At 45.8% G+C, this 57,671-nt stretch carries 55 protein-coding genes and 1 other annotated feature (2 of these 56 cut by a window edge); of the genes, 36 read left to right on the top strand and 19 right to left on the bottom strand.

Annotated features, from left to right (window positions below):
- The 4 genes from ccpA to acsA all read left to right on the top strand — a co-directional run.
- On the top strand, nt 1-444 hold the 3' portion of the coding sequence (gene ccpA / locus I8U27_RS02600; RefSeq protein ID WP_181750062.1) for a catabolite control protein A. It extends 594 nt beyond the left edge of the window; the window shows 444 of its 1,038 coding nt (coding positions 595-1,038); the start codon falls outside the window, past its left edge; its stop codon occupies nt 442-444.
- Nucleotides 445-478: 34 nt separating this feature from the next.
- Nucleotides 479-1,192 carry a 5'-methylthioadenosine/adenosylhomocysteine nucleosidase gene (locus I8U27_RS02595; protein WP_181750529.1) on the top strand — a complete coding sequence of 238 codons (714 nt, stop codon included), beginning with the start codon at nt 479-481 and terminating at the stop codon, nt 1,190-1,192.
- 128 nt (nt 1,193-1,320) lie between these two features.
- A complete protein-coding gene (locus I8U27_RS02590; RefSeq protein ID WP_181750063.1) occupies nt 1,321-1,476 on the top strand; it encodes a DUF1540 domain-containing protein in 156 nt (51 codons plus the stop codon).
- A gap of 170 nt (nt 1,477-1,646) precedes the next feature.
- Nucleotides 1,647-3,365: an acetate--CoA ligase gene (gene acsA / locus I8U27_RS02585; RefSeq protein ID WP_181750064.1), complete on the top strand. Its 1,719-nt coding sequence runs from the start codon at nt 1,647-1,649 to the stop codon at nt 3,363-3,365.
- A gap of 117 nt (nt 3,366-3,482) precedes the next feature.
- Here the strand turns inward: acsA and I8U27_RS02580 are convergent, their stop codons facing one another.
- On the bottom strand, nt 3,483-5,819 hold the full coding sequence (locus I8U27_RS02580) for a transglycosylase domain-containing protein (RefSeq protein WP_181750065.1): 2,337 nt from the start codon (nt 5,817-5,819) through the stop codon (nt 3,483-3,485).
- A 163-nt stretch (nt 5,820-5,982) separates the two neighbouring features.
- A complete protein-coding gene (locus tag I8U27_RS02575; RefSeq protein WP_181750066.1) occupies nt 5,983-8,274 on the bottom strand; it encodes a transglycosylase domain-containing protein in 2,292 nt (763 codons plus the stop codon).
- Between the two features lie 103 nt (nt 8,275-8,377).
- Nucleotides 8,378-8,600 (top strand) — a binding site (T-box leader).
- 42 nt (nt 8,601-8,642) lie between these two features.
- Here I8U27_RS02575 and tyrS point away from each other — a divergent pair.
- Entirely contained in the window at nt 8,643-9,932 is a 1,290-nt protein-coding gene (gene tyrS, locus I8U27_RS02570; RefSeq protein ID WP_181750067.1) for a tyrosine--tRNA ligase, read from the top strand.
- 108 nt (nt 9,933-10,040) lie between these two features.
- Here the strand turns inward: tyrS and I8U27_RS02565 are convergent, their stop codons facing one another.
- Nucleotides 10,041-10,448 carry an NUDIX hydrolase gene (locus I8U27_RS02565; RefSeq protein ID WP_181750068.1) on the bottom strand — a complete coding sequence of 136 codons (408 nt, stop codon included), beginning with the start codon at nt 10,446-10,448 and terminating at the stop codon, nt 10,041-10,043.
- A 251-nt stretch (nt 10,449-10,699) separates the two neighbouring features.
- Here I8U27_RS02565 and I8U27_RS02560 point away from each other — a divergent pair, with 251 nt between their 5' ends.
- Nucleotides 10,700-11,479 (top strand): tyrosine-protein phosphatase, encoded by a 780-nt coding sequence (locus tag I8U27_RS02560; protein ID WP_181750069.1) that lies wholly within the window; start codon nt 10,700-10,702, stop codon nt 11,477-11,479.
- A gap of 342 nt (nt 11,480-11,821) precedes the next feature.
- Here the strand turns inward: I8U27_RS02560 and I8U27_RS02555 are convergent, their stop codons facing one another.
- The 4 genes from I8U27_RS02555 to I8U27_RS02540 all read right to left on the bottom strand — a co-directional run bounded on the left by I8U27_RS02555 (nt 11,822) and on the right by I8U27_RS02540 (nt 15,141).
- Complete coding sequence (locus tag I8U27_RS02555; protein ID WP_181750070.1) at nt 11,822-11,968, bottom strand: hypothetical protein; 147 nt, start codon at nt 11,966-11,968, stop codon at nt 11,822-11,824.
- Nucleotides 11,969-12,272: 304 nt separating this feature from the next.
- Nucleotides 12,273-13,526, bottom strand: coding sequence for a family 16 glycosylhydrolase (locus tag I8U27_RS02550; RefSeq protein ID WP_181750071.1), 1,254 nt, complete (start codon nt 13,524-13,526; stop codon nt 12,273-12,275).
- A 128-nt stretch (nt 13,527-13,654) separates the two neighbouring features.
- The gene (locus I8U27_RS21250) at nt 13,655-13,960 is read right to left on the bottom strand and encodes a transposase (protein ID WP_181750530.1); all 306 of its coding nucleotides are present in this window, start codon (nt 13,958-13,960) and stop codon (nt 13,655-13,657) included.
- Nucleotides 13,961-14,031: 71 nt separating this feature from the next.
- Nucleotides 14,032-15,141 carry a HEAT repeat domain-containing protein gene (locus I8U27_RS02540; RefSeq protein WP_181750072.1) on the bottom strand — a complete coding sequence of 370 codons (1,110 nt, stop codon included), beginning with the start codon at nt 15,139-15,141 and terminating at the stop codon, nt 14,032-14,034.
- A gap of 540 nt (nt 15,142-15,681) precedes the next feature.
- On the opposite strand from I8U27_RS02540, the gene I8U27_RS02535 reads away from it, so the two are divergent.
- Both I8U27_RS02535 and I8U27_RS02530 read left to right on the top strand, forming a co-directional pair.
- Entirely contained in the window at nt 15,682-16,152 is a 471-nt protein-coding gene (locus I8U27_RS02535; protein WP_232345180.1) for a DUF6323 family protein, read from the top strand.
- Nucleotides 16,152-17,588: a DUF6179 domain-containing protein gene (locus I8U27_RS02530; protein WP_232345179.1), complete on the top strand. Its 1,437-nt coding sequence runs from the start codon at nt 16,152-16,154 to the stop codon at nt 17,586-17,588. The genes I8U27_RS02535 and I8U27_RS02530 overlap by 1 nt, the downstream gene beginning before the upstream one ends.
- Before the next feature lie 228 nt (nt 17,589-17,816).
- On the opposite strand, the gene I8U27_RS02525 is transcribed toward I8U27_RS02530, so the two are convergent.
- The 3 genes from I8U27_RS02525 to trmB all read right to left on the bottom strand — a co-directional run bounded on the left by I8U27_RS02525 (nt 17,817) and on the right by trmB (nt 21,108).
- Entirely contained in the window at nt 17,817-19,343 is a 1,527-nt protein-coding gene (locus I8U27_RS02525; protein WP_181750074.1) for an aldehyde dehydrogenase family protein, read from the bottom strand.
- A gap of 247 nt (nt 19,344-19,590) precedes the next feature.
- Nucleotides 19,591-20,193, bottom strand: coding sequence for a 30S ribosomal protein S4 (gene rpsD / locus I8U27_RS02520; protein ID WP_181750075.1), 603 nt, complete (start codon nt 20,191-20,193; stop codon nt 19,591-19,593).
- A 255-nt stretch (nt 20,194-20,448) separates the two neighbouring features.
- Nucleotides 20,449-21,108, bottom strand: a complete 660-nt coding sequence (gene trmB, locus I8U27_RS02515) for a tRNA (guanosine(46)-N7)-methyltransferase TrmB (protein ID WP_181750076.1) — start codon at nt 21,106-21,108, stop codon at nt 20,449-20,451.
- 291 nt (nt 21,109-21,399) lie between these two features.
- Between trmB and I8U27_RS02510 the strand changes: the two genes are divergently transcribed.
- From I8U27_RS02510 to I8U27_RS02475, 8 genes are all read left to right on the top strand, one after another.
- Nucleotides 21,400-22,368, top strand: coding sequence for a sugar phosphate isomerase/epimerase family protein (locus tag I8U27_RS02510; protein ID WP_181750077.1), 969 nt, complete (start codon nt 21,400-21,402; stop codon nt 22,366-22,368).
- An 11-nt stretch (nt 22,369-22,379) separates the two neighbouring features.
- A complete protein-coding gene (locus tag I8U27_RS02505; RefSeq protein WP_181750078.1) occupies nt 22,380-23,414 on the top strand; it encodes a Gfo/Idh/MocA family protein in 1,035 nt (344 codons plus the stop codon).
- Between the two features lie 105 nt (nt 23,415-23,519).
- Nucleotides 23,520-24,797, top strand: coding sequence for an ABC transporter substrate-binding protein (locus tag I8U27_RS02500; protein ID WP_181750079.1), 1,278 nt, complete (start codon nt 23,520-23,522; stop codon nt 24,795-24,797).
- Between the two features lie 72 nt (nt 24,798-24,869).
- The gene (locus tag I8U27_RS02495) at nt 24,870-26,174 is read left to right on the top strand and encodes a carbohydrate ABC transporter permease (RefSeq protein ID WP_181750080.1); all 1,305 of its coding nucleotides are present in this window, start codon (nt 24,870-24,872) and stop codon (nt 26,172-26,174) included.
- Nucleotides 26,175-26,186: 12 nt separating this feature from the next.
- The gene (locus I8U27_RS02490; protein ID WP_181750081.1) at nt 26,187-27,014 is read left to right on the top strand and encodes a carbohydrate ABC transporter permease; all 828 of its coding nucleotides are present in this window, start codon (nt 26,187-26,189) and stop codon (nt 27,012-27,014) included.
- Nucleotides 27,015-27,179: 165 nt separating this feature from the next.
- On the top strand, nt 27,180-28,370 hold the full coding sequence (locus I8U27_RS02485) for a hypothetical protein (RefSeq protein WP_181750082.1): 1,191 nt from the start codon (nt 27,180-27,182) through the stop codon (nt 28,368-28,370).
- Nucleotides 28,370-28,981, top strand: coding sequence for a histidine phosphatase family protein (locus I8U27_RS02480; RefSeq protein WP_181750083.1), 612 nt, complete (start codon nt 28,370-28,372; stop codon nt 28,979-28,981). The genes I8U27_RS02485 and I8U27_RS02480 overlap by 1 nt, the downstream gene beginning before the upstream one ends.
- A gap of 73 nt (nt 28,982-29,054) precedes the next feature.
- Complete coding sequence (locus tag I8U27_RS02475) at nt 29,055-29,867, top strand: MurR/RpiR family transcriptional regulator (protein WP_181750084.1); 813 nt, start codon at nt 29,055-29,057, stop codon at nt 29,865-29,867.
- A 26-nt stretch (nt 29,868-29,893) separates the two neighbouring features.
- Here I8U27_RS02475 and I8U27_RS02470 read toward each other — a convergent pair whose 3' ends face one another.
- From I8U27_RS02470 to I8U27_RS02460, 3 genes are all read right to left on the bottom strand, one after another.
- The gene (locus I8U27_RS02470) at nt 29,894-30,586 is read right to left on the bottom strand and encodes an N-acetylmannosamine-6-phosphate 2-epimerase (RefSeq protein ID WP_181750085.1); all 693 of its coding nucleotides are present in this window, start codon (nt 30,584-30,586) and stop codon (nt 29,894-29,896) included.
- A complete protein-coding gene (locus I8U27_RS02465; protein ID WP_181750086.1) occupies nt 30,586-32,139 on the bottom strand; it encodes a PTS transporter subunit EIIC in 1,554 nt (517 codons plus the stop codon). The genes I8U27_RS02470 and I8U27_RS02465 overlap by 1 nt, the downstream gene beginning before the upstream one ends.
- 115 nt (nt 32,140-32,254) lie before the next feature.
- Nucleotides 32,255-33,178, bottom strand: coding sequence for a diacylglycerol/lipid kinase family protein (locus tag I8U27_RS02460; protein WP_309506066.1), 924 nt, complete (start codon nt 33,176-33,178; stop codon nt 32,255-32,257).
- A 72-nt stretch (nt 33,179-33,250) separates the two neighbouring features.
- On the opposite strand from I8U27_RS02460, the gene I8U27_RS02455 reads away from it, so the two are divergent.
- A complete protein-coding gene (locus I8U27_RS02455; protein ID WP_181750087.1) occupies nt 33,251-33,544 on the top strand; it encodes a winged helix-turn-helix transcriptional regulator in 294 nt (97 codons plus the stop codon).
- Nucleotides 33,545-33,667: 123 nt separating this feature from the next.
- On the opposite strand, the gene I8U27_RS02450 is transcribed toward I8U27_RS02455, so the two are convergent.
- Nucleotides 33,668-34,216: a Gmad2 immunoglobulin-like domain-containing protein gene (locus tag I8U27_RS02450; protein ID WP_181750088.1), complete on the bottom strand. Its 549-nt coding sequence runs from the start codon at nt 34,214-34,216 to the stop codon at nt 33,668-33,670.
- A 320-nt stretch (nt 34,217-34,536) separates the two neighbouring features.
- On the opposite strand from I8U27_RS02450, the gene I8U27_RS02445 reads away from it, so the two are divergent.
- The 9 genes from I8U27_RS02445 to I8U27_RS02405 all read left to right on the top strand — a co-directional run bounded on the left by I8U27_RS02445 (nt 34,537) and on the right by I8U27_RS02405 (nt 43,218).
- A complete protein-coding gene (locus tag I8U27_RS02445; RefSeq protein ID WP_181750089.1) occupies nt 34,537-35,010 on the top strand; it encodes a PaaI family thioesterase in 474 nt (157 codons plus the stop codon).
- A gap of 17 nt (nt 35,011-35,027) precedes the next feature.
- Entirely contained in the window at nt 35,028-35,471 is a 444-nt protein-coding gene (locus tag I8U27_RS02440; RefSeq protein WP_181750090.1) for an NUDIX hydrolase, read from the top strand.
- A 181-nt stretch (nt 35,472-35,652) separates the two neighbouring features.
- Nucleotides 35,653-36,855: an N-acetylglucosamine-6-phosphate deacetylase gene (gene nagA / locus I8U27_RS02435; RefSeq protein WP_181750091.1), complete on the top strand. Its 1,203-nt coding sequence runs from the start codon at nt 35,653-35,655 to the stop codon at nt 36,853-36,855.
- Nucleotides 36,842-37,579: a glucosamine-6-phosphate deaminase gene (gene nagB / locus I8U27_RS02430; protein ID WP_181750092.1), complete on the top strand. Its 738-nt coding sequence runs from the start codon at nt 36,842-36,844 to the stop codon at nt 37,577-37,579. Before nagA ends, nagB begins: the two co-directional genes overlap by 14 nt.
- Before the next feature lie 139 nt (nt 37,580-37,718).
- Complete coding sequence (locus I8U27_RS02425; protein WP_181750093.1) at nt 37,719-39,002, top strand: ABC transporter substrate-binding protein; 1,284 nt, start codon at nt 37,719-37,721, stop codon at nt 39,000-39,002.
- A 98-nt stretch (nt 39,003-39,100) separates the two neighbouring features.
- Nucleotides 39,101-39,967, top strand: coding sequence for a carbohydrate ABC transporter permease (locus I8U27_RS02420; RefSeq protein WP_181750094.1), 867 nt, complete (start codon nt 39,101-39,103; stop codon nt 39,965-39,967).
- 18 nt (nt 39,968-39,985) lie between these two features.
- On the top strand, nt 39,986-40,855 hold the full coding sequence (locus I8U27_RS02415) for a carbohydrate ABC transporter permease (RefSeq protein WP_181750095.1): 870 nt from the start codon (nt 39,986-39,988) through the stop codon (nt 40,853-40,855).
- A gap of 17 nt (nt 40,856-40,872) precedes the next feature.
- The gene (locus tag I8U27_RS02410) at nt 40,873-42,444 is read left to right on the top strand and encodes a glycoside hydrolase family 3 protein (protein WP_181750096.1); all 1,572 of its coding nucleotides are present in this window, start codon (nt 40,873-40,875) and stop codon (nt 42,442-42,444) included.
- A gap of 33 nt (nt 42,445-42,477) precedes the next feature.
- Nucleotides 42,478-43,218, top strand: coding sequence for a GntR family transcriptional regulator (locus I8U27_RS02405; protein ID WP_181750097.1), 741 nt, complete (start codon nt 42,478-42,480; stop codon nt 43,216-43,218).
- Nucleotides 43,219-43,260: 42 nt separating this feature from the next.
- On the opposite strand, the gene I8U27_RS02400 is transcribed toward I8U27_RS02405, so the two are convergent.
- The 3 genes from I8U27_RS02400 to I8U27_RS02390 form a co-directional block, all read right to left on the bottom strand.
- Complete coding sequence (locus I8U27_RS02400; RefSeq protein WP_181750098.1) at nt 43,261-43,569, bottom strand: hypothetical protein; 309 nt, start codon at nt 43,567-43,569, stop codon at nt 43,261-43,263.
- A gap of 3 nt (nt 43,570-43,572) precedes the next feature.
- Complete coding sequence (locus tag I8U27_RS02395; protein ID WP_232345178.1) at nt 43,573-45,261, bottom strand: glycosyl hydrolase family 18 protein; 1,689 nt, start codon at nt 45,259-45,261, stop codon at nt 43,573-43,575.
- Nucleotides 45,262-45,567: 306 nt separating this feature from the next.
- Entirely contained in the window at nt 45,568-46,071 is a 504-nt protein-coding gene (locus tag I8U27_RS02390; protein WP_181750099.1) for a GAF domain-containing protein, read from the bottom strand.
- Between the two features lie 182 nt (nt 46,072-46,253).
- Between I8U27_RS02390 and I8U27_RS02385 the strand changes: the two genes are divergently transcribed.
- From I8U27_RS02385 to I8U27_RS02365, 5 genes are all read left to right on the top strand, one after another.
- Complete coding sequence (locus I8U27_RS02385; RefSeq protein ID WP_181750100.1) at nt 46,254-47,384, top strand: aminopeptidase; 1,131 nt, start codon at nt 46,254-46,256, stop codon at nt 47,382-47,384.
- Between the two features lie 79 nt (nt 47,385-47,463).
- Nucleotides 47,464-47,943 carry a PTS sugar transporter subunit IIA gene (locus tag I8U27_RS02380; protein ID WP_309506068.1) on the top strand — a complete coding sequence of 160 codons (480 nt, stop codon included), beginning with the start codon at nt 47,464-47,466 and terminating at the stop codon, nt 47,941-47,943.
- 535 nt (nt 47,944-48,478) lie between these two features.
- Nucleotides 48,479-49,609 carry an aminopeptidase gene (locus I8U27_RS02375; RefSeq protein WP_181750102.1) on the top strand — a complete coding sequence of 377 codons (1,131 nt, stop codon included), beginning with the start codon at nt 48,479-48,481 and terminating at the stop codon, nt 49,607-49,609.
- Nucleotides 49,610-49,776: 167 nt separating this feature from the next.
- Complete coding sequence (locus tag I8U27_RS02370; protein WP_181750103.1) at nt 49,777-50,823, top strand: M42 family metallopeptidase; 1,047 nt, start codon at nt 49,777-49,779, stop codon at nt 50,821-50,823.
- A 254-nt stretch (nt 50,824-51,077) separates the two neighbouring features.
- Nucleotides 51,078-51,557, top strand: coding sequence for a PaaI family thioesterase (locus tag I8U27_RS02365; protein WP_232345210.1), 480 nt, complete (start codon nt 51,078-51,080; stop codon nt 51,555-51,557).
- Between the two features lie 21 nt (nt 51,558-51,578).
- On the opposite strand, the gene I8U27_RS02360 is transcribed toward I8U27_RS02365, so the two are convergent.
- Entirely contained in the window at nt 51,579-51,968 is a 390-nt protein-coding gene (locus I8U27_RS02360; protein WP_181750104.1) for a hypothetical protein, read from the bottom strand.
- A 186-nt stretch (nt 51,969-52,154) separates the two neighbouring features.
- Here I8U27_RS02360 and glsA point away from each other — a divergent pair, with 186 nt between their 5' ends.
- Together glsA and I8U27_RS02350 are read left to right on the top strand one after the other, a co-directional pair.
- Entirely contained in the window at nt 52,155-53,066 is a 912-nt protein-coding gene (gene glsA, locus I8U27_RS02355; RefSeq protein ID WP_181750105.1) for a glutaminase A, read from the top strand.
- 123 nt (nt 53,067-53,189) lie between these two features.
- A complete protein-coding gene (locus I8U27_RS02350) occupies nt 53,190-53,483 on the top strand; it encodes a DUF1507 family protein (RefSeq protein WP_374057895.1) in 294 nt (97 codons plus the stop codon).
- Between the two features lie 40 nt (nt 53,484-53,523).
- Here the strand turns inward: I8U27_RS02350 and I8U27_RS02345 are convergent, their stop codons facing one another.
- Nucleotides 53,524-54,411 carry a LysR family transcriptional regulator gene (locus tag I8U27_RS02345; RefSeq protein WP_181750107.1) on the bottom strand — a complete coding sequence of 296 codons (888 nt, stop codon included), beginning with the start codon at nt 54,409-54,411 and terminating at the stop codon, nt 53,524-53,526.
- A gap of 126 nt (nt 54,412-54,537) precedes the next feature.
- Here I8U27_RS02345 and I8U27_RS02340 point away from each other — a divergent pair, with 126 nt between their 5' ends.
- The 3 genes from I8U27_RS02340 to celB all read left to right on the top strand — a co-directional run.
- Nucleotides 54,538-55,626, top strand: a complete 1,089-nt coding sequence (locus tag I8U27_RS02340) for a citrate synthase/methylcitrate synthase (RefSeq protein ID WP_181750108.1) — start codon at nt 54,538-54,540, stop codon at nt 55,624-55,626.
- Between the two features lie 445 nt (nt 55,627-56,071).
- Nucleotides 56,072-56,386, top strand: coding sequence for a PTS sugar transporter subunit IIB (locus tag I8U27_RS02335; RefSeq protein WP_181750109.1), 315 nt, complete (start codon nt 56,072-56,074; stop codon nt 56,384-56,386).
- Nucleotides 56,383-57,671: the 5' portion of a PTS cellobiose transporter subunit IIC gene (celB, locus tag I8U27_RS02330; RefSeq protein WP_181750110.1), read on the top strand. The gene runs 22 nt beyond the window's last position; 1,289 of the gene's 1,311 nt are visible here — the first part of the coding sequence; it begins with the start codon at nt 56,383-56,385; its stop codon lies off the right edge, out of view. Before I8U27_RS02335 ends, celB begins: the two co-directional genes overlap by 4 nt.

Genomic DNA, 57,671 nt, shown 5'->3' with positions numbered 1-57,671 from the left:
TATCCGCGTTATCTGGGGTATAAAGAGGCGTTGGAGGAAAACGGAATTCCGTTTGAGGAACGTTTGATCCGCCTGGGGGATTACCGTTATCGTTCAGGTTATGAAACCATGAAAGATCTGTTAACTTCCAATAAACCGGTGACAGCCGTCTTTGCGGCAAGTGATGAAATGGCCGTAGGGGCTATTCATGCAGCGCAGGACATGGAAAGAAAAGTTCCTGAGGAGATCTCAGTCATCGGCTTTGAAAATATTCCCCTTTCCTCACAGGTGCGGCCTCTTCTCAGTACAGTCAGTGTACCTATGTATGATATCGGGGCGGTGGCGATGCGCCTGTTAACCAAATACATGAATGATGAACCGGTTGAATCCGGGCAAGTTCTCCTGCAATACAGCGTTGAACTCCGTGGCTCCACGAAGCTTAAAGAATGGGAAGAAACCAGATAAAATTCCGGATACAGGGGTAGAGGATGTGGTTGAAATGGCAAGCGGCATGATCGGGATCATCGGGGCCATGGATTCGGAGATCTCCCGTTTTCTTGATGAAATGGAACAGGTTGAGACACAAGAGTTTTTTGGAATTGTTTATTACAGGGGCAAACTTTGCAATGTTCCGGCAGTCGTATGCAAGTCAGGGGTAGGTAAAGTGAATGCTGCTGTCTGTACACAGGTTTTAATCGACCGTTATCAAGCGGAATCAGTAATTTTTACAGGAGTGGCAGGTGCTTTGCATCCTGAACTGGAAATCGGAGACCTTGTTATTTCCACAGAGTGCCAGCAGCATGATATTGATGCAAGCCCCCTGGGTTTTCCGCAGGGTACGATTCCTTTTCAAGAAGCATCTGTGTTTCCGGCGGATGCCTGCCTGATTGAGCGGGCAAAAAAAGCGGGCGGACAAATTGAAGGTGTAAAAGTACTCCTGGGAAAGGTGCTTTCCGGTGACCAATTTATATCTGATGTCAGGAAAGTAAAAGAGCTGCGGGAGAAGTTTAACGGGACCTGTGTGGAGATGGAAGGAGCGGCTGTCGCACATGTCTGCCATCTGATCGGTGTCCCTTATGTCGTAATTCGTTCTATGTCCGACCGGGCCGATCATTCCGCTCAGGTAAACTTTATGGAGTTTACTGAACTTGCTGCTGAACGCTCCTGCGCCATGGTACGAAACATGTTGCTGCAAATGGCAGAAGCAGAATAGAAAAACCGGAATTACTGCCGCTTTCACGGAATGGGAGCGGCGGTTTTGTTTTATATTGGGATCACAGGACCGGAGTAGCCTGATTGTTACCTGAACATAATACATATTAGCGAAGGGGGGTTTCCACAGTGCCAAAGGATGTTTTGTGTGAAGTTAATAATTGCACTTATTGGGGAGAAGGAAATCTTTGCAAGGCGGATGAGATCTACGTGGTTGCTCACGTTGAGAATCCGGATGACACTGTAGAAACAGATTGTAAAACATTTAAACCCAAAGAACACTAATTCGCAAAACCGGTTGTGCTCTTGATGAGTACAATCGGTTTTTTATGATGGGGTTTTTTGACGTAGAAAAGATAGAGGACGAAGTATTAAATTACGTTAATAAATTGTCAATCTTTTTAGGTATGATATAATAGTAAAAACTGAAATCGTTTACAAGAGGAGGCGAACCGATGAAGAATACAGAACGTTTAGCGGTTGAAACAACAGGAAACAATATGGGAAGTTATGAAGAAACATACCAATCTTTTGACTGGAGCCAGGTTGAAAAAGCCTTTACCTGGTCACAAACCGGAAAAGTGAACGCCGCCTATGAAGCGATTGACCGGCATGCTGAGTCCGGCAAGCAGGACCGGATTGCCCTCATGTACAGTGACCCCAATCGGAATGAGACATATACATTTAAAGAAATGAAAGAAAAGTCAAATCAGTTTGGGAATGTATTGCGCAGAATCGGGATAAAAAAGGGGGACCGTGTTTTTATTTTCATGCCCCGTACTCCCGAACTGTATTTTAGCTTCCTTGGCACGATCAAAATTGGTGCCATCGTCGGCCCCCTCTTTGAAGCGTTTATGGAAGTAGCAGTCAAAGACCGCCTGGAAAATAGTGAAGCAGTTGCGCTGGTAACGACTCCCGCACTGTTGGAGCGGGTTCCCGTGGATGAGCTGCCCCACCTTAAACACATCATTATTGTTGGTACGCCGGAAGAGACCCCGGAGGGCTATTACAACTTTGCAGAAGAGATGCAAAAATCTTCGACCGAGTTGGAGATCGAGTGGGTCAATCGGGAAGATCCGATGCTGATGCACTATACATCCGGCTCAACCGGAAAGCCAAAAGGTGTTCTCCATGTGCATAATGCCATGATTCAACATTATCAAACCGGAAAATGGGTTCTTGATTTACAGGATGGAGACATTTACTGGTGTACGGCCGACCCGGGCTGGGTAACGGGCACTTCATACGGGATTTTTGCTCCGTGGTTGAATGGTGTGACCAATGTGATTCGGGGCGGACGGTTCAACCCGGATGACTGGTATCAAACCCTTGCAAAGAATAAAGTAACCGTCTGGTACAGTGCACCTACATCATTTCGGATGTTGATGGCTGCCGGGGATGAAGTGGTGAAAAAGTATGATCTCTCCTCTGTCCGCCACATTCTCAGTGTTGGCGAGCCGCTCAATCCGGAAGTGGTCCGCTGGGGAAAACAAGTCTATGGAAAACGGATTCACGACACCTGGTGGATGACGGAAACAGGCGGAATTCTGATTGCTAACTATCCGCAGATGGAGATTAAGCCGGGTTCAATGGGCCGTCCCTTCCCGGGAGTTCAGGCAGCCATCATCGATGATGAAGGAAATGAATTGCCGCCATATCATATGGGCAACCTGGCGATTAAGACTCCCTGGCCGTCCATGATGCGCCAAATCTGGAAAAATCCCGAGAAATATCAGGAATACTTCCGGATTCCGGGCTGGTATATATCAGGTGATTCCGCCTATAAAGATGAGGATGGCTATTTCTGGTTCGAGGGCCGCCTGGATGATGTAATCAACACCTCAGGGGAGCGCGTCGGGCCATTTGAAGTAGAAAGCAAGCTGGTGGAACACCCCGCCGTGGCTGAAGCAGGTGTGATCGGAAAACCGGATCCGGTGCGCGGGCAGATCATTAAAGCCTTTGTCGCATTAAGAGCCGGTTATCATGCGTCGGATGAGCTGAAAGAAGAGATCCGCATGTTTGTAAAAACAGGACTGGCCGCCCATGCCGCTCCCCGTGAGATTGAGTTTAAGGATAAATTGCCAAAAACGAGAAGCGGAAAAATTATGAGACGTGTGCTAAAAGCCTGGGAATTGGGCTTGCCTACCGGTGATTTGTCCACAATGGAAGATTAAACATACTTAAAAAACCCCGCTCCTCAGCATCCTGAAGAGCGGGGTTTTTTTGACCTGTCTAATCAGAAGACAATGATTTTTTTAAGATAAACCCCCAATCAGTATCTCTCCCCCTCATCACTGGGAAGAGAAGATACCTCCTCTTCCGTCTCTGTCATTTCCACCGGGAGGATTTTGACCTCCCCCTCCGTTATCTTCATCACCACCGGGAGGATTTTGACCTCCTCCGTCATCTCCGTCACCAGGAGGATTTGGACCCTCTCCCCCTGGTGGATTCGGTCCCGGATTTGGCCCCGGATTCGGCCACGGGTTGGGGTTTGGATTGGTTCCGGGATTTGGCCCCGGGTTGGTTCCCGGATTTCCCCCCGGTTGAGGTTCAGGGTCCGGTTTTACCCGGTTACATTCAAAGCATTTTGTGCTGATGCCGCCGCCCGGATTTGGGTAATCACTTCCGCGGGGAATCAGTTTTGGATTGGCAGCCGCCGCAGCTTTAAAGAGCTTGATCCACGCATTTTTGGCAAGATATTTGCTGCCTTTTGCATTATAATCATAACCTGACCAGACGCCAAGAGAAACCTCCGGAGTATATCCGACAAACCACAGATCCCATTCATTGGAGGTGGTACCAGTTTTTCCCGCTACATTGTACCCGCTGGTGGCTTTGCCAATAACATCACCTGTACCGCCTCTGACTACCTGTTCCATCATTTTGGTCAATGCATACGAAGTTTGCGGGGTAAAAATTTGTATTGGTTTATTTTCTTTGTGATAGTTGTAGATTTCATTACCCTGTGAGTCTACAATTTTTTCAATCAAATGGGGCTTATTGTATTTCCCCTGGTTTGCGATCATCGCATAAGCAGCTGTCATCTGCTCCACCGTGTATCCATTAGTCAAACCACCAAGAACGGAAGCTTCACCATCTCTTGGATGATGTTTCATTCCCATTTTTTCCAGATAACTAAATCCTCGCTCGATCCCTACTTTTCTAAAGATCTTTACTGCCGGAATGTTGTAAGAATATTTGAGAGCATGTGTTGCAGTTACAGGTCCGTTTTTATATTTGCCGCCGGAGTTTTTGTAGGTGCCGCTTCCGTCAGCTTTTTGAATCGGTTCATCAATAATGGTTGAATCCGGGGAAATAATTCCTTCATTCAACGCAGGACCGTATCCGAGCAACGGTTTCATGGCTGAACCCGGCTGGTTTGTTGCCACAAAGGCATGGTCCTGCTGATTTTTGTCAAAGTCTGTTCCGGCGTAGAAGGAGAGTACAGCGCCCGTCTTATTTTCAATCAGCACTGCACCAATTTGCTCGGTGCGCTTCTTCCCTCTTATTTTCTTGGACGGAAAATACAGGCCTTCAACCGATTTGTTCATTTTATTGTAGAGTTCTTCGTCAATCGTGGTGTAGATATGGAGACCGCCCTGGTTTACTTGTTTGCGGTATTCGTCAAGCGATTTCTTGTTTTTTCCTTTGTCTTTTTCCTGTAAGATCTCGGCAGCTTCTCTTTCCACCGCTCTGATGATAAACGGATACTTCTCAAACGCATTTTTAAAATCTGATTTCTTAGCTAATGAACCTTTGATGTCAAATTTAATGGCTTCGTTGTATTGTTGCTGGGTAATCTTTTTGTTTACCAACATCTGGTCTAACACGAGCTTCATTCGTTCCAGTCCGAGTTTCAGCTGCTTTTCGCCTTCAAAGGGATTATAAGCATTCGGGCGCTGAACCATTCCTGCTATGTAGGCAGCTTGTGCCAGATCCAGTTTTTTGACGTCAGTGTTAAAAAGACCACGGGCGGCAGCAGCTACCCCGTACATATGTTTATTATGGGCTCCTACTCCAAAATAAACATTATTCATGTACGCCACAAATATTTGCTCTTTACTGTAGAATTTTTCGATTCGGATCGCATTGATAATTTCCAATGCTTTACGCTCATAGGTTTGTTTGGGTGTTAACAGAACCCTTTTCACTAATTGTTGGGTAATGGTGCTTCCGCCTGTTGACACCTCGCTGCCTGTAAACTCTTGAAAAGCAGCCCGCAAGAGAGACTGGGGATTAATACCCTTATGCTGATAAAATTCACGGTCTTCGACGGAAAGGAAGGCTTCGACCAGATAGGGGCTTACCTCATCCAGGTCTCTGATTAATCTGCGGTCTTCCGGGGATACCATTTCCCCGATCTTTTCCGGCTGTTTTTTGCCGTCGGGTGAACGGAAATATGCGTAACTGGTCTGGGACCAGCCTTCTAATTCTTTTTGGTAATCTTCTTCGCCGCGAATCTTCTCGTCTTTGGCGTAAGCAGAAACAATTCCGGCTCCTACGCCAACGGTTCCTACTGCGACAACTAATACAATGACAAAACAAATAAACAGCCCCTGAAGGACCCATTTTGAAATTTTTTTGCTGCCCGATTTCGGTTTGTTCGGGTTTGAACCAACATTTTGCATGTAACCCATCCCCCCATTGTTCATGCCATATCATTATATCATGGGTAGTAAATCCCTTGTTCATAGAGAAATTTTGACAATCGTGTGAATGGACCCCCTAAAAAAACCTCAGCCATTTTTAAATGACTGAGGTTCGGTATCAACCCTTGTTCGGTTGCAGTTTTCAATGATCCTCTCTTGGCGGGGGAGGCTGGATGGGGGGCCATCCTGAACGGGGAGGATCAGGCGGTAGAGGTCCGTCCGGCGGATCCGGTGGTTTTGGTTTTTCCTTATCTTTTTCCTTCCTTTTCTTTTCCTCTTCCGCTTGTTTTTTCTTCTCTTCCTCTTCTTGTTTCTTGCGTAAATATGCTTCGATTCGATCACACTCTAAACACTTGACCCCGCTAAACAGGCCGCCGGGGTTCCGGAAGGAATAGCCTTTGTTAAAGTACGAAGGGCTGGCTTTTTCAGCTGCTTTGAAAATGTTGACCCAGGCCCGTTTTGTAAAATTCGGGTTATGTTTCATCGAAAAGTTGTAATCGTATCCACCCCAGACACTAATAGTGACCTGAGGAGTGTACCCTACAAACCAATGATCCCGGTCCTTGGAAGAGGTTCCTGTTTTTCCGGCAAGATCATAACCATAAATCCGTGATCCGATAAATCTTCCCGTACCGCCACTCACAACTTTTCTTAACATCTTTGTGGTCTGATAAGCTGTTTGCGGAGAAAAGACCTGTGTCGGCTTGTTTTTGTGCACCCACACCGTATTTCCGTCAGAATCGGTGATTTTCGAGATGATGAAAGGCTTGTTATATTTCCCTTCATTAGCGAGAGCTGCGAAGGCTGCGGCCATTCTCTCAACGGTATAACCATTGGTCGCACCGCCAATCGCGGCAGATTCCCCATCATATGGATGCGGAGGCAGGCCCAGCTTTTTTAGGTAGTTAAAGCCTGTTTGATGCCCCAAATGATTAAAAACCTTAATTGCCGGAATGTTGTACGAATGTTGTAAAGCGAGGGTTGCAGAAACCGGCCCTTTATAATTGCCGCTGGCGTTTCTGTAAGTGCCCGAACCGTCGCTTTTTGGAATTTCTTCATCCAGAATGATTGTTTCGGGGGAGATCACTTTCTCTTCAATGGCCGGCCCATAGACAAGTAAAGGTTTAATGGCTGACCCGGGCTGGTTGGTGGCGTCAAGAGCATGGTCTTTTTGGTTTACTTCAAAATCTTTTGTTCCCGAAACGAATGCGAGAACTGCCCCTGTTTTGTTGTCAAGGATGACTGCCCCCAGTTGCTCCTGGCCTTTTTTTCCTTCATAAGTGCGTGAATAGAATCTCAGATTATTTGTGGCAGCTTTGTTTACAGCATCGTACATTTTTTGATTGATGGTTGTATAGAAATGATACCCGCCAGTCATCGCTTTTTTCTTGTACTCTTCAAGGGTTACCTTGTATTTTCCCTGTTTACTGAGCTGCTCGATCTTAAGGCCGTCTTTTTCCATTAAAGCTTCAGCAGCAGCTTCTTCCACAGCATACATAATAAAAGGGTAACTCTCATAACTGTTGCTAAAATCTTCAGGTTTCGCCAGGGACCCTTTAATGTCAAATTTAAGTGCTTCGTCATATTCACGTTGGGTGATCTTTTTATTTTCGAGCATTTCCCTTAAAACCAGCTTCATCCGCTCTAAGCCTTTTTTCAGTTTCTTTTCATCCCGGCTGAAGGGGTTAAAATCATTGGGGCGCTGGACCATGCCCGCAATATATGCAGACTGGGCCAGATTCAGATTTTTGGCATCCGTATTAAACAAACCTTTGGCTGCCGCTTGAACTCCATACATATTACGCCCGTTTGCCCCTTTGCCAAAGAAAATACTGTTCATATAATAGACGAGAATGTCATTTTTTTCGTACATGGAATCCAGGCGAACAGCAAGTACAATTTCTTTCGCTTTACGCTCCAATTTTTTATCAAAATCTTTTAAAATTACATTTTTAACCAGTTGCTGGGTGATGGTGCTTCCGCCGGTCATCACATCAGCTTGAACTACTTGCTGGTAGGAGGCCCGTACGAGCGAACGGGGGACAATGCCCTTGTGCTTGTAGAAGTCACGGTCTTCCACCGAAATAAAAGCAGCAACCAGGTAGGGGCTGACATCCTTGACAGATTTGATTGGCTTACGGTCATTCCCATCCATTCTCAATGAACCGATCCGAACATGATTGCCATTTTGATTTTTGTTCTGAAAATAAGCATAACTTGTTTCGGACAAGCTGTCTAAATCTTTTTGGAAATCTTCCTGGCTGCGAACCTTTTCATCCTTCACCATCGCTGAAACGACACCGGCTGCGAGTCCGGCCGCCCCGACGAAAAGGACTAAAGCAAGCACAAAAAGAGTAAAGAGGGTGTATCCTGTAACACGTAAGATTCGCCTGCCGAGAGGTTTCCGGGAGTGTTTTCTTCTGTCTCTCCTCATATACTTGAAACCCTCCTCGTGTTTCGGGTAATATTATATCATAATAAAATGAATAAAATATCTCCTCCCTAAGCATAAAATTGCAAATAATAATTGAATATCCAAACTGGTGTTGAACAAGCATAGTAGTCGGCAGATGCAGACTTTCCAGAGAGCTGGTGGCCGGTGCAAACCAGCAGTCCCCTGCACGACGAATTACACTTGGGAGCCTGCGTGGCCGTGCATGGCTGACGCACGGGTTTTGCCCGTTATCCAATGAAGCGGAAGATAGGTAAGCCTATTTTCAACAAGGGTGGTACCGCGGAAATCTGAACTCCGTCCCTTATGGGGGGGCGGAGTTTTTATGTTGCTGCAAAGTACCGGAAGTAATGCATGATTTTGATAAAGAAAAGGTGATTCAGTTGAGTAATGAAAAGTCAATCAGTCCGGAAGTACAAGCTGAGATGGAAAGGCAGTTAGAGGCAATTCAACGGGGAGCGGCAGAGATCCTTCCCATGGAAACGTTAAAAACTAAATTGCGCCGTTCCATTGAAAGCAAAACCCCGCTGAAAGTAAAACTTGGTTTGGATCCGACAGCACCTGATCTCCATATAGGACATACGGTGGTGTTTAATAAACTGCGTGATTTCCAGAACCTCGGTCACATCGTTCAGCTGGTGATAGGTGATTTTACGGCACAGATTGGAGATCCGACCGGAAAGTCGGAAACGAGAAAGCAGTTGACTGAAGAAGAAGTACAGGTAAACGCCAGGACTTACACCGATCAGCTGTTTAAAGTGTTGGACAGGGAAAAAACGGAGATTCATTTTAACAGCAACTGGCTCAGTCCGCTTACATTTGCCGATGTGACAAAACTGGCTGCAAAATGCACCGTTGCACGTATGCTCGAGCGGGATGACTTCGCAAAACGCTATCACAGCGGGCAGGCGATCAGCGTTCATGAATTTTTCTACCCGCTCATGCAAGGATATGATTCTGTCGCTCTCCACAGTGATATTGAATTGGGAGGGACGGATCAAACCTTTAATTTGCTGATGGGCCGCCATTTGCAGAAGGAATACGGGCAAGAGGAGCAAGTCATTCTCACCATGCCGCTCCTTGAAGGATTGGACGGCGTGAAAAAAATGAGCAAAAGCCTGGGCAATTACATTGGTGTCGACGAAGCCCCACGTGAAATGTACGGTAAAGCGATGTCAATTCCCGATGAATTGATGCTGAAATACTATGAACTGGCTACCGACCTTCCGCTTGAAGAATTCAAACAACTTAAAAAAGGGCTGGCCGACGGTTCCGTCCATCCCCGTGATGCCAAGATGAAACTGGCTTACACGCTAGTACGGATGTACCATGGGAAAGAAGCGGCACAAGAAGCAGAGCAACACTTCCGTACCGTCTTTCAACAACGCGAAATCCCCGACGAAATTAAGGAAGTGGAAGTCGGCAACAGTGAACTGGACCAGGGGAAACTCTGGATTGTCGCTCTTCTCTCCCGCTTGGGACTTGTCGCTTCCAATGGAGAAGCGCGCCGGTTGATCCAACAGGGAGGGGTCCGCATCAATCAGGAAAAAGTAACAGATATTCAATTGCAGGTTGAAGTAGAAGATGGCATGGTGGTACAGGTAGGCCGCCGCAAGTTCGCCCGTGTGAAATTAGTGTAATGTTTTCATTTAAAGCCTGACAATCATCCCGGTTGTCGGGCTTTTTCTGTGAAAGTGTGTGTGAGTGTGGGAAGGCAGAATTCTGTCTCACTACTGACAGGGCACCTGTCAAAACTCCACAAAAAACGGTTGCTTGCTGTCGTCAAGACAATAAAGAATCCGCTGCCTGAAAATTTTCCATGTGACAAGCCTTAGTGCAGTATCAATCGGAAAGTAGTCCACATCCAAACTTTCATCACTTGTTGAGAGTTGGCCACTGACCGGTTGCCCGACAAAGAATGTGTGACAGATACCAGCTCTTACATTTTGGTAAATTCCGCAAAATCTGATTAATTTAATATTGATCCCGGTTTTTGACTTTACTTCCCGGATGGCCGCCACTCGGATCGATTCTTTTTCTTTCACCTGCCCACCCGGCAGCTCCCAACCTCTATTTGGACTTTTAATCAGTAAAATCTCATCATCATCGTTTAAAACAAGCACAGACGCGGTCAAGATATGTTTGGACAGAGCCAAGGTGATCACCCCACCTTCGCGGATTTGGCGTCACACTCAAAAACAGAAACTGATAGGAAAGTCTGACTTAGAGGAATGATATAATAAAAAATCATGGGAACTATCTTTTCTGTATATTCTTATTTTAACAGAAAACGGAACGTGATTCCCAAATTTTGTAGAAAAATAGAGATAACTCTTTGCCGGGCTGCAATAAAAAAGAGGCAGGTCCGGACTTTGAACCCAGTAATCAATGAAAGAGGGAGCTAAATGTGACAGCTGTGATCAGAGACCCGGTAAAACGATTTGATCGCCTATACAATTTTCGTGAAATTGGCGGGTTAAAAACACACGATGGACGCAGAATGAAATCGGGAGTTCTTTTCCGGTCCGATGAATTATCACAATTATCCGGCAAAGATTTAGAAAAACTGAAACAATTGAATTTAAAGTCGATTTGTGACCTCCGATCTTCCGGCGAGCGCAAATCAAAGCCGGATCGTTTTCCGCATAATCAGGGTACAAACATGGTTCATGTCCCAATCCAGGATATATCGAGAATCGATTTTTTAAAGTGGCTGGCAGGGAAGTCTGGCAGCATAGATTTTAATAAACTGATAAAAGATTTCTATCGAAGAATGGCATTTGAATGTACCGCTCAGATCAATCAAGTCATTACCTTGATTTCCGATGAAAGGAATTTGCCGGTACTGATCCACTGTAAGGGTGGAAAAGACCGGACGGGTTATATTTCCGCTTTAATTCAGTTACTGGTTGGAGTACCATACCAAACGGTTTTGGAAGAGTACATGCTCTCAAATGATTTAATCGGACCGCGCATGAAAAAGATTGAAAGGTATATCAGATGGATGACCCTGTTTCAGATTTCGTCTGATCGCATGAAACCATTGTTAGAAGTGCGGCGTGAATATCTGGATGAGATTTACGGTGATATTTTAAAAAAGTACGGCTCTGTAGAAGAATATCTCCGTGTCGCTTGTGGCCTGAATCAAAGGTGTATCTCTAATCTGCAACAAAACCTGCTTGAGTAATATGACCGGGTTGGCATTTAATATCCCGGATAAATAAGTTCAGGTAGGTGTTGTTTGCTTCCATGGGACCTGCACATCAGCCAGCATGATGGCGGTAATCAAAACCCGGGCATAGGTATCACCAAATCCTTTTTTGTAATCGCAAAAACAAACCGGCGATCCTTTAGTGTACGGGAGGCCGGTTAATTTGTATCTAAAATATGTCTTAGAGTACGTTTTGCCCGAAAAAGATATGGTGACTCCTATATATACGAATAACTAGCGAAATTTTAAAATCATAGATACTTTTACCCGATTAGTTATATAAAAATCTAAATCACTCCACAGAACATTAAAAACCAATTAGCCTTCCTTCCGGATAGCTTGACGGCCTGGACAGAAGCCTATCTCAATCTGGGGGTGATTGGGGTCCGGGCGGAAAGTTCGGTGGCCAAAGTCCGGCTCCAACTCGGCCGCTTTGTAGAGTTCTACCAGGATCGCTATGGCCATGACAAAATCTCTACCCTTTTCCCCCGGATGTGGCAGCCTGGCAACAACACTTATTGGACGTCGGGGTTCACAATCGGCGCACCGGCAAAGTGCAACCCTTGTCCAGAAAAAGGGTCAACGACTATCTGGCCGGCATGTCCGGTATGAGTTGGAACGGCGCTTGGGACATCGATCAGAAAAGTACTTGGCTCTTTACACTAATCCACCGGAAGATGTTGTTGCCTCGTATATTGAAAATCTTTAGTATAGGATGTTGTTGAAGATCCTCGCACTGGGAATTTAAGAAAACGGGCGAAGGGTTGGCCTATTTTTGCACAAAATCAAATTGCTCCCACGTACTCGCCACAGGACGGTTTGCCACGAGAACCGAATCTAGGTTAAGATCAGCACTTAAGTACTCATTATTTCCAAGATTTTTTAATGCCTTTTTTCCGTTTGCTTGGGTTTCCACTTGGAAGGTTTCCCATAGACCGACAGTTTCTTTATCGGCGTAGACAGAGCCATCCGGTTTGACGGATACGTATTTGTAATCGGTCGAGGACAACAGCGCCACTTTGCCATTGCCAAGGTCCTTCACTTCAAACATTTCCCATACGCTGGCGCCATCGCGGTTTGCGCGGAGTTTGCGGTCACCAATAAACTTGTCCACTGTCACAAATTTTTCGTTGGCAGCTGCTTTCAAAGCGATGAAGTTTTTCGCGGGAGCGGGTTCATACTCATTGTTTTGGCGCTGATAGACCCGGACATAATCAATTTTGTAATTTTGTGGAAAGATGGTGGTGTTGTCCGGAGCACCGGGCCAATCCCCGCCTACGGCCAAATTCAGGATGATGAAGAAATTATGGTCAAAGACCCACGTGCGCCCGTCCAGGTCGTGTGGCGTCCTTACTTGATACAGTTGGCCATCCACATACCACCGAATCACGTCTGGTTCCCATTCAACTGTATACGTATGGAATTGGGTGCTGATGGTGTTAGGCGTGTCATGATATGCACCGATTCCCGTCGAACCGTTGTAATCGGGACCATGCAGGGTTCCGTAAACAGTGGCAGGGGTTTTTCCTACATATTCCATGATGTCCAATTCGCCGCAGTTGGGCCAACCTACTTGACCATAGTTGCTACCCAACATCCAAAATGCAGGCCACATACCCTGCCCCTGAGGGAGTTGGGCTCTCATTTCAATTTTGCCGTATTTGAAATCAAATTTGCCTTGGGTATTCAGTCTTGAGGAGGTATAGTTAAAGGTTCGGCCATTGTATACTTTGTTTTCTCGTTTTGCTTCGATGACCAAATATTTGTTTCCGCTATTGTTGGGATCGCTTTCAAAATGAACGTTGTTGGTTGTATATAGTTGGAGTTCGTTATTGGGACCGGGGCCGGTTTCAAAATTCCACTTGGAACCATCGACGCTGTTGCCGTTAAATTCATCTCCCCAGACTTGCACCCAGGTGCCGGCCGCTTCAGTCTGCTTGGATGATGTTGTCATAAACCCGTACGATAAGGTGGTTAGGGATAAGAAACATATTCCCGTGGCGAACGCCTTCTTCAAGAACATGATGTACCTCCTTTTTACTAGAAGGAAGATCAAAGAAAATAGGAACTTGGGCTTCATCGCTTTTTTTTAGAAAATAAACTGTTTTCTGTATAATTTTATAATACATTCTATGATCAGTCAATAAGATATCAAAGGGGTGTCGGGCAGGGCAGGCTCCTTTCGGAGCCGCCTTGTTTCTTGATATTTTCAATTGTGCATCTAGCTGTGAAAGAAGAGCACGCCAAATGCGATCTCATGTACCGTCCTCTGTCCATTGTTGCAATTTTCGCCAGCAAGTGGTTGGCGAACCAAACTTTTATGGCCCAAGGGCAGTCTGTATTCAAGACGTAGAGCCTTCCATTTAAAGTCTTTCCAGGTTCTGCTGGCGGTCTACCCATGTTTGTTTTCTTAACAGGAGGCAGAGGCTCGATGATTTCCCATTGTTGATCCGTTATCTATGTCTACTCATAATATTTATATTTTACCGTACTTTCGAATCCCGTCAGTACTTTTGAACAACTTGTAGCTAAATCTGATTCAAATAAGCCTTTACTTCTGTTTGATTACGAAAATTAGGCAGACCATACACTTCTAAATCTATCATCAAATCACCCCCGCCTTTCCAAAGACGATCAAAATTAGCAATCGACTGCAAAACAGAGAATTGTTCGTTTGTTAGATCTTGGGCGGACAGCTTTGCCTCTTTCTTATCAAAAACAATAGGTAACAATATCCAGGCAAGACTTAAATACCCATATTCGCTTTTTTCAAAGGCAGCAATCAAATCGGGGATATATGGTAGTCTCTGTTGTTTTGGCAGGTAGTAAAAAGATTTAAATATTTCCCTGGTTAACCAGACGTCAATGGATGGAGGAAGCTGCTTATATAAATTGATCATCTCCTCATCTGCGTTTTTTAGGGTAAAGACTAACAGCCGGATAGCTTTCTGATGGTTGGGATCACAGCGTAAGATAGCGATCGCTGATGCTATGCCGATAAGCGAGTATCCTTCTTGAATAAACTGATTCATAAAAGCTAAAGTCTGAGAATTTTGATCTCTTAACTTACTTAGACTTAATATTATACTTGCTTTAACTAATGGTTCTTGTTCGGTATGTAATAAACCGCGTAATTGCTTTAAGACCTCTTCGGTTTGAGTTCCTATATTCCCCAATACATAGGCAGCTGCACTTCGTATCTTCGGATTTGAATGAGTCAACATCTTTCGATAAATAGGTATTCCCTTTTTCACTGCTAAGCGTGTTTCTTCTACCCAATTTTTCTCTTTGTTTAGCTTAATTTCTGTTCCATAGTATTCTTCTTCCAGTTCAGATTCTTCCCACTCCTGTTCGAAATACCATGTCGCATTTGCCAGATCGACCAGATAGTTTAAGATCTTATCTCGCTCCGGAACCGCCTCACTCTCTATTAGCTCCAGCAGAAACGGAACCGCAAGAGCAGTTGCTTCACAAACTTCCAAATTATAATAAATACTGCTATACAAACTGATCCAGGCGCCATGACGTACTTTGTCGTCCAATGAAGTTAAATCGCGTATCAAATCCGGGACATCTTCGGCTGATCCATAAGGATGGGCTAAGCTTTTCCAATTAATTTGATCTAACTTTTCTAACATAACTTTCCCCCTTCGTTTCCATAGAACAAACTGATGAAATTGTCACTTCTTTTTTAGAAGATTTTGCTTGGAATAGGGTCTCATCTTTCCTGCATCCCCGGTTTAACACAGGTTCAGTCGGTATGATGGCGGGATATCCTCTCATTTTTTAAAATATAAATAAGAATATTCGTTCCCTGCAAGTATGAATCCTTCCATGAACGGGAACGAATATTCTTGATATTACTGTTCGTTTATTATAGGTTTATCGCATTCTCCACACTGGTGCTACCAAAAAGGGGTTTTCTGGGCCCATGGAATTGAATGGTGACGGCCGGTTCCGGCAGAACGTTATTAATAAACGCTTTATTGAGTAGCAAGAAAGCCTTGTGCAGCTTATCAATAGCCGCTTGAACATCATAACAGGTCTAAAAAGGTTTGACAATAGGAAGGAAGAGGAATAAACTATATAAATAAATATATAAATACCCATTTTTAACATAACACAAAAATAAATAAATGTCAACCTTTTTTTATTTTGCCCAAAAGGGAGGGATTCACTTGTTTTTGCCCCGTATGTTTCGTTCTGTAGATTCCGTCATACAGGAAAACATTATAACCGAACTGCTTGAACTGAATCAAAAGACGAAGGAATACGGTTTGATTTTAACCCCGGAAGACATAAAAAACATGATGGCCGTCAGAAATCAGGCGTTGTACGGTTACGGGCGGGTGGAACTGGGCATTGAAGTGACGAAAGAATTCATTGAGGTTTTCTGTACTTCTTCATATATCAATGATGAAAATTATGCTTCCACGCTAAATGAATTACACGAAATCTTTTATTACTTAAAAAATGAAACTGAAGATCAGATCGGGGATGTGAAGCTGATTCATTTGATGAAGGATACCTTTGACGATGACTGCGGGGGTTCCCTGGACCTGCTGAAAAGTAAGCTGGAAGAGTTTGCTGAAAATTTCAGGAACGATTTGCAACTGCGGGAGTCTTTGTCTGAAAGGGAGGGATGGTAATGGACTCGGAGAAAAACAAAATACGGGCATTGGTTTCACAGGGAAAAATAAACAAGTCCCGGCTGTCACCAAACCGGTATACAATCTCCCTCCTAAATGAAGGGCTGCGCACCGGAATGCTGAACAGCCGGGAAGTTTATGATATCCAAAGTGAATGGATGCTGATTCTGAAAAACTTGATCAGGCGGTATACCCGGGGAGAAAGTTCTTCTGTTGCCTCTGAAACTGCGGAAGGGATTCTGGCCTCTATTTTATATGCCACAGACGCTTATATGCTTCGTTTTGATGATCCGGAAAAAGCGATTGCTTATTTAAAAACTTTCCATATCAGAGAGATATATGAAGAAGGCGTGGATGTGGTTCGTCAGTGCTTTGAAGAAACAAAACAACTTTACAGGGAAATCAAAAGCAATAAATTGGATGTTGCAGTGGATGCCTATCATATGACCATTGATGAATCATTGCCTGTGTTTCTGGATAAATATGAAATTATTTTTGATGCTCATAATACCATGGCGAGCATTGATTATCCTTTAGCGATTGATGACATGCGGATTCAGGGTGTTTTTTACATCAGGCAATATTTGGAGCGTTTAAAGATGGAAACAAAATTTTGTGGTTTTTTCAGCAAACAGGATCTTCAGCAGACGTTGGTTAACTTTGGGCGGATCTGCGGATTTGATTACCGGATCGAATTATTCAACATATTCCAATTAATGTTAAACAACGCGGTTTTTTCGGTTTTATCAGGCGGTAAGGCTAATCAGGTCCATGTTTCAACCTGTCAATATAAACGGTTGGAGCGCCTGTTCACTCATTTAGATGCTTCCCGGATCCGTTTTGCCGTTCATAAAGCGGTGGATCACTTACTGGACGATTTAAATATAAGGAACATCCAAATGGCAGGCTACATCAATCAGTGCACAAATGATCTTATTCAGAGAGTGATCAATGCCGCACGCCATAACAGCCTGCAAACGGTTATCATCACGGAAAAAGAAGAGAAGCCAAAATCGATTGTGGTTTCATTTAAAGAAGCGGACAGAATGAGTGACAGCCGGTTTCGATTATTAGTTGAAAAAATCAGGGAATGTCAAGAAACGGAAGATAAAATCCAACTCATCCGGGCAAATTTCCATTCCTTGCAGGATTATATCGATATGCTGAACGCCGATTGCCTGTTTGCCGGTGAATATACGGCGCTTTTTAATACTTTTGGCGATATGGAACTGGCGATCCTGTCGAAAATCGTGTTTTATGAGGAGTTGCGGGGGGATGTTCCCGATTTTTCATCCCCCATTGTCAGAGAGAAAAAGTCTGAGGCGGAATGGCAAATGCATTATATCCAATTTATACAAAGCTTAAGCAAAGGGCGGATCACCTCAATTGCAGAATCGGTTCATGATATTGACTATGAAGAAATCAAGTTTTATTGATAAAAGTAGCTTTCAGGCATTCCAAACCGTCCAGATGAGTGCTTTTCCAAAACTTTACCTTCTCGTTGCCGCGGCTATACAACGTTCTCAGCTCCGGTTGGTTCAATATGGTAATTCATTTGGAAGCAGATCCAGGGGGTAAGTTCATTACTATCACGAAAGAAAAGATCCGATCTGTTTAAACATCGGACCTTCTCTTTCAAGTGATGAATCCGGTTGAACAACTGTTCACTTCATTAATTTTTCATACAACTCTTTGATCTCTTTCGGCGAGATTTTTTTGTTTTTTCCGTGGAGTGTGTGCAGTATTTTTCGGATCGCCTCCAGCTGGTCCTGCTCGTATGGATACCAGTTCAGATCTTTGGCCCGGCTGTTCTTGGAATGTGTCACCGAAACACTGTGGCAAAAGGAGAGCAATCCTTCTGGACCGTGGTAACGGCCGAAACCGCTCTGTTTGATTCCGCCGAAGGGGAGATGGGGATTGGCGGCGTTGATCATTACATCATTGATGCAGATGTTCCCGTATTCCATTTGCCGGCTGATTCGCTCCGCTTTTTTTGTGTCACGGGTCCAAATGCTGCAGTTTAATCCGTACACGGAATCATTGGCCAGGCGGACCGCCTCTTCCTCGCTTGAAAATGGCATAATGGCGATCACAGGTCCAAGTGTCTCCTCCTGCATGATTTTCATGGAGTGGTTCACATCCACCAGTACAGTAGGTTCAAAATGGAGCGTGTCATCATGCAATTGTTTGCCGCCGCATAAGAGAGTCGCGCCTTTGGAAACGGCGTCAGCGATATGTTCTTGCACCACTTTAAACTGCCGGGGGGAGGTCATCGAGCCGACATCATCATTTGCGCCGTTACCGATGCGCAGTTGTTCCGCTTTCTCTTTTAATCTGGAAATGACAGCTCCGTAGACGGAAAACTCCACGTAAAGCCGCTCTACGGACATACACGATTGGCCGGCATTGGTGAAGGCTCCCCATACCGCCGCATTGGCGGCACGTTCCAGATCAGCATCAGCGAAAATGATCATGGGATCTTTGCCGCCCAGTTCCAGATGTACAGGAATTAAGTGTTCCGCGGCGGCAGCCATGATCTTTTTGCCGGTGGCCACACTGCCGGTGAAGAAGATTTTGTCCGGTCGGGACTGGATCAGGTGTTTCCCCGTTTTCTTGCCGCCGTGTAACACCTGCACCACTCCTTCCGGGAAGGAAACGGTTGTAAGGATTTCCTCGATCAACAGGCTGGTGAGAGGGGTGATTTCCGATGGCTTTAAGAGTACGGTATTTCCGGCGGTCAAGGCGGTGATGGCAGGCACTAAAGAGAGTTGAAAGGGATTGTTCCATGGTGAGATGATTGCAACGACCCCTATCGGACGGTACTGTACTTCGGAGTGTCTGCCGTACAGAACGAGGGGAGTGGGGACTTTTTTCGGTTTTAAAATGGAGTCCGCATTTTTTTCATAATAGCGGATGAAATCAACAGTAGCAAAAATTTCCGACATCAATGCTTCGATATGAACTTTTCCGGTATCAGATGCAATTTTTTCAACCAGTTCATCTGCGTGTTCCACCAGGTATTCACGGAGTTGTTTCATATAATCGAGGCGTTTGGAAAGAGAAAGTTCTTTCCACGAAGGGAATGCAGCACGGGCCTGTTCCATCGCCAGCGTAACTTCTTCTTTTGTTTTTTCCTCCATGCTGCCGATCATTTCCCCTGTAGACGGGTTTAAAATATCTATGTATCCCATATGTTGACGGCCTCCTTCGTAACGATGATTTCCGCCTGAGTGATCCGTTTTTTCCCGGGGGCGGAAAAAAAGGGGAATCACTCAGGCTTCACACGGGCGTTGCAACATATTCTTATATACGAAAACAATAGTACTATAACAACATTGTAAGCTAGTTCTCCTGCTTTCAAAAGTAAAAAAAGGAAGAACGAAAAAGAAAAAGCTGCTGACTCCGGTGGTCAACAGCTTTTTCCCTGTTTCATTATGATTAACGAGAGTAGAACTCTACGATCATGGTCTCGTTAATTTCGGCAGGCAGTTCAGTACGCTCCGGAAGACGAGTGTAGGTACCTTCCAATTTGCTTTCATCAAAGGTAAGGTACTCGGGCAGATAAGCACGATCTTCCAAAGATTCTTTTACAATTGCCAGATTGCGGCTTTTTTCGCGCAAGCCGATCACATCACCGACTTGTACCTGGTAAGCCGGACGGTCTACTTTTTTCCCGTTGACGGTAACATGACCGTGTACAACCAGTTGGCGGGCTTGGGCACGAGTGCGGGCAAAGCCCAGGCGATAAACGAGGTTATCCAGACGGGACTCCAGCAGTTTCATGAAGTTTTCCCCGTGGATCCCTTTCATTTTACCCGCGCGCTGAAACAGGTTGCGGAATTGCTTTTCGTTCACTCCGTACATGTGGCGCAACTTTTGTTTTTCTTGCAGCTGCATGCCGTACTCGCTCAGTTTTTTGCGTTGGCCTGGTCCGTGTTGTCCGGGAGCGTAAGGACGCTTGTTCAACTCTTTACCCGTACCGGAAAGAGAAATACCCAGACGGCGGCTCAGTTTCCAACGTGGTCCAGTATAACGTGCCATAGTTGTTGGCTCCTTTCATCATTTGCTTTTGATTCTTGCAAATGACAGGGTGCTGATTCGCGTTCGTTATCCCTGTCTTCCGGATAGCGGCGGAAAGAAGGGATACCTGTGAGAAGCTCACAGGGCGAATCAGTGAGGGTGATCCCTTCACCTATCCTTTGCTGGCTATCCTCAAATACCCACAGGCAGTTTGAGCCATACAAACTATTATTATAGTCTTTTCGGAAGAAAAGTCAACGATTTACATCAAACATATCAGTTATTCTTGTGACTCTCTGATTGGGGTTTTACTCTTGTATAGAAGATCGGCATGCCACGGGAGATAAATTTCTCCTCATACTCAGTGGTGATATTTTGCTCCCTGTAAGGGCTGTGGTGCAGATCATCGGAGTATTCAATGGTCTCCCAGCCCGTCTCAGCGAACTCTTCAAGGGAAAATTCAAACAAGACAGGGCTGTCTGTCTTTAGAATGAGATCCCCGTCCGGAGCCAGCAATTTTTTGTAAACTTCCAGGAAGCGACGGTGAGTCAGGCGTCTTTTCGCGTGGCGGGTTTTTGGCCAGGGATCGCTGAAATGGAGATAGAAGCGGTTGACTTCGTCTTCAGCGAACACTTCAGCCAATTTCTCTATGTCCATCCAAATATAGCGCAGATTCGTATTTTCCGTTTTTTCTCCTTTTCTTACTGCTTGCAGGAGAGGTTCTTCAATTCGTTCCACACCGATCCAGTTGATATAGGGGTGGAGCTCTGATGCTTTGGCGAGAAACTGCCCCTTGCCCGTTCCCAGTTCCACATGGAGGGGATAGGGATGGGGAAACAGAGTACGCCACTTGCCCCGGTATTCATCCGTCGCTTTAGATACAAGAGGATGTTCGGCCAAAATTCTTTTTGCTTCCGGTTTTCTTCTTAATCGCATGTTCGTTTGCCTCAACCATTCTTTCATGTTTTTGTCTATTATATCCTAGACGGACTGCAAATGATCCGCAAGCCCTTCAGATACTGTCTGCATAAGGTTGAATCTTCCTGCCGGGCGGGGCTGATGATTTTTGCTGCAAATTTTAGAAAAAAACTTGTTGCGTTATTGGGTTTTCTCCAGTATCCTTAGAATTGTAATCGATTACATTTCTTTATTTTTTGTCTCTTTCCCTGTATATACATGACCATCCTTTTTTAAAAATACTTATTTGCCTCATAAGGAGGAAGTGCGATGAAATTAGGAGTTTTTACGGTACTGTTCAGCAAGATGAAATTTGAAGAAATGCTGGACCATGTCAAAGCGGCAGGATTGGATGCCGTTGAGATCGGAACGGGCGGATATCCGGGAAATGCGCATTGCAACCCGGGGGAATTACTGGCTGATGAAACAAAACTGAAAGCTTTTAAGAAAGCGGTTACCGACCGCGGTTTGACAATTAGTGCATTGAGCTGCCACGGGAATGCCCTTACCCCGGACAAAGAATTTGCGCAAGCTTCTCATCGCACTTTTTTGCAAACGGTTGAACTGGCGCGAAAACTGGAAGTCCCTGTGGTAAATACATTCTCCGGAACCCCTGGTGCTTACGAAGGGGCAAAAGTTCCAAGCTGGCCGGTAGCTCCCTGGCCCAATGAGTATCGGGAAGTGCTGGAGTGGCAGTGGGCAGAAAAAATCATTCCTTACTGGAAAGAAGCCGGGAAATTTGCCAGCGATCACGGGGTAAAAATAGCACTGGAATTGCATGGCGGCTTTTCTGTCCATACCCCCGCGACGTTGCTCCGTTTGCGTGAGGCGGTGGGTGAAGTGATTGGAGCGAACCTGGACCCCAGCCATCTGTGGTGGCAAGGGATTGATCCGGTCGCAGCGATTAAGATTCTGGGTAAGGCCGGGGCGATCCACCATTTCCATGCCAAAGACACTGTAATTGATCAGGACAATGTAAACATGTACGGCCTGACTGACATGCAATCATATGCAAATATGCAGACAAGGGCATGGCAGTTCCGTACGGTCGGATTTGGCCACGGGCTGAAAGAGTGGGCAGATATTTTAAGCGCATTGCGTCTGGCCGGATACGATTATGTAGTCAGCATTGAGCATGAAGACGCGCTTCTCTCCATCGAAGAAGGCTTCAACAAAGCGGTACAGAACCTGAAACAAGTATTGCCCCGTGAAGAACTGTCAGATATGTGGTGGGTGTAGGAGGTATTGCGGTGAAAAAAGTAAGAGTCGGAATCATCGGATGCGGCAGTATTGCTAAATATCGTCATATTGCTGAATATGCGGATCATCCTGATGTGGAACTGGCTGCTTTTTGCGACATTGTTACCGGAAGGGCGGAGTCATTTGCCGCGCAGTATGGCGGTAAAGCGTATCGCGATTATGTTGAAATGATTGAACAGGAAAGTTTGGACGCTGTCAGCATTTGCACTCCCAATGTGATCCACGCGCCGGCAGCCATTGCCGCCGCGCATGCCAAATGCCATGTCCTGTGCGAAAAGCCAATGGCAACCTCTCTGGAGGAAGCAGAGAAAATGATCCGTGCGGCAAATGAAAACGGAGTTCTCCTCATGATTGGTCATAACCAGCGTCTGATGCCTCCCCATGTCAAGGCGAAAGAGATTTTAAAGGAAGGAAGCCTCGGTAAGGTTCTGACCTTCCGTACTTCCTTCTCTCATGGCGGACCCGAGGGATGGAGTGCAGACGGATCAGATAGCTGGTTTTTCCGCAAACAGGAAGCATTTGTTGGCGCGATGGGGGATTTGGGTGTTCATAAAATTGACCTACTCTCCTGGCTGCTGGAAGAAGAAATTGTGGAAATCAGCGCGATGTTAGCCACGTTGCAAAAAACAGGCGATGTGGATGACAATGCAGTGATGGTGGCACGGACAGAATCGGGTGCAATCGGTACCATCACGGCGAGCTGGACGCATTCCCCCGGCGAAGATAACAGCACCATTCTCTATTGTGAAAAGGGGATATTGAAAGTGGGTACCGACCCTGTTGACCAGGTGATCGTAGAGCGAACAGACGGTTCGATTGAAAAGTTTCAAGTTGGAAAGATGGCCAGCAACGAAGAAGGCGGCCAGGTCAAAAGCGGTGTGATCGATTCCTTTGTCCGGGCGATTCTTACCAACAGCCCCGCTTTGATCCCCGGTGAAGATGCCATCAAAGCGTTGCGCGTTGTCATGGCAGCGATTAAATCCTCTGAAGAGAAGAGATCTGTAAACATTCATGAGTTGAACTGATTTCCCGGCTCAATGTTGAAGAGCATAAAGGGGGTGATCAGCAGAGAATAGGCTTTGTCTGACCTGTAGACCCATGATGAATGCTAAAAACAGGAGGCGAGCAAAATGAAGCTTTTGCGGAAAGCGATCATTGCAGGGCTGGCTGTGAGCCTGGTCATGTCCATGACGGCTTGCAGCACAGAGGAAAACGCGGAAGGCAGCAAGGATGGAAAAGTGAAACTTGTATATGCCCGTGGAAAAGATGTTACCGGGGAAACATATAAAATCGTAGAAGAATTTGAGAAAAAACATCCCAATATTGACGTTGAATTTAAAGAAATGCCTTCTGATACCGGGCAAAACCACAATCAGCTTGTAACGATGTTCAGCAGTAAATCCAGCGAGATTGACGTGTTTGACCTGGATGTGATCTGGCCCGCCGAATTTGCACAAGCCGGCTATCTGCAACCATTAGACCGTTACATTGAAAAAGATAAAATCAATATGGGCGATTACATTCCGGGTGCTGTGGATGCAGCGAAAATCAACGGGCAACAATATGCTCTGCCAAAATATGTGGACGCCGGTCTCTTGTTTTACCGCAAGGATCTGATCTCTGAACCGCCTAAAACATGGGATGATTTGATTAAAATAGCAAAAGAGGCCAAGAGAGGGGGAAAAGCCCAGTACGGCTATCTGATGCAAGGAAAGCAGTACGAAGGATTAGTTTGTAACTTTATTGAGTTTATCAGTTCATACGGGGGCAAAATCCTCGATGAAAATGGAAGCGTTGTCATCAATAGCCCGGAAGCGGTCAAAGGGCTGAACAAGATGATTGAAGTAGCCAAATCTGATTTTGTACCAGGCAATGTGAGTACTTTTACCGAGCCGGAATCACATACCGCCTTTATCGAAGGACAATCGGCAATGATTCGTAATTGGCCTTATCAATATGCTCTCGCACAAGACCCGAAACAGTCAAAAATTGTTGGTAAAGTGGAAGTAGCTTCATTACCGGCAGGAGATAAAGGCACTTCCGCAACCCTGGGCGGATGGATGGTCGGAATGAACAAGTATTCAAAACATAAAAAAGAGGCCTGGGAATTCCTGAAATTTATGGCTGGTCCGGAAGGACAGAAGATTTCGGCAATCAAGGGCGGTAAAGCACCCACATTCCTGCCTCTTTATGATGATGAAGCGGTGAAAAAAGCAAGTCCGCTGTTTGCCAACAAAGACTTTGTAAACGGGGTTAGTTCAGCTGTTCCTCGCCCTGTGTCCCCCATTTACCCGAAAATCTCCGATGTTATTCAAATCGAGGTTTCCAAGGCGATCACAGGTAAGCAGTCGGCAGAAGATACAATCAAAAACATTGAGACCCAGTTGAAAGAAATTGTGAAGAAGTAAGGTTCATGAGAAGGGTCATAAGCCATTTGGTCTTATGGCTCTCTTCTTTATCGCTCGCTAGGTGGTGACAAGATGAAGCAGAAAAAGCGAGGATTGTCGGAAAAACAAATTGGATATTTAATGGTGCTGCCGGCTTTGCTGATTATCCTGGTCATTGCAATCTGGCCGGTGGTCCGCTCCTTTTGGATCAGTCTATATGATGTCCGCCTCAATGATCCCGCTAAAACGCAAATTCACCTGCAACATGGAGTCAATGTGGAAAAAGTGGCAGAGATTTATCCGGTTTTAACAAAAAATCTGGAAGACGCCAGCCAAAAAGCTGATGCAGATACCAAACAACGGCTGACAGCGATCCGCGAACAGGTAGAGGGGATCAAGGCCCGTTTGGATAAAAGCGCGGACTTTGCCAAAAAGTACGAAAAAGTGGATGAGCTTCTGTTTAACGGTGATCCCGTTCCCGAAGAACTAACATTTGCCTCCCTTGACAAAGCGAAGGGGAACGAGGTTCAAAAGCAGCTGATGCTGGTTCAGAACGATTTGAAAAAATTGGCAGACGAAAAGAGATTGAAAGATGACACCCTCCCGGGATTATCGAAGGGGTTGGGAGAAGCATTTATTGCCCCAAACTTTATTGGCTTCGACTACTATGCAAAGCTTCTCCAGGAAAAGCGTCTGTGGGACTCGCTGGGAAATACAATACTGTTCACAGTCATCTCAGTGTTCCTGGAACTGGTCTTGGGCCTCTGGATTGCCATGTTGATCAATCGCCAGTTTATCGGCCGCGGCCTGGTGCGGGCTGCCGTTTTGATACCGTGGGCGATTCCGACCGTCATTTCCGCTTTGATGTGGAAGTTTATGTTTGACGGGCAAAATGGGATCTTAGCCAAGATTTTTGAGCAGATTGGCATCGTCTCCAACATGGGAGCGTTGTTAACAACCAAGGCGGGGTCAATGTTTGCTGTCATTTTTGCCGATGTGTGGAAAACAACTCCCTTTATGGCGTTGCTTTTGCTGGCAGGTTTGCAAACCATTTCTTCTTCTTTGTACGAAGCGGCCGAAGTGGATGGAGCATCCCGGAGTCAACAGTTTTTCCGTATCACTTTGCCTCTGTTAAAGCCGACCATTTTAGTCGCACTTTTGTTCCGCACGCTGGATGCGTTCCGCGTGTTTGATCTCATCTATGTCCTGACTGGCGGAGGACCGGCAAACTCTACGGAAACGATCTCGATCTATGCCTACAAAACTATGTTCGCGCAGATGAATTTTGGCGAAGGTTCCGCTTTATCTGTGATCGTCTTTATCTGTGTCGCGATCATCAGCATGATCTTTGTAAAATTATTGGGCACCGATCTGGTTAGTGATGGCCGTGAAAAGTAAGGGGGGTCAAAGATGCAAAAACGAACTGGACCAGGTTTTTATCTCTTTTTAACCGGATTGCTGATTGTCATTTTGTTTCCGTTTTTCTGGCAATTGATCGCTTCCATCAAACCGCCTTCTGAATTGTTTGGGGAAAAAGCTTTTAGCATTCTCATCGAGAACCCTTCGTTTGAAAACTATGAACGCGTCTTTACCCAGCGGCCCTTTTTAACATACATGTGGAACAGTGCGGTTGTCTCCATATTAACAACTCTTTATTGTATCGTTGTTGCCTCATTTGCTGCTTTTGCCATTGCCCGTTTGCACTTTAAAGGGAAAACACTCATTTTGGGGATGGTATTAGCGGTCTCGATGTTTCCGCAGATTGCCACAATTGCACCTATCTTTATGTTCATGCAGTCGGCCCACTTGACTAACAGCTATTTGGGCTTGATTATTCCTTATACAACCTTTGCCTTGCCGCTGGCAGTCTGGAACCTGACCACGTTTTACCGGAAAATCCCCACTGATCTGGAAGAAGCGGCTAAGATGGATGGAGCGAGTGTGATGCAAACCTTTCGCAAGGTGATCTTGCCATTGGCGGTTCCCGGTACGTTTACGACTGCCATTCTTGTTTTTATCGCTGCGTGGAATGAATTTCTGTTCGCCTTGACTATCAATACAGAGGAACAACTTAAAACGGTACCTGTCGGCATCGCGCTGTTCCAGGGCCAATTTACCATCCCCTGGGGAGAAATTGCCGCCGCTTCGATCATCGTGACAATACCGCTTGTCATCATGGTACTGATCTTCCAACGCCGGATCGTTTCCGGGATTACAGCGGGAGCTGTTAAAGAATAAGGATTGTTGTCACCCCGTCTGCCCAATGCGCAGACGGTTTTCTGTGATGCTGTGTGTCTAAGGGGGAGGCAGAATTCAAATCGTGTCGCTTTAATAGATAAAGATGGTATCCGGGTCTAAATTCCTGTATGATAATTAAAAAATAAAAAAATATAGAGGTGAACTGTGTCACCACGAAGAATAGGCAAACTTCTTTGTGTTGTACTATGGATGATTGTCGGGTGTCTCGCCTGTCAGTCTGTATCGTCCAGTCCGTCCTCCTCTACTCCTGCTGAAAGTCAGGCAAAAGTGAAAAAATTTCATCCTTATCGCGGAAATGAAGTTCCTCAGTTAAAAGATCTGATTCAACAACCGGGATTTCAAGAGTATGTAACCGCTCGGCCGTATATTTTGGGTACCAGTTACGATGGTGCCTATCTGGCGACAATTGTTTTTGACAATCAGGCGCAGGCGTATCGCATGGAGATTCACCATACTCTGGAAAATGAAATCATCGCCGTGTTTTATCTTCCCCTGCAAAAATACTTACAGGAAAAAACATCAAAACTATACAGTAAAAATGAAGCGGAAGAACTTTTACAGGCTTCTCAGGAGACGATCGACCTGGGCTACCGCATCAAAGTCCAAGTAAAGCCGGTCTCTCTTTTATACAATCAAAAAAGGCCGCTGGGGGAACACAAGGAATGGTGGTTGAAACCCGCTTTTAACTCTAAACGTTTTACGTTATCGGCGGAAAATGGAGAGGGAGTGCACTGGCAGCTGCTTGAAGAGCTGTTTGACGAACAGCCCGAACAGCCGCCGGATCTGAGCTTAATCCGTCATCCGCTCCATCCGGAAAAGTGGACAGTGCTTGTGGTTTCTGCCGACGCCGATAAAACGGTAAGAGTCAGCAGCCAGTCAGTGGATACCAACCAGCTTATTGCTTCCCGCTCGGAAAATGAGTTGCTGAGAAAAGCGAGGCTTTTGTGCTCCGGTGATGCGCAGCTTGTCTACCGCTATCATCAAGTTTCAGACTTCCCGTGGTATTTGGCCGTATCCGGAGGCAAACAGGCTGCCGCGAGACGGGGCGCTCTATTATACCAGGGATGGGTGAACCGGTTTGCATTGATGAATGAAAATGGCTTTCCGCTTTTACAGGGAAAACCGTCGGGGGTTTATCAGGAAAAACAGCAAATTCACCCCCTTTCAAAAAGAGTTGCACAATATTACCTTACCCTTATTGCGGAAGAGCACGGACACCAGCCTCATTTACTGGTAGCTGATCTGTATGATGAACAAAAGCGTCTTATCAGAACATACGAATGGGCATGGGAGAAGGAAACTCAACAATTTCGCTTTCTTAAGGGGGAAACGTAATGAGGACTCATCTTTATTTTATTCGTCATGGGGAAACCGTTTGGAATAGGGAAGGGCGTGTGCAGGGACATTCAGATATCCCACTCAGTGAAACAGGATTGGAGCAAGCCCGGCGCCTGGCTGAATATTTGCAGCAGCAATCGGTCTCAGTCATCTACTCCAGCGACTTGCTGCGCGCACGGCAAACCGCAGAATCAATTGCAGCCAAACACGGGGTGCAGGTGCAGGTTACCTCCGCTTTTCGGGAAAGGTACGGGGGAGAATGGGAGGGTTTGACAGGTGCTGAACTAAAGGAAAAATATCCTGATTGGGAAACGGTTCGTTTTACGGGTGGTTCCTATGGAATCGAATCGACTGAAGAGCTTCAACAGCGAATCATCCGGGAATTGGAAAAAATAGTAGATAAACATCAGGGACAGCATATTTACGTTGTCAGCCATGGAATGAGCATCAATGCCGCTCTCACTTTCCTGACCAGGGGAGAACACGGAACCGGAATCATCCGGCTGCACAACACCAGCATCACACATTTAACTTATGAGCAGGCAGATGGCTGGAAACTTCACAAAATTAATGAGACTCCCCATCTTGTCGTGAAAGAAGAAAAGTAAACCAGGCATACGAAGAGCTTTGATTCGAGTACTTTTTGTAATAAATGGTCCATTACTTGGCAGGTGTTCCGTCATGCACTCTCAATCTGTTTTAGAACGAATTCAAACTGACTATCATTTATTTTCCGCAAAAGAAAGACAGTTAGCCGATTATATTGTAAAACACAAGGAAACCATTGCCAACATTAATATCGGCGAGCTTGCGGACAAAACAAACACTTCTCCCTCAACGATCACGCGGTTTTGCAAAAAACTGGGGTGCCAAAATTTTGTGGAATTTAAGGTTTTATTAAACCGCTCTACCTTTAAAAAGCTTCCTGATGAAGATTATTTAAACCAGGTAAAACACAATTATCTGGAATCCATTCAGTCAACTGCCGCCATGCTGAACATGGAGCAGGTCAATCAAGTGATTCAGTGGATCAAAGAAGCAGGCAAAATAGGGATATACGGTGTCGGAAGCTCTGGTCTGTCCGCTTTGGAGCTTAAATATCGGCTAATGAGAATGGGCTTTTTGGTGGATGCGTTAATAGATTCTCACCTGATGCTGATGAATGCCACATTGGTCCGCCGGCAAGACCTGATTATCGCCATTTCCAATTCTGGTACAACCAAAGAAGTGATTGAAGCCGTCCGTGAGGCAAAGAGGCAGGGAGCAAAGGTTGTGTCCATTACCAACCATGACTATACTCCTTTGACTAATGCTTCCGATCTGGTCTTGCTGACTTCCAGCACCTCCCGTCTCAACGATCCGAAGTTTATCAATAACCAGTTAACCATTTTGTATGTACTCGATGTAATCTCGATGAGATTATTAGAGGAGGAAGGGCCGGTTCACAATCGGGATCTCACTCTTCAAGTGCTGATGAAACACAAAAAAATATAAGAGCTTGGCAAAAACCAAGCTCTTGTTTAAGAAATTGCACCAACAAAACGCCGGGTAATCTGCTGAGGCCTGGTAATCGCACCACCTACGACAACAGCAAAGCAGCCTGCATCCAGACAATGTTTAGCCGCTTCAGGCGTATACACATTTCCTTCCGCAAAAACAGGAACTGAAACACTTTTAACCATTTCTTTCAAGATGGCATAGTCATGATGAAAAATCTTTTTTCCCTTTGTTTCTTCGGTGTAGCCGACCAATGTGGTAGATACTACATGAAATCCCAGCTTTTCTGCCTCTATGGCCTCCTCCACGGTTGAGACATCTGCCATCAGTAGTTGTTTGGGGTATTTTTCTCTGATCTTGCGTACCAGTTGTTCAAGGGACAGGCCCCCGGGCCGCGGCCGGCTGGTCGCATCCATGGCGATCATATCTGTTTCCACTGAGAGCAGTTCCTCAACTTCCAACATTGTCGGTGTAATATAGACGGGGGAATCAGGGTAATTCCTTTTGACAATTCCGATCACAGGAAGGTGTACCTGTTTTTTTATTTCAGCGATATCCTCTTTGCTGTTAGCCCGGATCCCGGCGGCTCCCCCTTGCTGTGCCGCCAGGGCCATTTTTCCCATGATAAAGGAACTGTGTAAAGGTTCTTCCTCCAATGCCTGACAGGAAACAATTAATTGTTTGTGTAATGTGTGCAAAACTTCCTGATTTGTCATTATGACTCTCCTAACCATTCCTCTACTTCGTTTTTGATAATCGTCACCTGTGGGCCATATATAATCTGTACTCCATTGCCGCGAACAAAGACACCTTTTGGATCGGTTTGTTTGATCTGCTCTTCTGATACCTTGCTTCCGTCGCGAACGGTCACCCGAAGCCGGGTGGCACAACAGTCTACATCCTGGATATTCTCTTTTCCGCCCAGACCCTCAACAATTGTCCGGGCACGGGAGTCGCCCGTTCTGTCCATTTGCATTGATTCACTGCTCTCAGTAGTTCCGTCTTCACGCCCCGGTGTTTTTACATCGAATTTAACGATGTAGAAACGGAACGTGAGATAATACAGAAGAAACCAGAAGATACCAACGATCGGAACATATATCCAGTTGGTTTTATCGTTGCCCTGCAGGATTCCGAACAGGATAAAGTCGATAAAACCTCCGGAAAAGGTTTGACCGATAGTAATTTGTAATATATGTGCCAGCATAAAAGCGAGGCCGTCAAAGGCAGCATGAATCACATATAAAACAGGTGCGATAAACAGGAAAGAAAACTCTATCGGTTCTGTAATTCCGGTTAAGAATGAAGTAAGTGCGGCTGAGAACATCAAACCGAACACTTTTTTCTTATTTTCCGGTTTTGCTGTATGATATATCGCCAGTGCCGCTCCGATCAGGCCAAACATCATAGTGATAAACCGGCCGGACATGAACCGGGCGGTACCGATGTAATACTGCTGAACATTTGGGTCTGCCAGCTGGGCAAAGAAGATTTTTTGTGTCCCCTCCACCAGTTGACCGTTAACAACCTCTGATCCTCCCAGGCCGGTGGTCCAAAAAGGCAAATAAAAGATATGATGCAATCCAAATGGTCCCAGGAGCCGCAATACAAATCCATAAACAAGCGTTCCGATATATCCTGTAGCCTGAACCAGGTCACCCATGTGAAAGATTCCTTTTTGTATAAAAGGCCAAATGAGAAACATGAGTACTCCTAATAAGATGGATGCAAATGAGGTAATAATCGGGATAAACCTGGAGCCGCCAAAAAAGCCAAGAAATTGTGGAAGCTGAACTTTATTGTAGCGGTTGTGCAGAAAATAAGTAAGGATTCCGACAACGGCCCCGCCAAATACTCCGGTTTCAAGCGACTGAATCCCCAAAATCATTCCCTGTCCAACACTGGCCAGATGTTCGGGTTTGGCCAGTTGTCCCGTAATTTTTAATAAGGCATTGATGGTGGCGTTCATCACCAGATAGCCTAATAATGCTGCCAGTCCTGCTGTTCCCTTGTCTGAACGGGCCAGACCGACCGCAACCCCTACTGCGAAGATGACAGCCAGATTGGCAAAAACGATCGAACCCGCCGAACTCATCACGGCAAAGATCGATTGCAGCCATGGAACATCAAGAAATGGATAAGCTGTCAGTGTGTTTGGATTAGAAAGCGCTCCCCCGATTCCGAGCAATAAACCCGCAGCGGGCAATACTGCAATTGGAAGCATAAACGACTTGCCGAATCGTTGTGCTTTCTCGAAGAAAATACTCATCAATAACTCATCCTTTATGAAAATTATTTTCATATTTATTATAGGCTGTTATGCTTTTATAATCAATAAAAACGTTTTCATTTTAACGACTAGATGAGTAAACGAAACGATTTGTTCAAGTGTTATACTGTTCCCCGACAATCATTCGTAAATGTCCCGGCAAGACAGAAAGATGGACGGGGGTAAAAGTGTTTTTCTCCCCGTCGCAGTCAACTTTAAGCACAGGAGCGGTGCGGATTTTTAATTTTCTGGCATGGAAGTACAGCAGATCAGACCCTTCAGGCGCCTGGTCGGTGAGTCGTGAAACGGCCATTGACCAGAGGGAACCCACGGACACATCTTTGATAATCAGCACATCGAGAAGTCCATCCTCTACACTGCTCTGCGGAAAATAGGCGTCCATCCCTCCAACATAAGCTCCGTTGCCCACAATCATCATCATTGCTTCGCCGCGGTACTGCCTGTGGCCGGACTCAACTTCCAGATAAAATGTTTTCCTCTCATCCATCGTTTGGATTGCGCTGAGATAATAAGCCAGACGTCCCCACCGCTTTTTGATGTCACTCTGAATGTGTTCGGAGACCTGGGTGATCAGTCCAATCCCCCAAAAGTTGAGAAAGTAGTGGTTCCCGTGTTTTCCCACATCAATATTTCTCTCCTGCATCCGGGTGATTTGCTCCGCCGCTTCCAGATGATTTTGCGAGATGCCCAGCGTCCGTGAAAAATCGTTACAGGTTCCTCCCGGCAGAATGGCGAATAAGGGACGGTCATCGAGTGAACATAGAGAGTTGATGCATTCATATACGGTTCCATCTCCTCCAGCGGTAATCACCATATCTGACTCCGGCGCCACCCGGCGGATGATTTCAGCTCCGTCACCTGCTTTTTCGGTCTGCCATACAGTGACCACCCCGGCAATGGTATTCAGTTTTTTCACGATCTGATCCATGTCGCGAATCAGCAGTTTATTTCCTGCCGCAGGATTGGCAATAATAGCAATCTTGTTCAACACAGATTTCCTTTTGCCGTTCAGGTCCACCTGTTTTTCCCTCTCATTCCCGTACCGCAAATAATAAAGGTAAATCATTCTTTATTTTGAGGATGCCCATCTGTGACGAAATCAATCTCCGAGCGGCTGCAGTTTCTGGAAAAAGAAGGGATTGTGCATTCAAAGCTTTATTCTTCTCATCCCCCGAGGTATGAGTACCTTCTGACCGGACGGGGACAAGAACTTCGCCATGTCCTGAATGCGATGGCGATCTGGGGAAATCGTTTTTTGGAACCGAAATATACAAAGTTGATTCATGCTGAATGCGGTTATGAGGTGGAACCGGCCTATTATTGCCCTCATTGTGAAAGCTATGTGAAAAATATCGCGTACGATTCAGATCATACAAGTGAATGAAATTCAGAGCGGCTTTTGACGATAGGGGGGATAAAAGAAGCGTCGGACATGGAAAGGTTCAACCCTCTCGCAAGTCCGACATTTTTTTTGCAAAACCATTGACAAACACCCAGGCTGATCCTCTTATTCCTGCAGCGGAACCTGTAACACATTGGCGGATGATCCATCTTTGGCGCTCTTTTCATATAACTTGAGGAAGAGTTTGTTTTTCCGCTCTGATTTTGGGATGTAAAACGAAAATTCAAAAGCGGACCATGAAGGAGGGGCGGATTTTAAATGGACGGTTTGCTCGTCCAATACTTGCTTGCTGCCATCGGTAACTACATAGTAGATGTTCGCTCCCCATGCTCTTGCTTTCCCGGTCACCGTGTATGTGTCGTTTGTTGACCGAGTTGCTTTGACATGACGGAAAGATTTGTTTTGATATGATTTTTTGCTATCCCTTTTACTGTTGTCCGCTGGCTTTTTTTCATTGCCGGATTTTCCGGTTTCCTCAGCTTGCGGATGCTGATTATGTTGCTGATGATCAGCAGGGCTTTGTTGCTTCTGAACGGTTTGCTCTTCCGGCTGTGCCTGTGGGGCTTTTGGCTCAGGTGCTGCATGGGGGGACGGGGGATTACAGCCGCCGATCAGAAAAAGGGCTAACAGCGAAATAAAAAGGTGGCGAACCATAGCTTCCTCTCTTTCCAGGCTCTCAAGCCCAAGGGGTCTCTTTGTAATTATTTTACATAATCCTGGTTTGTGAATCAATGTATATTTGCGAAAATATGGAAAATTTATGGGTGATCATAGAAATTTCAATCATAAGGTGAATCAGCTTTAAATATTGTTGAACTTATCTCCGAGTTGCTATAGAATTATCCATTCGCTAATATAGTAAGGGAATCATAACGAGAGTGGCAAAAACGTCTTAAATAAGATGATTTTAGGGAGAAGGTCTTTTCAAGGGATTATGCAACAACTTTATTTAAGAAAAGAAGGATGCAACTGAAATGACATTGGAAGGTTTGTATGAAGAACTGGCTGATCTCAATGAAAGCGAAGTCCGGACCATCCACAAGTTAGTACAAGCGTTAAAGCGCACGCGGGTAAGCCCTCTTGCTTACATTGAAGAGATGATGAACTTTCAGTCGGTGGGCTTTGATGAGGAAAAAGGTGTATATGTTCACCGGATGCTTATTACGGATGAACTGAAAAACCGTTATAAAATCCTGCATGGCGGAATTACTGCTACGTTTATTGATACAGCGATGGGATCGACGGTCTTTCAAGCCGTCGGGGAAAACTCCCGGGCAGTAACGCTCGAACTCTCAGTCAATTTCCTTTCACCGGGTATGGACGGTTGGCTGAAAGCGGAAACCCGTGTGGTCAAAAAGGGAAAAACGATTATTGTTTTGGAAACAAAGGTAACTGACGAGCGGGAAAAGCTTATAGCTACGGCTTCCTCAACCTTTTTTCGCTTATAACAGGTGGGGGGAGAAAAATGAAACCGTATAAAATTGCGGCCAAAGCGATCATTTTTGATCAGGATCGCGTTTTGATTTTACGCAAATCAGCCGAAGAGAGAAATGCTAAAGATAGTCATGGTTGGGATTTTCCGGGTGGCGGATTGGAACCCTCCGAGCCCATCATGGAGGCGTTGGCACGTGAAGTGATGGAGGAGACCGGACTGCAAGTAAAAGTAGTCGCCCCCGCTTATATTTATGATGAAATTCAGGAAGAGAAGCACCTGATCATTATTAAGTTTGCCTGTGACCAGCCGGTGGGCGAGCTCATTTTAAGCTCTGAACATGAAAGTTATCATTGGGTCCGCCTGGATCAATTGCAAGAAGGTGCATTTCCCGATTGGATGAAAGAAGAGATCCGCCGGGCCTACCGGATCTATACAGACTTTCGCGGAATGGGCCGATACGTTCAATCCCTCTGATCTCCCGACAGGGGGATTCTTTTTTATATGAAAGGCACATTTTTAAGGGGTACTCAACAGGAATTTTTGTTAAACTGCGAGGATTTTAAAATATACAACATATGATAAATTGGTATAGCCATCTATACGTTTTAAAGTTAAACTACTAGTAAATAAAGAGTATAAAAAGGAGATCAGATCCATGATGGAAAACAAAATGATCCTCATCGTCAAGGGAACAATTCATACGGAGACGGAATCACTTCGGGAAGGTTATATCAAGATCGCGGACGGAAAAATTGTTGAGTTGGGACCCTTGAGTCAATGCGGAGATACCGCCGGTTTCCAGGTGATCTCTGTTCCTGAGGAAGCTCAGGTGATCCCCGGAATGATTGATGTCCACATTCACGGGGCGGACGGGGCAGATACGATGGATGCCACGACTGAATCTTTAACCAGAATTGCAACCGCAATTGCCCGGGAGGGAACAACCACCTTTTTAGCTACTACAATTACACAATCGAAAGAGGCGATTGCAGCAGCGCTCGCCAACGCAGCGGACTATATTGTCCGGTATAATACACCGGGCAAAGCTGAATGTGCCGGTATTCATCTCGAAGGGCCGTTTCTCTCAGCGAAGCGTGCCGGAGCCCAACCGCCGGAGTATATCATCCATCCTGACATTGAACTGTTTCAGCACTGGCAGTCGATTGCTCAGAATCTGATCAAACTGGTTACTCTGGCTCCCGAAGTAGAAGGCGGGTTGTCTTTGACAAGACATTTGCGCGAAACCGGGGTCGTAGCTTCGATCGGGCATTCGGACGCCACTTATGACCAGTGTGTGGAGGCGATTGCAGCAGGAGCTTCCCATGTCACCCATTTATTTAACGGAATGCGCGGACTCCATCATCGGGACCCGGGAGTTGTCGGAGCAGCCTTCCTGCAGGACGAACTTGTCGTCGAAGTGATTGCAGACGGGATTCATATTCGTCCGGAGACGGTAAAGATTGCGTTTGACCAGATCACAGACCGGCGGATGATTCTGATTACTGATTCAATGCGTGCCAAATGTCTCAAGCGGGGAACCTATGAACTGGGCGGGCAAACGGTATATGTGGATCAGGATGCAAGATTGGCTGACGGAACACTTGCAGGCAGCATTTTAAAAATGAAAGATGCGTTTAAGAATATAAAAGAGTTTACCGGTTGTTCCATGTCCGGACTGATCCGAATGTCTGCGTCCAATGCGGCGAAAGAACTTGGCTTATTTGACCGCAAAGGCAGTATCGCCATCGGAAAAGATGCCGATCTGGTCGTGTTGGATGATCAATGGGATGTCTCTTTAACACTTTGCAGAGGAAAGGTTGCTTATGATAAGAGGGGAATGCAGCATGTTACTGATTAAAACAAAGGATTATCAGCAAATGTGTGAGAGGGCCGCGGAGATTATCATTGAAAAAGTAAATGCCGCTGCCCCGTTAAAACTGGGTTTGGCTACGGGGGGAACCCCGAAAGGCATCTATCGCAAGCTAATAGAGGACCACCGAAACAACGGAACCAGTTACCAACGGGTAACAACCTTTAATTTGGATGAGTATGTGGGACTCCCTCCTCATCATCCAAACAGTTACCATTTTTATATGAACCATTACCTTTTTAGCCACATTGATATCCCGGAAAAGCAAACCCATATTCCCGACGGAATGGCTTCCGACCTGGAAGCGGAATGTTCACGGTATGAGAGGCTGATTGATACAGAAGGCGGAATCGATCTGCAAATACTGGGAATTGGTTTAAACGGGCATATTGGTTTTAATGAACCCGGCACCTCATTCCTGTCCCGTACACATGTTGTTCAGCTTGATGAGACAACACGGAGGGCGAATAAGCGTTATTTTTCCTCTTTTGCCGAGGTGCCTACCCATGCCATCACGATGGGCATTGCTACAATTATGAAAAGTTCAGAAATCATACTTCTTGTTAACGGGCGAAAGAAAGCGAAGGTTCTCCGCCGCCTGTTTGAGGAAGAAGTAAATGAACAGCTGCCTGCTTCGGTCTTAAAAAAACATCCCCATGTTACGATTATCGCTGATGAAGAAGCTTTGTCTTCGCTCTATGTATCCCCATGACCGGAGGGGATGCATAGGGGCCCTTAACGGACTGTCTCTCAATATGAAAGCGTTTAATTTTTTTGTTGACAGAAATCAAATTTTTTTCGTAATATTGGTATAGACATTAATACAAATACTTTTCAAGGGGGACATGCAGGTGAATCACTGGCTGAGTAAAAAATTGACTGTATTTCTTTCGCTTCTTTTGATTTTATCCCTCGCTCTAGCAGCAGCCGGTTGCACAGCCGGCAGTGATGACGGAAAGATTCAATTGCGTATTGTAACCATGTTTTCGGGAACTGACCCGGCAACCAAGGTGTATCAGCAAGCTTTGGAAGATTTTAAAAAGAAGCATCCGAATGTGGAAATTACGGATGAATCGATGACTGCCACCGGTGATCCGTTCCGCACCAAAGTAAAAACAGACTTCACCTCGGGAAACGCGCCTGATGTTACCTTCTTCTTTACAGGTGCAGATGCACAATCCATTATTAAATCAGGTGCCGTCGTCCCCCTGAATGATTTGATGGCTAAAGATCAGGAATGGAATTCTGTGCTCACTGATAACGTCAAAAAACAAATTATCGAAAAAGATGGAAAAATTTATGCCTTCCCGATTACCGGCTTTTACGAAGGGTTATTTGTGAATAAAGATCTTTTTGATAAATATAACCTGGAGTTGCCGACTGACTGGAATAAGTTTGTGAAGGCTGTTGAAGTATTCAAGAAAAACGGAATTATCCCAATTGCCGGTTCAATGGAGGAATCCTTTTATCTTATTGAACATTTTATTCTTTCAGCCGGTGGGCCTGAAGGCCACAATTCCGCTTATCAAAACGGGGTAGATCCTTCCTGGGAGCAAGGCTTGAACCGATTAAAAGAAATCTATAAAATGGGTGCCTTCCCGAAAGACGCCAACACCATGAAAGATGCAGACGCTGTGCAATTATTTGTGAACAAAAAGGCGGCCATGATGGTAAACGGATCCTGGACCATAGGCCAAATGCAGGATAAAGAGAATGTTAAAGTAATGCCGTTCCCGGTGATGCCCGGCGGAAAAGCAAAACCGGCCGATCTGATAGCCGGGTTTACATCCGGTTATTATCTGAGCAAAAAATCTTATGAAGATCAATCGAAAAAAGGTATGGCCCTTGAACTGATTAAATTTTTGACCAGCAAAGAGATGATTAAGAAGTTTGCCGAAGCCAACGGCGGGGTGCCGGCGGCTGATGTAACCATTGATGGACTCTCTCCGGTGGCAGCTGAAGGACAAAAAATGGTGAAAGAGGCCAACTCTCTCAACTTGCCGATCGATGCCCAAATCTCTCCGGAAGCCTTTACCGAGATTCGCAAGAACATTGCTTATATTGTCCAGGAGAAGAAAACGGCCAAAGAAGTTCTGGAAGCCGCACTGAAAGTGGAAGAGCAAGCAAGAAAGTAAGTTCCTTGATAAGTCAGGGAAAGCTTTGCCCTTACGGCGAAGCTTTCCTTTCATCATGGAAGAGATGAAAGGATCGAAGTTGAAAGGAGCCTTTTTTCATGCATAAAGGTGATAAAAAATATATATTTTTATTCCTTTTCCCGACTATTCTTTTAACGGGGGTATTTTTATACTACCCTTTTTTGCGCAGTGTGTATAAAAGCTTTTTTTATTGGGATGGATTCCTTGTATCGAGATTTACCGGCCTGGAAAATTACATTCAGCTTGCTACAGATGAAGTAGTACGGATTGCCACTTTAAACACCCTTGAAATTATGTGCTATGCCATTATTTTTCAGGTAGGACTGGGTGTTGTGCTGGCAGTACTGGTTGATTCAGTCAAATTTGGCACAAACTTTTTCCGGTCCGCCTTTTTCTTTCCCGTTGCCATCTCTGCAACGGCAATCGGCCTGATGTTTACTCTTTTTTATAAGTATGATGGCGGCATGTTAAACCAGCTGTTGGAGAAATTCGGATATGAAAAAGTACTGTGGATCACGGAAGAAAGTTCACTGATCGCGGTGGCGATCCCCACAATCTGGCAATATGTCGGCTTTTATTTTGTTATCCTGCTAACCGCTATTTCCAAAATTCCCGATGACTTTTATGAAGCGGCCCACCTTGAAGGAGTGACAGGCATTAAAAAGACTTTCTATATTACTCTCCCTCTCATTTGGAGCGACATTAAAACATGTATTATTTTAGCCATTACCGGTTCGCTAAAAGTGTTTGAACTTGTTTATATCATTACAGGGGGCGGACCGACGCACACTTCGGAAGTGCTGGGAACCTATATGTATATGAAAACATTTACCAGCTCGGCCTGGGGATACGGGTCAACCATTGCTGTTTTCATTGTCCTGCTGGGAGTTGTTTTATCCTTTATTGCCAACCGCCTGTTAAAAAAAGAGGAAATCACCTATTGATTGGCTGGAGGGAAGGAAATGAACACCAAAAAAACATTTTGGGAAAAGCTGCAATCAGCCTTTACCCGTTTCAAACCGCTTAAAATAATTACTTATATTGTGTTATTTGCCTGGTCGCTGACTACAATCTATCCTTTGTTTTGGGTTTTTAACAATTCATTGAAGCCGTCACAGAAGGTGATAACCGATTCATTTTCGGTGGCGTCGAACCCGACACTCCAAAATTATGTAAACGCGTTTGAACAAATCAATATCGGGCAGAGTTACCTCAACAGCTTAATCATGTCCGGGGGAACAGTATTTTTCACGCTATGGTTTGGGGGGCTTGCCGCCTATATCTTATCAAGGTTTGAATTTCGCCTCAGAAGCTTTATCCAAACCTTATTGGTAGCCAGCCTGTTAATACCTGCTTTTGCCACGGTAGCGCCTGTATCTGAGATTTTGCAGTCACTGGATTTGCTCAACACCTACTGGGCACTTATTTTGCCGCACACGGCCGGATTTTTGCCTTTTACGATCCTCGTCCTTTCTTCTTATATGGTGACCATCCCCAAAGATCTGGAAGAAGCCGCCATTATAGATGGGTGCAGCCGATGGAAAGTATTTACCCGTGTCATCGTGCCTGTTTCCAGACCGGCTTTTGCCACTGCCAGTATCTTTGTCTTTTTGTGGTCCTATAATGACTTGTTCTCGGCACTCATCTTTGTTCCGCAGAAGGATGTTCAACCGATTAATGTGCTGCTTTCCAATGTTACTACCCAGTATGGAACGGACTACGGATTACTGGCGACCGCAGTCACACTTACTCTGATCCCGGTGATCATCATTTATCTCCTCGCCCAGAAACAGGTGATTAAAGGGCTCACATCGGGAGCTGTGAAAGGATAAACAAGGAGGGGATGATCATGAGGGAGCAGATGAAAAAACAATTGCAATGTCTGACATTGAAGCAAAAAATAGGGCAGATGCTGGTCGGGCAAGCGGAAGGAACGGAGCTGTCGGACGACTTTCGCACGTTCTTGACCGAGTATCCGATTGCGGGTTATCGCATGAATGGACCAAATATACGGAGCTGTGAGCAAGTAAAGAGGCTCACGGCAGATATTCAACAAGCCTATGAGGAAAATGGTTTAAATCTTCCCGTGATTTTTGCCGCCGATCAGGAAACAGGCACATTGAGCGTTTTTGGGCGTCTGATGACGGAATTTCCAGGCAACATGGCGCTGGCTGCTGCTGATGACTTACAGCTGACCCGGGCGCAGGGACAAGCGGTCGGTTGGGAACTGGCTGAGATGGGAGTCAATCATTTGCTGGCACCGGTTGCCGATGTCAATCTTGAAACAAACAACCCGGTGATTGGGGTTCGCTCATTTGGAGATGATCCGCACCGGGTTGCAAAGCAATGTATCAACTATGTGCAGGGAGTCCATGTAGGCGGGGTTGCAGCAAGTGCGAAACATTTTCCCGGCCACGGCAATACTAAAACTGATACGCATGCAGATCTGGCGATCAATGGCAGTGATGTCAAAACACTGATGCAGACGGAATTTGTCCCATTCCGGCAATTAGCGGATCATCATGTCGACTCTGTTATGGTCTCACACGTTATTTTTTCAAACATTGACTCCCGCCCGTCTTCTCTGTCAAAGCGAGTGATTACCGGGTTGCTGCGCGAGGAGATGGGATATGAGGGACTGGTCATCAGCGATGATCTGGCAATGGGAGCAATCCGGAAGCAATATTCAGCCGGTGAAGCCGTTTTGCAATTTATTCTGGCCGGAGGCGATATCGCATTTATCCATGATGGCCGCCGGTCGGTTGAGGAAGCGTTTGACCGGCTTATGCGGGCATTGAAACAAGGAGAGCTGACCGAAGAACGGATCAATCAGTCTGTGGCCAGAATTCTGTTATTCAAACACAAGATCAATGATTATAATAGGAGTAGACAGCAACCAAAGGAAGACAGCCGCCTGATTTCCCGCAAAGTCAGTGAGCAGTCGGTCACTCTGCTGCGGGACCCGAAAAAGCTTTTGCCTGTCCCGGGTGAGAGCCGGGTTTTGCTGGTTTTGCCCAGAACGCAGAACCTGACTGAGGCTGATACAAGCGGAGATCAGGAAAATCTCCTGTTTTCATATTTACAGAAGTTTGTTCAGGATGTACGTATGCTGGAGTTTACCTTAGATGAAGATTGGGATTACACCCGATTAAACCGGGCTGTCAGTGACCGGGATCTTATCATTTATTGCACTGTCAATGCACATCGTTTTCCGGCCCAGATCAGCGCAATAAATCATCTTAAAAGGTGCCGTCCGCTGGTAGCGGTGATGTTGCGTGATCCGTATGACGCACAGCTTATTTCTGAAGATATCACGGTGGTAGCGGCTTACTCAATCATAGATGAACAGATGAGAACATTAGCGAAACAACTGGGCGGCAAGATCCCGTTTGTGGGAAAATGTCCTGTACAGATCTGTTAGGTGACATGAGAGGGGTCAAGAGTGAGGAATAAAATGAGAAAGGTAAATAAAAACAGTCCACTTCCCCTTTATTATCAATTGAAAGAAATATTGCGGGAAATGATTGATAATGAAGAGCTGAAACCGGGGGATGCGGCCCCGCCTGAACGGGAACTCTGTGAAATTCACGGAATTAGCCGCATGACAGCGCGCAAGGCAGTAACAGCTTTAGTCAATGAAGGAGTCTTGTATCGCGAACAGGGAAAGGGAACGTTTGTCGCCGAACCAAAGCCACAACACCAGTTGAATCAACTGCGAGGCTTTACTGATGAGATGATGGAAAAGGGCCTGGTTGTCCAAACGAAAATCCTTTCCTTTAAAGTTTTGGAGGCAACTGTTGCTCTGAAAAAAAGGCTGAAAATGCTGCCGCATCAAAACAAGGTGTTGGAGATCCAACGGCTGCGGATTATTGATGGCCTTCCTTTTGCACTGGAAACGGTTTGGCTCAACCACACAAAAGTGCCTGATCTTACGAAGAATGATCTTGAAGGCGGTTCGCTGTATAATGTCCTCAAGGAAAAGTATAACAGGGTGCCATGTTATGCCACCCAGACGATTGAACCGGTTAAACTTGACGAATATGAAAGCCAGTTGCTTCAAATGCCGGATGAATCACTGGCTCTTCTGTTTAGAAGGACAACCTATACGAAAAATGAGGAGATTATGGAATATACGAAGTGTATATACAGGACCGATACCCATAAATATGAAGTTTTATTAAAAGCTGATGGATAGGAACAGCCGCCTGAGGTTGTTCTTTTTTTCTGTAAGTGTGTTTCAGTGTGGGGGAAGCAGAATTCTGTCTCGCTCCCGGTTGGCGCCCTGCGAGGAAGTAGGGATGGCCGGTCCAAGAACTGCACAAGGGGCGTAGGCATTGGGCAGGGAAGCGAGTTCAAGAGAGAATTGCCTCGCTGTTTCCCTTGTTCTGTTTTTTCGCCGGGCAGGTCGCCACAAGGTCGCTCCCCGGAATTCTGCTTCTCCGGCATGATGAAAACTTTCATGCCAGGGTTGTGTCGCCGGAACATAAGGGTTGTTGATATGAAATAAAGCGAGGCCGCTGGTAAAGACAGCCCCGCTTGTGATCAATGCTTATTTTAAATCATTATAAACTTTGTTCAACAATGTTTTGTTGCGGTCTGAGCTTAACTCCCAGAACATGGCTCCGGCGAGGCCTTTTGATTTAATGAAGCTGGTTTTATAACCCATGGACTCTGCATCATCATAAGAGATGAAGGTGCCGGTGGACGGATTGAAGAGATAGGGGACTTTGGATACATTGTTCCAGTACCGGGTGTAACCATTTTTATTAATATAATTGGCTTCCAGATCAGAGAAGTCGAATACGCCCGCTTCCCAAGTTCCTTGTGGCGTTCCGGTGCAGGACTGGTATTCACCGTTGTTCGCCGTGTTACAGCCTGTCCATCCACGGCCATAGAAGGGAAGGCCCAGGACCAGTTTAGAAGCGGGAACACCGGCATTGAGATGGCCTTCGACGGCAGCGCTAACATTAAAGGTGTCTTTATTGGGAGTGGGGTCAGCAGGGTCCATATGGAGGGGTGCGTTATGACCGCTTGTTTTTTCCCATCCGCCGTGAAAGTCGTAAGTCATGATGTTGACAAAGTCAAGGTAACTTGCAACTTTGCCCAGTTCAGTATTTTGCAGATAGCTGGGGCCCGCTCCTGATGCAATAGTGAGCAGATAATCTTTACCGTCTTCCCGACCGGCGGCATCCAGCTTTTCACGCAGCTTTTGCATCAATAGTGTGAAGTTTTGCTTATCTTCAGGCCTGCCGTCTTGCAATCCGCCGCTGACAGGATATTCCCAGTCGATGTCTACACCGTCAAAGCCCCAGGTACGAATAAAACGAACCGCACTGTCGGCAAATTTGGTACGGGAAGCATCTGTTAAAGCTGCATCAGAAAAGCCGCCGGACCATGTCCAACCGCCCACGGAGATCAATGTCTTCAGATGGGGATATTTTTGTTTTAATTTTGTCAGCTGGTTAAAGTTTCCTCGTTTACAACCCGGGTCCCAGCAATCTCCGGGAAAGAATTTATCTGTATCGGCATAGGGATCGCCAACGACAACTTCACCATTTTGTACATTGGCAAATGCATAGTTGATATGGGTGATTTTGGATCCGTCAATATCCATAATCTGATAGTTGCGGACATAGGTAGCCCAAGCCGGATAATAAGCGACGATTTTTTTGCCCGGAGTTCCGCCGCCGGAGTTGGCCTTCGTTTTTACCGTAACCGCATTGCTAGGTGCTGAAACGTTTCCGGCTGCATCTTTTGCTTTCACTGTGTAGGTGTAGGAAGTATCTGCCGATAAGCTGGTATCCGTATAAGAAGTGGAGGCAGTTGATCCAACTTTTTGTGATCCGCGGAAGATATCATAACCAGTTACGCCAACATTGTCGGTGGAAGCTGTCCAGGTAAGGGAAATGCTGTCAGCGGTTTGCGAGGGAGAAGCCAGGTTGGCCGGAGCAGAAGGAGCTTCAGTATCCCCACCGCCATCAGGCGACTGCAGTGACCATAAAGCCGGGGTATTCGGCGGTTCCCAGCCGGGAAGAGAAGTATGGGCTTGGATGCATTTATAAGTACTGCCGCCGTAAGTGACTAAATCACCGATCTCATAAGAAGTATTAGGTGTCCACTCGTCCGCAGCAAAAGCGCCTGCCGGTACGATACTGATTAAAAGTGCCATGATTAAGGCGGCCGCAAACGTTTTTTTTAGCAAAGATTTCCCTTTCAAAGGTGCCCTTGTCATGAACATTTTTATCACTCCTTATCATCTTTTCGTAAATCACAACTTTAAACGCGATTCACCCGGTTCGGAATACTCTGTTTACCTGTCTCATCTGATAAATGCAACGAAAACGCTTTCACCCCTCTGTAATATAATAATTGGTATATACATCTGGTTGTATCTACCTATCTTGTACTATAAACAATAATTTCTCTTTGTTCAAGTAATAATTTGAAAATTTCAGATGATTAATTTATTAAAAAATAAATTGGGTTTCGTTGGCAACAAAAAAGCAGAGCCTGTTTTCGACTCTGCCAGTTTGGAAATGATGACCTATTTTCCTAATAACGGGGTCCAGTCAGTGTTTCTCAGAAGAATATTTGCATACTCCTCAAGGTATTTTTGATCCAGAGTGTCAAAGCGTTTTTTAACCGGACTGTCAATATCCAGAACACCGATGATCTTTCCGTCCACCCGCAGAGGGATCACAATTTCCGACCGGGTGGATGCATCACAGGCGATATGGCCGGGAAACTGATGTACATCCTCGACCCGTTGCGTTTCATCCTCTGCAACCGCCGCCCCGCATACCCCTCTGCCAACGGCAATGCGGACACAGGCCGGCTGACCCATAAATGGTCCAAGCACCAGCTCTCCCTCTTTCAAGAGATAAAAACCGGCCCAGTTGACTTGATCCAGTGAGTGATAGAGATGGGAAGCGGTATTGGCCAGATTTGCCAGCCAGTCTTTTTCCCCCTCCAGCAGATGTTCAAGTTGTTTCAGGATATTTACATAACGGGTTGCTTGATCCCCTTCAACACGTTCAAAAACAAACATAGCCAAACCTCCAAAAAGGGTCTCTGCTCATAAGTACCCTGTATTTTCTTTAGTAAACGACAGTGTATTTTATTAAATGATGAAACCGTGATAGAATAATAAAGGCCTTAATCGGTATTTAATAACCTTTGTTCTCGTGTCATTGTACACTGAGTGAGTACATATGAAAAGGGGAATTTGAGATGCGTGATTTTCGTGTAGCCAAATTAGCGAAAATATTGGTAGAACATTCTTGCCGGGTTCAAAAAGGTGAGCGTGTCCTGATTGATTTATTCGGGTCCGGCAGTGAACTGGTCCGTGCGCTGATCACGGCTGTTTACGACGCAGGTGGTTATCCCTATGTACAGATCAATAACCATGCAATCACCCGCGCCCTTCTGCTGGGGACTTCAGAAGAACATTTGCAGACCCTGGCTGACCACGGCCTGGAACAAATGAAATCGATGGATTGCTACATCGGCATTCGCGGCGGGGAGAATGTAAGTGAACTGAGTGATGTGCCGGATGAAAAAATGCGTCTGTACGCAAAATTGTTCAACCATCCCGTACATAGCGAGCAACGGGTCAAACATACCAAATGGGTGGTCATGCGCTATCCCAACCCTTCCATGGCTCAATTGGCCAACATGAGTACAGAGGCATTTGAAGATTTTTATTTCAATGTGTGCAATGTGGATTACGAGCGTATGGGCAAAGCAATGGAACCACTGGTAAAACGAATGGAACAAACAGATGAAGTGCGGATTGTCGGGCCCGGCACCGACCTTACTTTCTCCATCAAAGACATTCCGGTGATAAAATGCGCAGGTGAAAATAATATTCCCGACGGAGAAGTGTTCACCGCACCCGTCCGCGATTCAGTCAATGGTGTCCTCACTTACAATACACCAACTGTTTACCAGGGATCTTCTTTTGAAAATGTTCGCCTTGAGTTAAAGGACGGAAAAATCATTAAAGCTGCCTCCAACAATACAGAACGCCTCAACCAAATTCTGGATTCGGATGAAGGCGCCCGCTACATTGGCGAATTTAGTATCGGGGTTAACCCCAATATTAACCATCCGATGAAAGATACATTATTTGATGAGAAAATCAACGGCAGCTTCCACTTCACTCCCGGCCAGGCATATGAGAACGCCGATAACGGCAACCGTTCCTCGATTCACTGGGATATGGTCTGTATCCAGCGCGCTGATTACGGCGGTGGAGAAATCTATTTCGACGGGGAATTGATACGCAAAGACGGGCTCTTTGTCGTTGATGATCTGATTCCGCTCAACCCTGAAAATTTGAAGAACAATAACTCCTTCTAATTTGAGGAGCATACAAGAAATATGGGCAGCTGCGGTTGTAGTGATAACCCTTTCACTGAAAAAACTGGAGGGATAAATGGTGTTTTGGAACCGCAAAAAAAAGACAGATATCTACGCACCGATCAGCGGTCAATATCTGCCGCTGGAACAAGTGCCGGATCAGGTTTTTTCGGAAAAAATCATGGGAGACGGCTTTGCCATTCAACCGGAACAGGGAGAAGTGGTATCTCCCGTCGAGGCTGAAGTGATCAACCTGTTTCCGACCAAGCACGCTTTAGGTTTAAAAACTTCCGCAGGATTGGAGATTTTGATTCATATCGGAATAGATACCGTAGAATTGCAGGGAGAAGGGTTTACCGCCCATGTTTCAGAGGGAGATAAGGTTAAAGCGGGGCAGAAACTGCTTACTTTTGATATCAATCTTATCAAAGAAAAAGGGAAATCCCCCATCAGCCCGATTATCTTTCCACAGTCCGCCGAATGGCATGTTCAGGTGGAAAACACCGGTTCATTAACGGCCGGAGACACGCTGGTGGCGAAAGTAGAACGAAAGAAATAAGAAGGCAATCGGAAGGGCTCTTTTCCGCAAAAAAGTGGGAAGGGCCTTTAACCATTCCTGCCGAATGAGGACCATTCAAACACAAAAATGCGAAAATCATGATACAATGGGGAAGGTTCAAAAAAACGTGAACTGCTCTCCACTGAAGTGGCAGAGCTTCTCCGTTTCAACGAGTCTGAAGCGATCCTCTCCACGAGCATAACTTCCCGTAGTCCCTACGGTACATGTTCAATGGTTGGGGGGTCTTTCCCACGTGACAGGAATCGTTTTATGTGGTGTTTGTTCCTTCCTCACCACAACCCCATACGATTCAGTTTTCAATGTACAGCACATATGTACGTATCAATGGATTTAATAAATATTCCTTTTTTTCTTTTTTTATGGAAAAATCGCTCTAAGCATCCCACAAGGGGATACGGAGCAAAGCTCACTTTCATCTACCCCATTAAAATGGGGAGTATTCCTGTTCGCAAGTCATAAAATATATTTGCTCTGTGAACATGGATCTGAGAAGAGCATAAGAAAGGAGATTTTTATGCCTGATCTGCGTGTAACAAAGTTAGCCAAAATACTTGTGGAGCATTCTTGTCGCGTACAAAGAGGAGAACGTGTCCTGATCCATCTGTCCGGAAGCAGCCGTGAACTCACGCTGGCATTGATAACAGCGGTGTACGAAGCCGGAGGTTATCCTTATGTTGAAATTCATGACCCCAAAATCACCCGGGCACTCTTGTTGCAAACTTCGGAGAAACACTTGGAAAATATGGCTCACCATGCTTTGGAACAGATGAAATCGATGGATTGTTACATAGGGATTTCCAACAGTGATAACTCAAATGAGCTCAGCGATGTGCCGGATCATAACATGAGTCTCTATATGAAAATGTTTACTAAGCCTGTACATTTAGAGCAACGTGTGAACCATACCAAATGGGTGATCTTGCGCTATCCAAACCCTTCGATGGCGCAAAAGGCCAACATGAGCACAGAGGCATTTGAAGACTTCTTCTTTAATGTCTGCAACGTGGATTACGAGAGTATGGGCAAAGCGATGGAACCGCTGGTAAAGCGAATGGAACAAACAGATGAAGTGCGGATTGTCGGCCCCGGCACGGACCTCACTTTCTCCATCAAAGGAATACCGGTAAATAAATGTGCGGGAGAAAACAATATTCCGGACGGCGAAGTGTTCACCGCACCCGTCCGCGATTCGGTCAATGGTGTGATTACATTTAATACCCCAACGGTATACCATGGCTTTGCTTTTGAAAATGTCAGGTTAGAGTTTAAAGACGGAAAAATCGTTCAAGCAACGGCCAATCATACCGAACGCCTTAATCAGATTTTCGATACCGATGAAGGAGCCCGCTATGTCGGGGAATTCAGCCTTGGGGTTAACCCCAATATCCATCATCCGATGAAAGAAACTTTATTTGATGAAAAAATCAATGGCAGTTTCCACTTCACTCCCGGCGCAGCCTATGAAGATGCAGATAACGGCAACCGTTCCTCCATCCACTGGGACATGGTTTCCATCCAACGGACTGATTACGGCGGTGGCGAAATCTACTTTGACGGGAAGTTAGTACGCAAAGACGGACTTTTTGTTGTTGATGATCTCATCCCGTTGAATCCTGAAAACTTGAAGGATAAGGAAGGTTTCTGATGGATTCTTCCTCGGTTTCCGGGGAGGATTACATCACCTGATCACCGAAAGGGCTTCTTTCCGCATGAGATGCGGAAGGGAGTTCTTTATCTTTTAAATATTTCTCTTTTGGGAAGGGGAGACGGGTGATATAATGAGCGAAGATTGAGAGAAAAGGGTGAGAATGGATGTCTGTTTTTCCGGAGCAGAGAACTGTACAAACACTGGTGGACTTACTTAAGATTGACAGCCCTGCCGGACATACGGAGCGGGCGATTGATTACATAGAAAAGAGAATGCAGCAGATTGGGATTGAAACAGCACGAAATAACAAAGGCGGCCTGCTGGTTACCTTACCGGGCCAAAATGATACGGTGCATCGTTTTTTGACAGCTCATGTTGATACATTGGGAGCGATGGTTAAAGAGATCAAACCCAATGGCCGTTTAATATTGAATCAGATTGGTTACTATGAATGGTTTTCCGTTGAAGGGGCCTACTGCTGCATCGAAACAAGGGAAGGCAAACGGATTTCCGGGACCATCCTGTCTACACATACTTCGGTGCATGTATATCCTGATGCGAAAGACCAGAAACGGACAGCTGAAAATATTGAGGTTCGTCTGGATGCAAGGGTGAACACAGCGGAGGATGTCAGAGAGCTGGGCATTCGCGTCGGTGATTTTGTATCATTTGATCCGCAAATCCATGTTACAGAAACCGGTTTTATTAAATCACGGCATCTGGATGACAAGGCAAGCGTCGCCGTTCTCATTGAGCTGATTGCCTTTTTCAAAGAGACGGACGGGATTCTTCCCCATACAACCCATTTCTTGTTCAGCAATAATGAAGAGGTTGGATTTGGCGGAAATTCAAACATTCCGGCGCAAGTGAGAGAGTATCTCGCTGTTGACATGGGAGCCATTGGTGAAGGGCAGGCAACCGATGAATTTTGTGTGTCGATCTGTGCCAAGGACGGCAGCGGCCCCTATCACTATGGACTGAGAAATAAGCTGGTCCAACTGGCAGAAGAAAACGGAATTACCCATCAAGTGGATATTTATCCCTACTATACCTCTGATGCCAGTGCGGCAGTCCGCGCAGGCAGCGATGTGATTCACGGATTAATCGGCCCGGGAGTTGATGCGTCCCACGCTTACGAACGAACCCATATCGACGCCCTGGAGAATACCTTTCGCCTTCTTTATCACTATCTGTTAAGCCAATCGCTATAAAATCTTTAATAATGCCGGGGAAGCAGAAATCCGGGGAGCGACCTTTTGGCGACCGACCGAGCGGAAACAACGGAATAAGGGAAAATGTGAGGTAATCCTTCCTTAAATTTGGCTTTTTTGCCTAAAGCCTGCGCTTGTGCAGTTTTTGGAGCAGCCACTTTTACTTCCTTGCAGGACGCCGATCGGGAGCGAGACAGAATTCTGTCTTCCCCACATTGAAACACACTTTCACAGAACAGGAGGGTTTGGTGACCATGGATTTGTCTTCAGAGCTGCTTGAGGTGCTGGAACAGGGCACAGAAGAGGAAAAAGAGATACTGGCTCTCGCTATGCAGGCAATCAGGCAGAAGCGGGAAAGAAACAGTGCCTATCTGTCCGGTTTTATGGGGCTTTCCGGAAGGTTTGTGGACAAAAATGTATACGAGTTTCGTGTGCCGGTTACCTCATTTATGAAAAATCGGGCGGGCATTGTGCATGGCGGGATTACGGCTTCACTGGCCGATTCAACCATCGGTTCACTCATCAATAAACGGGTACCGGAGGGATACGGGGCTGTCACAACGGAACTCAAACTTAACTACTTAAAGCCGGGGCGTGGACAAGAACTAACCTCCCGCGCTGTATTGGTTCATATGGGCCGGTCACTGGCCGTGGCAACTTGCGAAATTTCGGATGAGCGGGGCAACTTAATCTGCATTGCTTCAGCAACTTTTTTTATATTGCGCAAGCGTTGAATGAAAAAACTGGAGGGTCTGTCACCTTCCAGTTTTTTCATTCAAGTTAACCACTTCCAAATGAGTCAGAAAATCAACGGGCTTTTCTTTGTTACTTCCATCCGCCAGATATAAAAGAGCAGGACCGCCATCGCGAATCGGTTTATTTTCTTTTGCGAAGCACATCAAAGCCGCAGCGGCCTCTTTCATCTGCAAAATGACGGGTTCTCCCTGGGAACGATGACAGATGACATGGGTCGCATCCGGGGACGGCTCTGCATTTTGTAAAAAGGGGGCCAGTTTCATCGCCAATCCCTCGGTTCCCGGGATCAGGTCACTTAAAGGAAAATGACGGTCATCAATAATCCAGATAGAAGGGTCTAAAGAAATGCGAAATTTTACTTTTCCCGTGATAAGAATCGTAGGGTTCATAAGAATCACCGTATTCCATTGTAGGTTCGTGCATCAATCGTGCAAAGCGCTCCTGGACGGCTCCACCCCAGCCGGGAGCGGGAATGATGCAACAAACCCATTATAGCGAAAAACGGCTCCTGTTTAAAATAAGTTGTCAGAAGCAGGGAGATGATAAAAGAAGAATGTAGTTTAAGGAGGAGAACGATGCAAGAGTTGCTGGAAAAGTTGATTGAAAAACACAAGCCTGTCTGTAATAAAGGAAAAATACCGGACTATATACCTATTTTAAGAGAACAGGACCCTTTTGGATTAGGAATTACAGTGGTCACTACAGATAAAAAGATAGTCAGCGCCGGAGATTGTCCCACCCGGTTTACACTGCAAAGCATTTCTAAAGTAATTGCTTTAATCTTATCAATTATGGACAACGGAGAAGAAGCAGTTTTTGCAAAAGTGGGGATGGAACCGACAGGGGACCCGTTCAATTCTATTTATAAGATGGAAGTCTTTTCTTACAGTAAACCTCTTAATCCGATGATTAACGCCGGGGCCATGGTTGTCAGCTCCCTGATCAACGGAAAAACGGTTTCGGAAAAATTGGAACGGCTGCTCAAATTGGTCAGAGACATGGCTGAAAATGACCAGATACAGATTGAGGAAGAGGTTTTTCGCTCAGAATGGGAACAAGCCCATCGCAACCGGGCACTTGCCCATTTTTTAAAGGAATTAGACCTGATCTACGATGTGGAAGACGCGCTCGCTGTTTATTTACGGCAGTGTGCCATTGGGGTCGATTGTACAGATCTGGCGAAAATAGGGCTTTGTCTGGCCCAGAACGGGCGGAGTTATAGTGGAAAACAGTTGTTTTCCAGGCATGTGGCACGGTTGGCCAAAACCTTTATGGTCACTTGTGGGATGTATAATGCATCGGGGGAGTTTGCTATCCGTGTTGGAATCCCGGCGAAAAGCGGAGTTTCCGGCGGAATTTTGGCATCTGTCCCCGACCGGATGGGAATCGGTGTGATCGGCCCTGCTCTGGATGAAAAAGGAAACAGCATTGGCGGGATTGCGATCTTAGAAGATTTATCCTGCGAATGGAATTTGAGTATCTTTTAAAGGAGTATCAGGAAGCTTGGTTTTACAAACAACGGGTGATCGTGATAAACTAACTTTAGTGTATTTGGGATCAAGGGCCGTTTTAAGCAATACCGGTTGGAACGGTTGATGGGGGGGGTTACTTTGACCACACCGACACAGACCGATTTAAGTCAAAGAGCGTTACAGCTTTTAAGGGAAGATGCCGAGAAAATCGCGCAATTAATTGCGGTTCAACTTGAAAACTTAACCTTGCCGAAATGCCCTTTATATGAGGAGGTTCTCGACACCCAAATGTTTGGTCTCTCCAGAGAGATTGACTTTGCGGTTCGGGCCGGACTGATTCAGCGTGAGCAAGGAAAAGAAATTATTCATGATTTAGAGCGGAAATTGGCAGATTTTTATACAAGAGTGCTTCCCGCCTCGATTGGGGAGTAATTCACCGATCACTGACTCCGGATAGGAGTCTTTTTTATTTTTACTCCGCCTCGGCCGGATAGACTCCACTGATATCATCAATCAATTGTCTGATGGAGCGGGATTGATATCGTTTTGCCGGATAATAGAGAAGAACAGGGAAAGAGTGGTCAAACGGAGTGATCCTTACCCGTTGCAATTGTTGATTTCCCGAATCAACGGAAACTGTGGGAACTAATGCAACTCCATAACCTTCGGCAACCAACTGCTTAATTTCTTCCACGCTGGACAGTTCAATCACAATTTGCGGATGAACTCTATATTGATGCAATAATTCATCGAGAATGCCCCGTTCGGTCGTTGTTGGAGCAAAGGAGATCATCGGCAGCTGTTCTATTTGTCCGGGTGAGAGATAACTGCTTTTTGCCAGGGGATGGCTGGGTGCTGTAATCAGGGTAAATGAGTCGTAGAACAAGGTACGTGTCTCGATGTGGCCGGGAATCTGCCCCGTCTGATAGGCAATCCCGGCATCAATCTTCCCCTCGTTGAGCTGCTGGATCACCTGTTCCGTCGGGAGAGTAAGAAGCCGTAACGGCAAATCCGGATGGCGGGTCTGAAAGTATTTGGCCAGACGCGGCAAGATCGCCATCGACAGGCAGGAGGTAGTGCCGATTGTCAGCGGCCCGAATGGTTTCTGCTCATGTTCCGAGACCGCTTCACGGCTGTCGCGGATCAGGTCTAAGATTTGCTGGGCATACGGCAAGAAAAGGGCACCGCTTGGAGTAAGTTTTACCTGTGTCCGATAAAAAAGTGTTGTTCCCAATTCTTCTTCCAGCGTCCGAATTTGTGCGCTTACTGCGGGCTGGGTCAACCGCAGCGATTTTGCCGCTAGGCGAAAATGTTGTTTGCGGGCGACTTCAATAAAGGAGATCAGCTGTTGTTCATTCAAGGTTGTCATTCCCCTCTACCACTGTTTGATAAAACTATTTTATCATGATTATCAAAATAATAAATTGGATTTTTCAAAAATTGCATTTTATCATGAAAGTAATAAATAAAAATGGAGGGGAACCAAATGAGAGTGAATCCGGGATTAGAGGGTGTTATTGTCGCGGATACAGAGATTTCTTATATTGACGGACAATCGGGAATATTGATCTATAGAGGCTATGAAGCGAAGCAACTGGCTCTTCACCGCTCCTATGAGGAAGTTGTTTATCTGTTATGGAAAGGCCGCTTTCCCGACTCTGCGGAATTGGATGCCTTCAATCAGGCGCTTTGGGAAAATCAGAGATTGACTGAAGAACTGAAACAAATCATTAAACTGATTCCACCCGATGTTGACATGATGAGCGTTATTCGGGCTGCTCTCTCGTCACTGGGGGATCGCTCCTTCGGATGGCCCCCCTCGTTGGAAAAAGCCGTATCACTGTTGGCGATCACCCCCGCCATCATTGCCGCCAGATACCGACATCTGCAAGGAAAGCCGATCGTGGAACCGATCCCCAATCTTTCATTTGCCGCCAATTATCTTTTGATGATACATGGTAAAAAGCCACACCCTGCCCATATCCGGGCACTGGAATCATATTTTACGCTGGCGGCGGAACACGGATTGAATGCCTCAACCTTTACTGCCCGAGTGGTAGCATCTACGGAAGCAGATCTCTCCTCGGCCATCATCGCTGCACTGGGAGCTCTCAAAGGGCCTCTTCACGGAGGGGCACCTTCTGAAGTAGAAGGAATGTTAGAGCAGATCGGAAGTCTGGAGGAGGCGGAAAAATGGATGCGGGAACGTTTGCGGCAGGGGGAGAAATTAATGGGTTTCGGACATCGGATTTACAAAACAACAGACCCGCGGGCCGAAGCTTTGCGCCAGGTGGTTCAAACAGGTTCCGGTGCAGAACCCTGGTTTCAATTCGCGGTTGAAGTAGAGAAAATAGCCCTGGCGTTGCTGAAAGAGGTGAAGCCGCACCGGCAAATCCACACCAATGTTGAATACTATACCGCAGCCATTTTAAAAGCGATTCAATTGCCGAAACTCTTATATACTCCAACGTTTGCTGTTACCCGAATCGCCGGCTGGATTGCCCATATTTTAGAACAAGCAAAAAATAACCGCATTATCAGGCCAACTTCAAACTATATCGGTTCCATGGATTGAGGGGAGAAAACTTTGAGCCATCCCGAGCGGGAAACCCTTTGCTTCAGCATGGGGATGAAAGCGAGCGTCAGACGAAGGGGGTTCATCCCCTTGCAAGTCTGACAAAAAATTTTCTTTTAAACGGACATCCTCAGGCCGAGGAATTGCGTAAAGAGCACTGGTACTGCTTACCGTTCAGCAATAGTACCTCACTGGGTGGTCGCAAGCAGAATCCTACGGCTTTCGCCGTGGGGAGAGGTCAAGACTGTACAATGAGATAAGAGTTTCCGGGGATTTGTGTCCCCGCTTCGTTCTTTAGGCCTTAACTCCTTATTCATACTGGGAGTTGAGGCCTAAAATTATGGTTTGCAATATTTTATTTTTATGAAATATAATGAATATGGAGATATATAAAAAATATTATATACCTTTTACCGATTTCTATTTTAAGATCGGAGGGTTGCCCTTGAATATTTTACTATGTTGCGCTGCAGGAATGTCGACCAGTCTGCTGGTGGCAAAAATGGAAGAAGAAGCAGAAGCACGGGGATTGGAAGTAAAGATCTGGACAGTATCCGCTCATGAGGTAAAAGACCAGTTGAGTCAGGCAGATGTATTACTGGTCGGGCCACAAGTGAGATATAAGTTGAATGAGTTTAAAAAAGAGGGTGAAGAGCGCGGAATTCCGGTAGAGATGATCAATCCGGCAGATTACGGGATGATGAATGGAAAAAAAGTGTTGGAATTTGCGATTAAAAAAGTGATGGAGGCCCGCTCATGAACCAATTTCTTGTATACCTGGAGAAAGTAATGCTTCCGGTTGCAGAAAAAATTGGCAATCAGAGACATTTGCAATCAATCCGTGACGGACTGATTTTGTTGATGCCATTTGTCATTATCGGTTCACTCTTCCTAATTATCGCAACCCTGCCAATTCCGGGATATAAAGAGATGATTAAGGAATTGTTTGGAGAGAAACTATCCTATCCTGTAACCGCCACCATGGACATTATGGGCCTGATCGCCAGCGTCGGGATAGCTTACCGGCTCGCTGAGCGCTATAAAGTAGATGCCCTGTCGGCCGGTGTGATTTCATTGTCCGCTTTTCTTCTGGCTACTCCGCAAACGCTGGATTTTACCCCGGAGGGAGCAAAACAGGCGGTTGAAGTAACAGGTGTGATCCCTGTCATGTGGATGGGGAGCAAAGGAATTTTTGTCGCCATGGTCCTGGCAATCTTATCTACCGAAATTTATCGGTGGTTTGTGCAAAAAAAGCTGGTGTTTAAAATGCCGGCAGGAGTTCCGCCGTCTGTGACCAAATCGTTTGCCGCAATTGTACCCGGATTAGTTGTACTCACAATTGTATGGTTGTTGCGCTTGCTGATTGAGCAGACGGAATTTGGTAATATTCACAATATTATTGCCGCCCTTCTGTCTGAACCACTCAAACAGCTGGGGGGAAGTTTAATCGGTACCCTGATTGCCGTTTTGCTGATGCAGTTGTTCTGGTCAATCGGTATTCACGGTGATGCGGTTGTCGGTTCGGTCATGTTACCTGTTTACCTTTCTTTAATGGATGAAAACCGTAAAGTATTTGAAGCTGATCCCGGTGCAGATTTACCCAATGTAATTACTTCGCAATTTATTGATTTATGGATCAATATGGGGGGATCGGGGACTACTTTTGCGCTGGTATTTCTGATGTTATTTGCAGCACGAAGCAGGCAGATGAAGGGATTGGGCAGAGTTGCCATCGGCCCCGGGTTGTTTAATATTAATGAACCGGTCATTTTTGGGACACCAATCGTCATGAACCCTCTGTTTATCATTCCGTTTATCCTTACACCGATTGCCATGGTGCTGGTCACCTATTTTGCCATGTCCAGCGGTCTTGTCGGGAAACCGACAGGGGTTGCGATCCCTTGGACAACCCCGATTCTGTTTAGCGGGTATCTGGCAACGGGGAAAATTTCCGGCAGTATTCTTCAGGTTGTTAATTTTTTCATTGCGTTAGCCATTTATTATCCATTTTTCCGCATCTGGGATCGACAGAGATTACAGGAAGA

It is taken from the genome of Paenactinomyces guangxiensis (genome assembly GCF_016055185.1).
Lineage (GTDB): Bacteria > Bacillota > Bacilli > Thermoactinomycetales > Thermoactinomycetaceae > Paenactinomyces > Paenactinomyces guangxiensis.
This window is presented reverse-complemented; position numbering and strand designations above follow the sequence as displayed.

Bases quoted from the DNA above. Each gene is read 5' to 3' on its own strand.
- nagB (WP_181750092.1), top strand. From the start codon at position 36,842: ATGTTACTGATTAAAACAAAGGATTATCAGCAAATGTGTGAGAGGGCC.
- I8U27_RS02395 (WP_232345178.1), bottom strand. From the start codon at position 45,261: ATGTTCATGACAAGGGCACCTTTGAAAGGGAAATCTTTGCTAAAAAAA.
- I8U27_RS02525 (WP_181750074.1), bottom strand. From the start codon at position 19,343: ATGGGATACATAGATATTTTAAACCCGTCTACAGGGGAAATGATCGGC.
- I8U27_RS02595 (WP_181750529.1), top strand. From the start codon at position 479: ATGGCAAGCGGCATGATCGGGATCATCGGGGCCATGGATTCGGAGATC.
- I8U27_RS02530 (WP_232345179.1), top strand. From the start codon at position 16,152: ATGGACTCGGAGAAAAACAAAATACGGGCATTGGTTTCACAGGGAAAA.
- I8U27_RS02420 (WP_181750094.1), top strand. From the start codon at position 39,101: ATGCATAAAGGTGATAAAAAATATATATTTTTATTCCTTTTCCCGACT.
- I8U27_RS02410 (WP_181750096.1), top strand. From the start codon at position 40,873: ATGAGGGAGCAGATGAAAAAACAATTGCAATGTCTGACATTGAAGCAA.
- I8U27_RS02340 (WP_181750108.1), top strand. From the start codon at position 54,538: ATGAGAGTGAATCCGGGATTAGAGGGTGTTATTGTCGCGGATACAGAG.
- I8U27_RS02480 (WP_181750083.1), top strand. From the start codon at position 28,370: ATGAGGACTCATCTTTATTTTATTCGTCATGGGGAAACCGTTTGGAAT.
- rpsD (WP_181750075.1), bottom strand. From the start codon at position 20,193: ATGGCACGTTATACTGGACCACGTTGGAAACTGAGCCGCCGTCTGGGT.
- glsA (WP_181750105.1), top strand. From the start codon at position 52,155: ATGCAAGAGTTGCTGGAAAAGTTGATTGAAAAACACAAGCCTGTCTGT.
- tyrS (WP_181750067.1), top strand. From the start codon at position 8,643: ATGCATGATTTTGATAAAGAAAAGGTGATTCAGTTGAGTAATGAAAAG.
- I8U27_RS02360 (WP_181750104.1), bottom strand. From the start codon at position 51,968: ATGAACCCTACGATTCTTATCACGGGAAAAGTAAAATTTCGCATTTCT.
- I8U27_RS02540 (WP_181750072.1), bottom strand. From the start codon at position 15,141: ATGTTAGAAAAGTTAGATCAAATTAATTGGAAAAGCTTAGCCCATCCT.
- I8U27_RS02510 (WP_181750077.1), top strand. From the start codon at position 21,400: ATGAAATTAGGAGTTTTTACGGTACTGTTCAGCAAGATGAAATTTGAA.
- I8U27_RS02375 (WP_181750102.1), top strand. From the start codon at position 48,479: ATGCCTGATCTGCGTGTAACAAAGTTAGCCAAAATACTTGTGGAGCAT.
- I8U27_RS02555 (WP_181750070.1), bottom strand. From the start codon at position 11,968: ATGGCCATAGCGATCCTGGTAGAACTCTACAAAGCGGCCGAGTTGGAG.
- I8U27_RS02405 (WP_181750097.1), top strand. From the start codon at position 42,478: ATGAGAAAGGTAAATAAAAACAGTCCACTTCCCCTTTATTATCAATTG.
- I8U27_RS02580 (WP_181750065.1), bottom strand. From the start codon at position 5,819: ATGCAAAATGTTGGTTCAAACCCGAACAAACCGAAATCGGGCAGCAAA.
- I8U27_RS02365 (WP_232345210.1), top strand. From the start codon at position 51,078: ATGGATTTGTCTTCAGAGCTGCTTGAGGTGCTGGAACAGGGCACAGAA.
- trmB (WP_181750076.1), bottom strand. From the start codon at position 21,108: ATGCGATTAAGAAGAAAACCGGAAGCAAAAAGAATTTTGGCCGAACAT.
- I8U27_RS02470 (WP_181750085.1), bottom strand. From the start codon at position 30,586: ATGACAAATCAGGAAGTTTTGCACACATTACACAAACAATTAATTGTT.
- nagA (WP_181750091.1), top strand. From the start codon at position 35,653: ATGATGGAAAACAAAATGATCCTCATCGTCAAGGGAACAATTCATACG.
- I8U27_RS02445 (WP_181750089.1), top strand. From the start codon at position 34,537: ATGACATTGGAAGGTTTGTATGAAGAACTGGCTGATCTCAATGAAAGC.
- I8U27_RS02440 (WP_181750090.1), top strand. From the start codon at position 35,028: ATGAAACCGTATAAAATTGCGGCCAAAGCGATCATTTTTGATCAGGAT.
- I8U27_RS02465 (WP_181750086.1), bottom strand. From the start codon at position 32,139: ATGAGTATTTTCTTCGAGAAAGCACAACGATTCGGCAAGTCGTTTATG.
- I8U27_RS02415 (WP_181750095.1), top strand. From the start codon at position 39,986: ATGAACACCAAAAAAACATTTTGGGAAAAGCTGCAATCAGCCTTTACC.
- I8U27_RS02475 (WP_181750084.1), top strand. From the start codon at position 29,055: ATGCACTCTCAATCTGTTTTAGAACGAATTCAAACTGACTATCATTTA.
- I8U27_RS02370 (WP_181750103.1), top strand. From the start codon at position 49,777: ATGTCTGTTTTTCCGGAGCAGAGAACTGTACAAACACTGGTGGACTTA.
- I8U27_RS02500 (WP_181750079.1), top strand. From the start codon at position 23,520: ATGAAGCTTTTGCGGAAAGCGATCATTGCAGGGCTGGCTGTGAGCCTG.
- I8U27_RS02550 (WP_181750071.1), bottom strand. From the start codon at position 13,526: ATGTTCTTGAAGAAGGCGTTCGCCACGGGAATATGTTTCTTATCCCTA.
- I8U27_RS02490 (WP_181750081.1), top strand. From the start codon at position 26,187: ATGCAAAAACGAACTGGACCAGGTTTTTATCTCTTTTTAACCGGATTG.
- acsA (WP_181750064.1), top strand. From the start codon at position 1,647: ATGAAGAATACAGAACGTTTAGCGGTTGAAACAACAGGAAACAATATG.
- I8U27_RS02495 (WP_181750080.1), top strand. From the start codon at position 24,870: ATGAAGCAGAAAAAGCGAGGATTGTCGGAAAAACAAATTGGATATTTA.
- I8U27_RS02450 (WP_181750088.1), bottom strand. From the start codon at position 34,216: ATGGTTCGCCACCTTTTTATTTCGCTGTTAGCCCTTTTTCTGATCGGC.
- I8U27_RS02390 (WP_181750099.1), bottom strand. From the start codon at position 46,071: ATGTTTGTTTTTGAACGTGTTGAAGGGGATCAAGCAACCCGTTATGTA.
- I8U27_RS02385 (WP_181750100.1), top strand. From the start codon at position 46,254: ATGCGTGATTTTCGTGTAGCCAAATTAGCGAAAATATTGGTAGAACAT.
- I8U27_RS02575 (WP_181750066.1), bottom strand. From the start codon at position 8,274: ATGAGGAGAGACAGAAGAAAACACTCCCGGAAACCTCTCGGCAGGCGA.